The following is a 56,751-nucleotide window of genomic DNA, read 5'->3' on the forward strand; positions in this document are numbered from 1 at the left end:
CGGCGTCGGCGTGACGTCCGGGTCCGCCGGCGGCTCGTACGGCACGGCGCTGCCCTTGACGTACTCGTCCCAGCTCATGTTCCAGTCGGTCCATGCCGTCAGCCGCAATCTGGTTCCGCGACGGTGCCGACGTCCAGGAGGCCCCGGCAGCCACCCGAACCGAGTTCCCTTCGGGGACGACGTGACGTGTGTCCATGTGGAGCGCGACGAGGCCAAGTGAGGTTTTCGCCCCACCATCCGACGATAGGCTCCGGCCCTATGCGAACGAAGCCGGAGCTGAGCGCTGCCATCCGACGGGAGCGGCGCGCGGCGCTCGTCGTCAACGCCCACTCCCGCCACGGCCGCCGCCTCTACGAGCGTGCTCGGGATCGGCTCACCGCCGCCGGGTTCACGTTGCTGGCCACGTACCCCGTCGAGGTGCCCGCGGACCTTGAGCAGTGCCTCGCGGCTGCGGCCGATCTCGAGCCGGACCTCCTGATCGCGGGCGGCGGCGACGGCACGATCAGCACCGCCGCGCGGCTGCTCGCGCACCGCGACATCGCGCTGGGCCTGCTGCCGCTGGGCACCACCAACAACTTCGCGCGCACCGTGGGCGTGCCACTCCACCTGGACGCGGCCGTGGCGGTCCTCGCCCAGGGCAAGGTGATCGACGTCGACCTCGGCCTCGTGGGCAGCAGGCGGTTCACCAACCACGTCGGCATCGGCCTGTCCGCCGACGTGATGCTCAGGACACCGCCGCGTCTCAAGCGGGCCACCGGCCGGCTCGCGTACCCGGCCACCGCCCTCACGCTGCTGACGCGGCACCGTCCGCTGCGCGCCCTGGTGCGCGCGGAGGGGCGGGAGCACGAGTTCGTCACCCACCAGCTGTACGTGGCGAACGGCGGCTTCCACGCCGGCCGGCCGATCACCGCGGACGCGGACGCCGACGACCGGCTCCTCGTCGCCTATCCGGTGGGCGGCCGAGCGCGCCACGAGCTGCTGCGGGACACGGCCCGTAACGCCGCGACCGGGCATCGCCGCATGCTCGGCGACGAGCCGTTCCTCGCCGTCCGCCAGCTCTGGCTGGAGACCGACCGGCCCGCGCCGGTGGAGGTCGACGGCGAACTGTACGGCGAGACCCCGATCCGGATCGGCCTGGACGCCAACGCGCTACGCATCATGGCTCCCGCCCACAGCCCGGATCGTTAGGCGGGGGCGGGACGCCACGGAGCGCCGGTGGTCAGGTGTCGGCGCGGGCGGCGAGGGCGTCCACCAGGCGGCGGGCGGAGCCGGCCAGGTTCCACGTGCCGGCGAGTTCCAGCAGTCGGTCCGGGTCGGCGGGGGTGGTCGGCAGCGCGGTGGGCAGCTCCGGCAGGGGGACGTCCAGTGCGACCCGGACCACCGTCGGCGCGACCGCCAGGTAGTCGCGGGCGGCGGCCAGCTTGGCCCGCAGACCCGGTGCGAAGGCCGAGCCCGAGTCGTCCAGGGCGGCCAGGATGCCGGCGATGCTGCCGTACCGCTCGATGAGTCGGGCGGCGGTCTTCTCGCCGACGCCCGGCACCCCGGGCAACCCGTCGCTGGGGTCGCCGCGCAGCGCGGCGAAGTCGGCGTACCGGTCGGCCGGCACCCCGTAGCGGGCCCGCACCGCGGCGTCGTCGCAGTCGTCGAGCTTGGCCACGCCCCGCCCGACGTAGAGCAGCCGGACCGGTCGGGCGTCGTCGACGAGCTGGAACAGGTCCCGGTCGCCGGAGACCACCTCCACCGGGCCCGGCTGGGTCACCGAGAGCGTGCCCAGCACGTCGTCGGCCTCGTAGCCGGTCGCGCCGACGGCGGTGATGCCGACCGCGGCCAGCACCTCCAGGATCATCGGCACCTGCGGGGAGAGCGTGTCCGGTACGACCTCGCCACCCTGCGGGGCCACCCGGTGCGCCTTGTACGACGGCAGCAGGTCGACCCGCCACGCCGGGCGCCAGTCGTAGTCCAGTGCGCAGACCATCCGGTCCGCGCCGCGACCCCGGATGAGGGTGGCGAGCATGTCGAGGAAGCCGCGCACCGCGTTGACCGGGGTGCCGTCCTCGGCCCGGGCGGCGGACTCCGGGATGCCGAAGTAGGCCCGGAAGTAGAGGCTGGGTGCGTCGATCAGCAGGATCGGGGATCGGTGTGCCACGCCCGACAGCCTGGCACAGCCCACCGACGATCAGGGGTACGCCCGGCCGCCGTCGCGCGGCGCCCGACTCGGGGCGCTCCGACCCAGGCTATGGCCCCCGGTGCCGCCGGACCTGGGAAACCGCGGTGCGGGCTCCCGCTCGGGCGGCGCAGACTGCCAGTGTGGCGTTTCTTCCCGGTCTGACGCTCGCCCGCCGCTACCACGACGAGGTGATCGCACCGATCCTGCGCCACCGCTTCCCGGCGCTGCGGTACGCGGCGGGCCTGCTGGACGGCGGCTCGGAGCTGCTGGGCCTGGACACCGCGCGGTCCACCGACCACGACTGGGGGCCGCGCGTGCAGGTGTTCGTCATGGCCACCGATGCCGCCCGGATTCCCGGTCTTCGTGCGGCGCTGGACGCCGACCTGCCAGCGGAGTTCCTCGGCTGGCCGACCCGCTTCGCCGGCGACGACGGGCGGCTGGGCGTCGTCGATCCGGCGGGCACGCGGCACGGGGTCGGCGTCGACGAGCTGGCTGGTTGGTGCCGCCACCGACTGGGCTTCGACCCGGCGGTCGGTGTCAGCACGGCGGACTGGCTGGCCACCCCCACCCAGCGGCTGGCGGAGGTCACCGGCGGCGCGGTCTTCCACGACGGCCTCGACGGCGCGCTAACGGCGCGCCGGGCCGCGCTGGCCTGGTATCCGTCGGACGTGTGGCGGCACGTGCTTGCTGCGGCGTGGACCCGGATCGCGCAGGCGGAGCACCTGCCCGGCCGGTGCGCCGAGGTCGGCGACGAGTTGGGCAGCCGGATGGTCACCGCCGGCCTGGCCCGGGACCTGATGCGACTCGGCCTGCTGCTGCACCGGCGCTGGCCGCCGTACGACAAGTGGCTCGGCACGGTCTTCGGCGGCCTGCCCGGCGCGGCGCCGGTGGTCGCGGCGCTGACCCACGCCCTCGGCCCGGGCGACTGGACCCGGCGCCAGGCCGGGTTGGTGGCGGCGCTGGAGGCGGTGGCCCGGTGGACCGACGAGACCGGGCTCGCGGCACCGGTGCACGCCCGTGCCCGGCTGTTCCACCACCGCCCGTTTCTGGTGCTGCACGCCGAGCGGATCGCCGCCGGGCTCCGCGCCGGCGTGACCGACCCCGCGCTGCGCGACCGGCCGCCGCTGGGTGCGGTCGACCAGTACGTGCACAGCGTCGAGGTGCTCACCCACGCCGACCGGGTCCGCCGGCTGGCCGACAGCCTCTGGTCCGGCGCCGTGGTCACCGATCCCCGACGGTGACCGCTGGTGCGGCGGGTCGCGGCGGCTCGTCGTTCCGGTCGTGGTCGGTGAGGTCACGCAGGTGCCGGACGGGGGAGAACAGCAGCGCCAGCGGCGCGCCCACCGCCGCTGCCGCGAAGACGAACAGGGTGGCCCGCGCGCCGAGCGGGCCGGCCAGCGCGCCGGCGACGAGGCCGCCGACCGGGATCGCGCCCCAGGAGACGAACCGGACGGTCGCCATCACCCGGGAGAGCAGGTCGGGTGGGCTGGCGATCTGCCGGTAGGTCCGGGTGGTCACGCTGAGCACCACCGTCCCGAGGGAGAAGACGACGTTGCCGGCGGCGAAGGCGGCGTACGCCGGCCAGCCGGTGCCCCAGGGGATCAGGAACGCCCCGGCGACCGTGGTGAACCCGGAGGCGATCAGCGCGCGGGCGGTGCCGATCCGGGCGGTGATCCGGTTGGTGAGCGCCGCCCCGACCAGCGCGCCGACTCCCTCGACGGCGAGCAGCACCCCGACCAGGCCGGCCGGGGCGTGCAGCTCGCGGACCAGGTAGAGCGGGTACAGCGCGAACTGCGCGCCGCAGACGAAGTTCATGGCCGTGGCGGCCCACATGCCGGGCCCCATCACCGGGTGGTACGCGACGAAGCGCCAACCCTCGCGGATCAGCTCGCCGACGGGTGGCCAGCGGTCCGGAGCGTCGTCGCGGCGGGCGGGCAGGGTGCGCAGCAGCGCCGCCGAGACGAGGTAGCTGGCCGAGTCGACGAGCAGGGTGGGCACCGCCCCGAGTGCCTGCACGGCGAGCCCGCCGAGCGACGGGCCGCTGAGCTGGGTGGCGGCGTGGGTGGCCGAGGTGAGGCTGTTGCGGGACTGCAACTGCTCGCGGTCCACGATGCTGGGCAGGAAGGTGGAGTTGGCCACGTCGAAGAGCACGTTGGCGAAGCTGACCACCAGCGCGGTGACGACGAGGTGCGCGACGGTGAGGTGCCCCCACCACCAGGCCAGTGGGATGGACGCGACGGCGGCCGCGCGGGCCAGGTCGGCACCCACCTGGGCGCCGCGCAGCGGCAGCCGCTGCACGATGACGCCGGCGGGCAGGCCGATCACGATCCAGGCGATGTAGCTGGCCGCGGCGATCAGACCCATCTGGAACGCGGTGGCGTCGAGCACGGTGAGCGCGGTCAGCGGCAGGGCGACCGCGCCGACCGCCGACCCGACCATGCTGGTCGTGCCGGCGGCCCACCATCGCCAGAACACTCCGGCTCGTTCTCGGACGTGCATGTCGTCCGCCCCCGTTCACCCGATCCAGTGCGTTCCAATCTGGAACGGACTATAGTCGAGGTCCGTACGGAATGGGGGTGGCGGGTGCGGCGGGAAGATCTTGCCGACGCGGACTGCGGCATCGCCCAGGCGCTCGGCGTCCTGGGGGACTGGTGGACGTTCCTCATCGTGCGCGACGTCGCCGGCGGGACGACCCGCTTCGACGCCCTCCAGCGCGAGTTGGGCGTCAGCCGGCGGTCGCTGACCGAACGCCTCGCCGCGCTGGTCGAGCACGGTGTGCTGGAGCGTCGGCCGTACTCGCAGCACCCACCGCGCTTCGACTACCTGCTCACCGCCAAGGGCGCGGGGCTGCTGCCGGTGCTGATCGCTCTACAGGACTGGGGGACGAGACACCTGATGGGTGATGGTGAGCTGACCGCGACCGCCGACGCGGCGTCGGCCGAGACTCGCCGGGTGCACCACCTGATCGGGCGACGGCTGCCCGAGGTCGTGCTGTCCGGCGCCGACGGCCAGCCGGTCGCGGTGGGCGCCCCCGACGGCTGGAGCGTCCTCTACTTCTTCCCGGGGGCGTACGCGCCGGGGATCGTGGACAGCTACCCGCCGGGCTGGGCGGACATCCCCGGCGCCCGGGGCTGCACGCTGGAGTCGACCACGTACGCCGACCGGTATCCGAAGTTTCGGGACGCGGGGGCGCGGGTGTGGGGGATCAGCACCCAGCGGCCGGACCAGCTCGCCGCCTTCGCCGCGTACGCCGGGCTGCCGTTCCCGCTGCTGTCCGACGAGGACGGCCGACTCGGCGCGGGGCTGCTGTTGCCCACCTTCCGGGCCGGCGGCGTCACCCGGTTCAAGCGGCTGACGCTGCTGGTCGACCCGACGGCGGTGGTCCGCGCGGTGCAGTTCCCGGTCACCGATCCGGCCGGCTCGGTGGACGAGATGCTCGACGTGGTCCGCGAGCACCGCGCCGCCTGACCGAGCCAGGTGCACGGAAGGGCTCCCCGCGGTCGCGCGGGGAGCCCTTCCGTGTCACACCGTCAGGCCGGGAGGGTCCAGCGCTGGTTGGCGCCGGCGAAGCAGTCCCAGATCTGTAACCGGGTGCCGTCGGCGGAGCTGTTGCCGGTGGCGTCCAGGCACTTGTTCGACTGCGGGTTGCGCAGCGTGCCGTTGGACTGGGCCTGCCAGACCTGCGCGCCGCTGCCGTTGCAGTCCCAGAGTTGGACCTTCGCGCCGTTGGCGGTGGAGCCGCTGGCGATGTCGGCGCACTTGCCGAGGGCGCGCAGCGTGCCGTTGCTGGCCACGGTCCAGCTCTGCGCGGTGGTGCCGTTGCAGCCCCACAACTGGATGGCGGTGCCGTTGGCGCTGCTCGCCGAGGCCACGTCGACGCACTTGCCGCCGATGCCGGTGATCGGACCGGTACGGCCGCTCGGCGGCGGGGTGGTGCCGCCCATGATGGTGTCGTACATGGCGCTGACCAGCGACGTCGAGCCGGTGGTGTCCTGCGACAGCTCCCAGTTCATCACGCCGCCGGCGTTGGCCAGGGCCCACTGCGTCTTGCGCTTGACCGTCGGCACGCCGTTGTAGCACTGCTGCGCGCCGCCCACGGTGGTGCAGTCCCGGTTGGCGTTGGCCGGGTCCATCCCGACCAGCGCCGAGTAGGTGTAGTAGCCGGGGCGGCTGTAGAACGGGATGCCGAGGACGGCCTTGCCGGCCGGCAGGCCGCGCGACTTCCACAGGTTGACGCTGGCGATCGACCAGTCGTAGTTGGCGTGTGGGCTGCCGCCGTCGTACGCCATGATGTTGAGCCAGTCGACCTGGGCGAACACGGCCGTCTGTACGCCGTCGACGTTGTATCCCTCGGAGACCACGGCGGCGGTGAGCAGCTTGCCGCGGCTGTGCATGGCGCTGCCGAGCTGCGTCATGAGCTGGGTGTAGTTGTTCGCCGAGGCGCCCGGGTCCGGGTACTCCCAGTCCATGTCGACGCCGTCGAGGTTGTACTGGTTGACGAAGTTGACCAGGTTGTTGACGAAGTTGGTCCGGCTGCCGGCGTTGGCCGCGAGGGCCTCGAAGGCGGAGTCGTTGCCGTCGTTCCAGCCGCCGACGGCGATCGACACCCGGACGTTGTTGGCGTGCGCGAGCGAGACCAGCGAGGAGAGCTTGCTCGGGTTCTCCACCGGGCGCAGGCTGCCGTCGTTGTTGGGCAGCACGAACGCGTAGTTGATGTGGGTGAGCTTGTTGTACTGGACGGTGTTGACGTTGCCGGCCCAGGAGGGCATGTAGCCGACGCTCTTGAAGTTGTTGGGCAGCACCACGGCCTGCGCGGCGGTGGGGGCGAGGGTCAGGGTGGCGCTGGCGGTGGCCAGGGCGAGCAGGCCGGCGGCGAGGGCGCGGCGCAGTGGTGAGGACATCGGGGGCCTTCCCGTGGGCGGGGGACGACAGCCGCCCGCGCAGGGTCGTCGCGGGCGGTCGGTGGGGGACGCAGGAACGGGTGGGCCTCGAGGCAGCCAAATCTTAAAGAGTGTTAACTGTCCGAGTCAATCAACATCGGTGGATTTCCCGGGCGTCCGTCCTCCGGGCAGTGCGCCGGCTCCCGGCATTGCCCGAACGACCGTTAAGCTGGCGACGTGGGAATCGAGGGCTTGTATCCGTCCGACCGGCTGATCGCCGCGCAGCGCGCCACGGCCGCCGCCGGTCTGGACGCCCTGCTGCTCACCCCCGGCTCCGACCTGCGCTACCTGACCGGGTACGACGCCCACGCGGGGGAGCGGCTGACCTGCCTGGTGCTACCCGCCGAGGGCGAGCCGACGCTGATCGTGCCGACGCTGGAGCGGCCGGCCGCGGAGGCGTCCCCGGCGCCGGCCACCGGGGTGCGCATCGTCGACCATTCCGACGGCACCGACCCGTACCCCCTGGTCGTCGCCGCCCTCGACGGCCCGCCCGCGGCGGTCGGGCTGGCCGACCGGATGTGGGCCGAGCAGGTGCTCGCGCTGCGGGCGGCACTGCCCGGCGCGGCGCAGCGGCTCGCCGGCGAGGTGCTGCGCGAGCTGCGGATCCGCAAGTCCCCGGCGGAGATCGCGGCGCTCGCCGAGGCCGGAGCGGCGATCGACGAGGTGCACCTGCGGATGGGGGAGTGGCTGCGCCCCGGGCGCACCGAGGCCGAGGTGGCCACCGACATCGCGGCGGCGATCCGGTCCGCCGGGCACGTCAGGGTGGACTTCGTGATCGTGGCGGCCGGGCCGAACGGGGCCAGCCCGCACCACGGCACCTCCGACCGCCCGATCGGCGCCGGCGAGCCGGTGGTGGTGGACATCGGCGGCACCATGGCCTCGGGCTACCGCTCGGACTGCACCCGCACGTACGTCGCGGGCGGGCCGGCGCCGGCCGACTTCCTGGACTACTACGCGGTGCTGCGCGACGCCCAACGGGCCGCGGTGGCGGCCGTGCGGCCCGCGGTCAGCGGAGCGGAGGCCGACGCCGCCGCCCGGGAGCCGATCACCGCCGCCGGCTACGGCCCCGCGTTCCTGCACCGCACCGGCCACGGCATCGGCCTGGACGGTCACGAGGAGCCCTACCTGGTGGCCGGCAACGACCGGCCGCTGGAGCCCGGCATGGCGTTCTCCATCGAACCGGGCATCTACCTGGCGGGCCGACACGGCGCCCGCATCGAGGACATCGTCGTCTGCACGACGGACGGCGTGCAGCGGCTCAACACCACCCCCACGGAGCTCATCGCGCTATGACTGTCGACCGGATCCTCCCCACCGACGAGGCCCACGACCTGCTGGACCTCGCCACCGAACTCGCCGACCGCGAGCTCGCGCCGAAGGCCGGCGGCTTCGAGGAGCGTGCCGAGTTCCCCCGCGAGGTGCTGCGGACCCTCGGCCGGGCCGGCCTGCTCGGCCTGCCGTACCCGGAGGAGCACGGCGGCGCCGCGCAGCCGTACGAGGTGTACCTGCAGGTGCTGGAGATCCTGGCCAGCCGCTGGCTCGCGGTCGCCGAGGCGGTCAGCGTGCACACCCTGTCCTGCCACCCGGTGGCGGCGTTCGGCAGCGACGAGCAGCGCAAGCTGCTGCCGGACATGCTCGGCGGCGAACTGCTCGGCGCGTACTGCCTCTCCGAGCCGCAGGGCGGCTCCGACGCGGCGGCGCTGAGCACCCGGGCGGTCCGCGACGGCGACGCGTACGTCCTCTCCGGCACCAAGGCGTGGATCACCCATGCCCGGACCGCCGACTTCTACAACGTCTTCTGCCGCACCGGCGGGCCCGGCCCGAAGGGCATCTCCTGCCTGCTCGCCGACGCGGGCACCGCCGGCATCACGCCGCAGGCGGCCGAGCGGACCATGGGGCTGCGCTCCTCACCGGTGGCGCAGATCGCGTTCGACGGGGCGCGGGTGCCGGCCGATCGGCTGATCGGCGGCGAGGGCGCGGGCTTCACCATCGCGATGTCCGCGTTGGACTCGGGCCGGCTGGGCATCGCGGCCTGTGCGGTCGGGCTGGCCCAGGCCGCGCTGGACTACGCGATCGGGTACGCGCGGGAGCGGCAGCAGTTCGGTCGGGCGATCATCGACTTCCAGGGGTTGGGCTTCACCCTCGCCGACGCGGCCACCCAGATCTCCGCCGCCCGCGCGCTGACCCTTGCGGCGGCCCGGCTGCGCGACGCCGGGCGGCCGTACTCGATCGAGGCGGCCAAGGCGAAGCTCTTCGCCACCGACATGGCGATGCGGGTGACGACCGACGCGGTGCAGGTGCTCGGTGGGGCCGGCTACGTGGCCGACCACCCGGTGGAGCGGTACATGCGCGAGGCCAAGGTGCTGCAGATCGTGGAGGGCACCAACCAGATCCAGCGGATGGTCATCTCCCGGGCCCTCGCCAAGGGCTGAGCACGGGTCGACGACGCGTGGTGGCGCGGCTGCGGTGGGTTCACCGCGGCCCGCCGTCGGCGCCGTCCGGTGGGAGCGTCATCGCCGTCGCGCGTTTTTCCCGGTAGGTTGCTCGCCGTGGAGGAGATCGACCGCGCCATCGTCGCAGCGTTGAGCGCTGACGGCCGCCTGTCGTACACCGACCTGGCCGAGAAGGTGGGGCTGTCGGTGTCCGCTGTGCACCAGCGGGTGCGCCGGCTCGAGCAGCGCGGGGTGATCAAGGGGTACGCCGCCCGGGTCTCCTTCGAGGCGCTGGACCTGCCGTTGACCGCGTTCGTGGCGATCCGCCCGTTCGACCCGTCCCAGCCGGACGACGCGCCGGAGCGACTGGCCCACCTGCCCGAGATCGACTCCTGCTACTCGGTGGCGGGGGAGGACTTCTACATGCTGCTGGTGCGGGTGGCCAGCCCGGCCGACCTGGAGCGGGTGCTCCAGGAGATCCGCATGTCGGCGAACGTGACCACCCGGACCACCGTGGTGCTGTCCACCCCGTACGAGAACCGGCCGCCGAAGATCAGTGCCGCGCCACCGAGTCGGTCGCGGTCCCGGGTGCCGGAGGAGCCGGCTGGTTCCACCGCAGGATGACCTGCCGGCCGTGTTCGTGACCGAGCACGCTGACCGTGGCGGTGTCCAACCGCAGCCGTCCGCCGGCGGACGGGGGCAGGCCGATCCAGCGGGCGCCGAGCACCCGCAGGCTGTGCGCGTGGCCGACCAGCGCCACGGTGCCCCGGTCGAGCAGCGGCGTGACCCGGGTCAGCACCCGGTCGAGGCGGGCGCCCACCTGCGCGGGTGACTCGCCGCCGGGGCAGCCGTCGGTCCAGATGTTCCAGTGCGGGTCGTCCTCGTGGATGTCGACGGTGGTGCGTCCCTCGTACTCGCCGTAGTTCCACTCGCTGAGGTCCTCGTCGACGGCGTCGACGGTGAGCCCGGCCAGCTGCGCGGTGCGCAGCGCCCGCGAGCGGGGACTGGCCAGCACGGTGACGAATCGCCGGCCGGCCAGGAACGCGGCGAGGGTGCGGGCCTGCCGCTCGCCGTCGGGGGTCAGCTCCAGATCGGTGTACGAGGTGTGCCGCCGCGTGGCGCTCCAGGTCGTCTCGCCGTGCCGGATCAGCAGGAGCTCTCCCATGCGGCCAGTTAACCATCGCGGACAGGGCGGCATCCGGCGGGCGCCGATGCCGCCTCCCGCCACTCAACCTATCTTCCTAGGATGCGCTACGCGGTGTGCCGCCCGGCACCGCCGGTTTCGGCACCCGCAGACCGGGCAAGCGAGCGGGAAGAGACGCCAGACCGAGGAGGCGCGATGAGCTTCACCGAGAAGGCACGGAACAAGGTCGAGCAGATGGCCGGTGCCGCGAAGGAGCGGATCGGCGACGTGACCGACAACGAGCAGATGCGTGGCGAGGGCGCCAGCCAGCAGAGCGACGCGCGCGCCAAGCAGGCTGGTCAGAACGTGAAGGACGCTGGTCGCAACGTGAAGGAATCGTTCACGAAGTGACCTGAGCGGTCCCAGCGGGTCCCCGGGCGACACTGCGCCCGGGGACCCGCTGCGCGTTCCGGCTAGGGTCGCCAGGTGACCGTGCTTCGTTCCCTGGTGTTGTTCGCGCTGGCCGCGCTGGCCGAGATCGGCGGCGCCTGGCTGGTCTGGCAGGGCTGGCGGGAGCAGCGCGGCCTGTGGTGGATCGCCGCCGGCGTGGTCGCGCTGGGCTGCTACGGCTTCGTCGCCACGTTCCAGCCGGACGCGCACTTCGGCCGGATCCTGGCCGCGTACGGCGGGGTGTTCGTGGCGGGTTCGCTGGGCTGGGCGATGGTGGTGGACGGGTTCCGCCCGGACCGGTGGGACCTGGCGGGTGCGGCGCTCTGCCTGCTCGGCGTCGCGGTCATCATGTACGCCCCGCGCGGCGGTCCCGCGTAACGGTCCCACCCGCTGAACGCTCTGCGGGGCAGTGAAGGCCCTTCGCGTCTGGGATGATCTTCCGCGTGATCCGACCTCGGTTGCGTCCGCTGCTCGGCGTACTGGTCGCGGCGGGCATCCTGGCCAGCGCGGCGTCCGCGATCGCTCTTTCCGGGGCGCCGTCGACGGATGCGCCGACCTTCGTCGGTCCGTCCGGGCACGCCGCCGTCCCGGAAGCACCGTCGGCCAGCGCGGGGGCCTCGTCGGGCAGCGCGGGAGCGCCGTCGAGCAACCCCGGCGCTACCGCCCAGGCACCCGCGCCGGCAGCCACCGTCCCCGGATCGACGCGCGTGGGGAGCCGGCCGCCGGTGGTGGATCACGGGCCGCGTGCCGGCAACCGGGTCGCGTTGACCTTCGACGCGGACATGACCGACGGGATGCTGCACAACCTGCGCACCGGTCGGGTGAAGTCCTACGCCAACCTGCGCATCATCGATCTGCTGGAGCGGGAGCAGGTCCCGGCCACCTTCTTCCTGACCGGCAAGTGGGTGGAGCGGTATCCGGAGGTGACCCGGCGGCTCGCCGGCAACCCGCGCTTCGAGTTGGCGAACCACACGTACGGGCACGAGGCGTTTACCGGCGACTGTTACGACCTGCCCCGGGTACGGGCGAACGGGATGACCGACAACGTGGCGAAGACCTTCCGGGCGATCGAGCCGTACGGCGGCCGGCAGACCCGGTACTTCCGCTTTCCGGGGCTCTGCCACGACGCGGCGGCGCTGTCCGCGCTCGCTCCGCTCGGGGTGACGGTGGTCGACGGGGACGTGGTCAGCGGTGATCCCTTCGCCACCGCCTGGCAGCCGATCGTGCGGGCGGTGCTGGACAACGTCCGCCCCGGATCGGTTGTGATCATGCATGTGACCGAGGCGAACGCCGCGATGACGGACGAGGCACTGCCGCTCATCCTGGCGGGGTTGCGCGAGCAGGGTCTGGTCCCGGCGACGCTGTCCGAGGTGCTGGCCGCTGCCTGACCGGCGCGCCCGTCCAGCCCCGAGATGTCGACACGGCCAGGCGGGTCGCTGCATCTGATGCCGGTCGTGTCGGCGAGCGTGATACCTCGGAGTCATATTGATACCGCAGGGGCATCACGCTCGTGATGGACCGACCGGTGCCTCGCCGTGGCGCGGAACGCCCAACCCTTGACGGGTTGGGCGTTCGTCCCGTCGCGAGGCGACAGGTCACTTCTCGTCGTTGGACTGATCGTCCCCGTGGTCGTGGCCCTTGTCCCGGTCCTCGTGGCCCTTGTCCCGGTCCTCGTGGTCCCGGTCCCAGTTCTTCTTGAACTCGTTCCAGCTCCGGTCCTCGTCGCCGCTCCACCACGAGTTCCGGCCCTCGTCGTCCTTGTCGCGGCCTCGGTTCTCGTCCTTCTGGTCCCGCTTGTCGTCGCTCTTGATCTGGCCGCGGATCTCGCCGTTCGGGAACTTCTTGGTGTGCACGTTCACGTAGGTGACACCGGCCTCGATCGCGTCGACGAGTTCGTCGAACTCGCCCGGCTCGATGCCCTGGTCGGCGGGCCCGACCACGTCATCGGGCTTGATGGTCCCCTTGATGGTGGCAGGGGCCTGGGGGCAGGACTGGACGTCGTGCGACGCGCCACCCTTCGCGTCCTTCAGGTTGGAGCAGAGGAAGACGGCGATGCCGCCGCTCTGGTGTCTCCCTCCGAAGTGGATGTGCGCCTGCTGGACGTCCTTCAGGTCCTTGTAGCTCAGCTCGAACTCGATCTTCTTGTCCCGTTCGTCGATCGTGGCTTCGAACCGGCCGGAGCCGGGCGTCGAGATCGGCTTTGGGTCTTCCTCGAAGCCGCTGAGTTTGGCCCGGACGTTCACGTCCTTGTTGTTGCGCGAGTCGCTCCAGTCCCGCGAGTCGTGCGAATCCCGCTTGTCGCCCGAGTCGTCCCGGCCGTCGCCCATGGCGGCGGTGCCGACGGCGGTTGCCGCCACTGCTGCGCTGGCCGCCATCGCGACCGCCCAGAGTCGGGTACGTCCCATCATTGCTGCTCCCTTCTTCGTAGGGTCCTGAGCCGCGGGATCACCGGCGGACGAACCACTCGTGACCGGACTCAGGCAGGCAAAGGTGCCGTGCGCCGGAGGGTCGTTGTCGGCGAGACCGTCCAGCACTCGGTTCGATTGGCACCCTTTGCGAAATTGTTCCACGTTCGCGGCAAAGGTGAGTCCGATTCCCTGATCCGGCCATCAGGGATCTTCGAGAGCTGTGGATCGGACTGGGCCCTGTGCGGCCCACCGGGCGGTTCGACGGGGCCCGACGAGGCTCGATGCGGCGGCCGGGGCATCCGCGCTGTTGCGGGGCGCAGCCGCTGGCTCACACGCCCTGGGCGGCATCCCTCACGTCAACGCCCCAGCACGATGCGCGTCGGCCGCCAGCATCAGCATCAGCACGGCGGTGACGGTGACGAGCTGCACGGTGGCGGGGAGGGCGACGCCGACCGGGATGGTGGCCAGCACCGCCAGCACCGCCAGCGCGGCGGTGGGGCGGGTGAGGGCGACGGGCAGGCGTAGGGCGCGGCGGACGGCGGAGACGCCGGTCAGCTAGAGCGCGACGCCGCCGCCGAGGCCCAGGGCGGCGCCGAGGGTGGCGGGCTGGTCGGGGTGGGCGACGGTGGCCTGCAGATCGGCGGCGGTGGGGATGACCCCGAGCAGCAGCAGGAAGTGGGGGAGGACGTAGGCACGGGCGGCCATTCGGCTGCGGGCGGCGGGTGCCGCTTCGGCGAGCGCGGTCTCGGCGGGGCGGGTGTCGGCGAAGTAGACCCACCAGAGGGCCGCGGGCAGGGCGAGGGCGAGCAGGATCGCGCCGGCCCGGGCGGCGGTGACCTCGTCGGCGGGGACGCCCATGCCGATGGCGACGACGGATTCGCCGAGGGCGACGATGACGAGCAGGCCGTGTCGTTCGACGAAGTGCGCCGGGCCGAGGTGGAAGGTGGCGGCGACACCGATCCACGAGTGGTGGGGGAGCAGGTAGGGCAGGACGGCCTGGACGAGTACGGCTGCGGCCCAGAGGGTGGGGACGGCGGGGCCGTCGAGCGCGGCGGCGGCCAGGATGAGCAGGGCGGCGCCGAGGTTGTAGGGGGCGAGTCGGAGTGCGCCGGCGCGGGCGTCGGAGCGCATGAACATGATGAGGTGGACGACGACCACGGCCAGGTAGCCGATGGCGAAGGTGAGGCCGGTGTCGGCGAGGGCGTCGGGCAGCGCGACGGCGGTGAGCAGGAAGCTGGCCATGCCGGCGAGGAGCAGCAGCTTGGCGGTGGTCTGCCGGGGTGGGACGTGGTTGGTGAGCCGGGCGTAGCCGGTGTAGAGGTACCAGAGCAGCCCGAAGATGAGCACGGTGCGGCTGAGGCCGGCCCAGGTCAGGTCCGCCTCGAGGGCGTGGGTGAGCTGGGTGATGGTGAGGACGAAGACGACGTCGAAGAAGACCTCGACGGGGGTGACCCGTTCGGCGGTGTGGTGTTCGGGGGCGGGCCGCCGGTGTCCCATGGTGGGGACCGTAGCCGTCCGGAATGGGCGACACCCCGGGAAGGGGATTCCCGGGGTGTCGTTGGTGGTGGGTCAGTCGTCGCGGTGGTCGGCCCACCACTGCTGGCCGCCCTGGGGGAGGGTGTCGATCGGGTCGTAGTAGGCGTAGCGCTTGTTGAGCGCCTCCAGGTCGGCGGACTCGATGGAGGTGCGGTAGTTCTTGGTCCAGTAGGAGATGCCGCGGTCGCGGTCGTAGTCGGTGAGCATGTGCACCCAGCGCTTGCCGACGAAGGGGACGTCGCAGACGATCCGTGGGGTGGCGTAGCCGGGCAGGTAGCCCATGATGTCGTGCTGGAGTTGCTGGGCGTGCCAGACCGGGACGCGCCAGTGTTCGGCGTTGGGGATCATGTCGCACATGTAGAAGTAGTACGGCAGGATCCCGGCTTCGCCCTGCAGCGCGAAGCAGAGGTCGAGCAGCTCGGGGGTGGTGGCGTTGACGCCGCGCATGAGCACGCCCTGGTTGCGGACGTCGCGGACGCCGACGTCGAGGGCGGTCTGGGCGGCCTTGGCGACCAGCGGGGTGATCGACTGGGCGTGGTTGACGTGGGTGTGGATGGCGAGGTTGACGCCGCGGCGGGCGGCGGTGCGGGCGACGCGTTCCAGGCCTTCGACGACGTCGGGCTGCAGCCAGTGCTGGGGAAGGCCCATGAGGGCCTTGGTGGCGAGCCGGATGTCGCGGATGGTTTCGATCTCCAGCAGGCGCATCAGGTACGACTCGAGGTTGCGCCAGGGCACGTTGGCGACGTCGCCGCCGGAGACGACGACGTCACGGACGCCGGGGTGGGCCTTGAGGTAGCCGATGTGGGCGTCGTAGCGCTCGACGGGCTTGAGGGTGAGTTTGAGCTTGTCGACGGCGGGAGTGGAGTTGCCGACGAGGTCCATCCGGGTGCAGTGCCCGCAGTACTGGGGGCAGGTGGAGAGCAGTTCGGCGAGGACCTTGGTGGGGTAGCGGTGGGTGAGCCCTTCGGCGACCCACATGTCGTGCTCGTGCAGTGAGTCGCGGCTGGCGTACGGGTGTGACGGCCAGTCGGTGCGTCGGTCGGAGGCGACCGGGATCATGTAGCGGCGGATGGGGTCGGCGAGCAGCGCCTCGGTGGTGAGGGGCGCGAACGGCACCATCGTGTTGATCATCTGGGGTGGCACCAGCATCGACATGGTGGCCAGGGCCTTCTGGTCGGCCTCGAGGTCGGTGTAGAAGCTCTCGTCGATGAGGTCGCCGAAGACGGTGCGCAGCTGCTTGATGTTCTTGACGCAGTTGACGCGCTGCCACTGGGCGGATTCCCACTGGTCGCGGGTGACGTGGCGCCAGCCGGGGAAGCGGGTCCAGTCGGGTTCGACCAGGGGGCGGCGGCGGTATTCGTACGGCTGCCCGGCGGTCGGTACGGCGACCGGGGCGTGACGGGGTTGAGGGATGGTCTCAACCGGTTGGGTCTGGGTCACGGCCCCTCCTTGGTGCTGCGGCTGATCAACGGGCCCGAAGGCTACTGGAAAATATCCGGTGTAGAAACTAGTCTGCCGGAAGTTTTCCCGCTACGCGAGTCCCCGGCCGGGGCTTCGGGCGGCCGGACAGGGGAGGTCGGCGTGACGTCACCGGTGGGACTGCACCGCGTCGTGGAACCGGCGGGGGTGCTGCCGCAGGCGGCTTGGCGGCTGGACGCGTCCGCCGCGATCGCGCCGAACGAGGTGCGGATCCGGGTACAGCGGCTCAACCTGGACGCGGCGAGCTTCCGGCAGCTGTCGGAGAAGCACGGCGGGGACGGCGACGCGGTCCGCGCCGAGGTGCTGGAGATCATTTCGACCCGGGGAAAGATGCAGAACCCGGTGACCGGTTCCGGCGGGATGCTGATCGGCACGGTCGAGGAGGCCGGCCTGCGCTCCCCGCTGGGGCTCAAGGCGGGTGAGCGGGTCGCCACCCTGGTGTCGCTGACCCTGACCCCGCTCGTGGTGACCGACGGGCTGGCCCGCTGGGACGGGCGCAGCGAGCAGGTGCCCTGCGACGGGTGGGCGATCCTGTTCGCCCGCTCCATCGCCGCGGTGCTGCCCGACGACGAGGACCCGCAGCTGTCCCTGGCGGTGCTGGACGTGTGCGGGGCGCCGGCGTTGACCGCGCGGGTGGTGTCGCGCTACGTCGAGGAGCGTCACCGCGCCGGCGACCCGACGCCGGTGCGCGTCGCGGTGATCGGCGGCGCGGGCAAGAGTGGGTCGCTGTCGCTGGCCGCGGCGCGGCGGGCGGGCGCCGCGCGTACCGTCGGGGTGGTGCCGGTGGCGGCGGAGCGCGACGCGCTGACGGCCGCCGGCCTGGCCTCGGTGGTGGCGATGGCCGACGCCCGGGACCCGGTGGCGCTGTCCACGGCGGTGACCACGGCGCTGGGCACCCCGGCGGACGTCACGGTGGTGTGCGTGGACGTGCCGGGTTGCGAGCACGGGGCGGTGCTGGCCACCGCCGACGGCGGCACGGTGATCTTCTTCTCGATGGCGACGAGCTTCTCGGCCGCGGCGCTGGGCGCCGAGGGGCTGGCGGCGGACGTGACGATGCTGGTGGGCAACGGGTACGTGCCGGGGCACGCGGAGCTGGCGTTGGGGCTGCTGCGCGCCGAGCCGGGGGTGCGTCGGCTGTTCGCGGCGCGGATCGCGGCAGACTGAGGTCATGACGAACCCCTCGACGCTGTACCGCGGCGGTGTGCTGCACTGTCCCGCCGACCCGAACGCGACCGCGCTGCTGGTCTCCGGTGGGCGGATCGCCTGGTTGGGCACCGACGATGACGTGCCGCCCGCCGACCGGGTGGTGGACCTGGGTGGTGCGCTGGTGACGCCGGCGTTCGTCGACGCGCACGTGCACGCCACCGACACCGGGTTGGCGTTGTCCGGGCTGGAGCTGTCCGGGGTGCGCTCGGCGGCGCAGTTGCTGGACGCGGTGGCCGCGTTCGCGGCCGGCCTGCCGGTGGACGCGGTGGTGCTGGGGCACGGCTGGGACGAGTCGGGCTGGGCGGATGCGACGCTGCCGGACGCGGCGGCGCTGGACCGGGCGGCCGGTGGCCGGCGGGTGTACCTGTCGCAGGCGTCGATCCACTCGGCGTTGGTGTCGTCGGCGCTGCTGGCGGCGTGCCCGCAGGCGGAGGCCGCGGCCGGGTACGACGCGTCGGGGTGGTTGCGTCGGGACGCGCACCACGTGGTGCGGGCGGCGGCGCAGGGCTCGGTGAGCCGGGCGCAGCGGGTCGCCGCGCAGCGGGTGGCCCTCGGGCACGCGGCGTCGCTGGGTATCGCGGCGGTGCACGAGTGCGGCGGCCCGGAGATCTCCGACGAGGAGGACTTCACCGGCCTGCTGGGCATCTCCGGGGCGGGGCTGCCGGAGGTGTACGGGTACTGGGGTGAGCTGGGTGGCGCGGCGCGGGCCCGGGAGCTGGGTGCGGTGGGCGCCGGCGGTGACCTGTTCGCCGACGGGGCGTTGGGTTCGCGGACGGCGCACGTGTCGCAGCCGTACGGCGACGGTGACGGCTGTGGGCACGGGTACCTGTCGGTCGAGCAGGTCCGCGACCACCTGCTGGACTGCGCGGCGCACGGCATGCAGGGCGGTTTCCACGCGATCGGGGACGCGGCGATCGGCACGGTGCTGGAGGGCTTCGCGGCGGCGGCGCGGACGCTGGGCGTGGAGCGGGTGCGCGCGGCCCGGCACCGCATCGAGCACGCGGAGATCATGAGCAAGCGGTTGATCGCCGGGTTCGTGGAGTACGGGGTCGTGGCGAGCATGCAGCCGGCGTTCGACCGGCTGTGGGGTGGCGCGGGCCGGATGTACGAGTCGCGGCTGGGTCTGGACCGGTCGTTGGAGTCCAACCCGATGGGCGCGATGCACGGGGTGGGCGTGGCGTTGGCGTTCGGGTCGGATTCGCCGGTGACGCCGCTGGACCCGTGGGGGTCGGTGCGGGCGGCGGCGGCGCACCACAACCCGGCGCAGCGGATGAGTGTGCGGGCGGCGTTCGCCGCGCACACGCGCGGCGGGTGGCGGGCGGTGCACCTCGACGTCGAGGGTGTGCTGGCGCTGGGTGCGCCGGCGACGTTCGCGGTGTGGTCGACGCCGGCCGGGGTGGAGCGGGGCCTGCCGGTGCTGCTGGCCGAGGACCCGGAGCTGCGGGGTCCGGACGACCCGACGCCGCTGCCGGTGTGCCGAAGCCTGGTGCTGCGCGGTGAGGTCATCTATGAGGAAGGTTCGTCGTGACCGGAAAGCTTGATCTTGACCCGGCGCTCGTGGCGCGGGCGCGGGAGTTGGCGCGCCGAGCTGGGCAGCCGGTGGTGGACCTGGCGCGCAGCCACACCACGGTGTCGGTGGAACGGGCGGTGCTGCGCCTGGCCGGGGTGACCGGCGCCGACCCGGACGGCATCCCGTGGGTGAACCGGCTCGTCGACGCCGTCGTCGCCGACGTGGGGCTGGGTCACGGTGTGGCGGTGCCGGTGTTCGACGCGTTGGCCCGCGAGGGCATCACGGACGTGACGCTGCTGGCGCAGAAGGCCGCCGCCGGGTCGGTGCGTTTCACCCTGCCGAGCGGGCGGGCCGCCACGGCCGCCCGGTTGGCGGCGCGCAGGGCGGTCGGCGCGGGCATCCGGCGCATCGACCGGCGGCGCGCGGAACGCGACCGTCTCGTCAAGCGGCACGGGGACCCGGCGCAGCGGCCGTGGATCTACCTGATCGTGGCGACCGGTGACATCTACGAGGACATTCCGCAGGCGCAGGCGGCGGCCCGGGCGGGCGCGGACGTCATCGCGGTGATCCGCTCCACCGGGCAGTCGCTGCTGGACTACGTGCCCGAGGGCGCGACCCGGGAGGGGTTCGCCGGCACGTACGCGACGCAGGAGAACTTCCGGCTGATGCGCGCGGCGCTGGACGAGTCGTCGAAGGAGCTGGGCCGCTACGTGCGGTTGACCAACTACGCGTCCGGTCTGTGCATGCCGGAGATGGCGACCCTCGCCGGGTTGGAACGCCTCGACATGATGCTGAACGACTCGATGTACGGGATCCTGTTTCGCGACATCAACCCGATCCGCACGTTCGTCGACCAGCGGTTCTCCCGGCAGGTGCACGCCCGCGCCGGGATCATCATCAACACCGGTGAGGACAACTACCTGACGACGGCCGACGCCGTCGACGAGGCGCACACGGTGACGGTGTCGCAGCTGCTCAACGAGTTCTTCGCGCACGAGGCGGGCCTGGCGGACTGGCAGTTGGGGCTGGGGCACGCGTTCGAGATCAACCCGGAGGTGCCGGAGTCGTTCCGGTTGGAGCTGGCGCACGCGCTGCTGGCCCGGGAGCTGTTCCCGGACGCCCCGCTGAAGTGGATGCCGCCGACGAAGCACATGACCGGCGACGTGTTCCGGGGCAACCTGCTCGACGGGTTCTTCAACCTGGCGGGCACGCTGACCGGTCAGGGCATCCTGCTGGTGGGGATGATGACCGAGGCCGTGGTGACGCCGTGGCTGTCCGACCGGGACATCGCCCTGCAGAACGTGCGGTACGTGCTGGGCGCGGCCGGTGGGCTGCACGAGGACTTCGTGCCGGCGCCGGGCGGGTTCATCCGGCGGCGCGCCAACCAGGTCCTCGGTGAGGCGTTGGATCTGCTGGAACGCATCGGGGAGCAGACGTTGCTGACCGCGATCGCCGAGGGCACGTTCGGGATCATGAAGCGGCCGGCGGACCGCGGCAAGGGCCTCGCCGGGGTCGCCGCGCACGAGGCCGACTACTGCAACCCGGCCACCGAGATCCTGGAGGCGGCGGCGTGAGCGAGGTCAGGAAGGCGATCGTGCGGCCGTACGGGGACACCACCGGCGACGGGATGGTGCAGGTGTCGTTCACCCTGCCGGTGTCGCACGACAAGCGGGCCGAGGGCGGCGCGGTGCAGTTGGCCAACCGGATGGGCATCGACCCGGCGATGGTGGTGCACGCCAAGCCGATGGGCGACGAGTTCACGTTCTTCGTCGTCTACGGGCGGGTGAACCACCTGGTCGACCTCAACGCGGTGCAGGTGGTGGAGCGGGACTTCGCGCTGCTGTCGGCCAAGGACGTCAACACGGTGATCAAGCAGCGGCTGCGGCGCAAGCTGTCCGTGGTCGGGGCGTGCATCGGCACGGACGCGCACACGGTGGGCATCGACGCGATCCTCAACGTCAAGGGCATCGCGGGGGAGAAGGGCCTGGAGTACTACCGGGAGTTGAAGGTCACCAACCTGGGCGCGCAGGTCAGCGTGCCGGAGCTGGTGGAGGCCGCCCGGGTGGAGAAGGCCGACGCGGTGCTGGTGTCGCAGGTCGTCACCCAACGCGACGCGCACCTGCACAACACCCGGGAGATGTCGGCGGCGTTCCGGGAGGCGATGCCGGCCGGGCGGCGGCCGCTGCTGATCGTCGGCGGTCCCCGGTTCGACGAGACGATGACCGACGAGTTGGGCGTGGACCGGATCTTCGGCCGGGGCACCACGCCCGGCGAGGTGGCCAGCTACCTGGTGCACGCCCTGATCACGCAGCGGAAGGCGATGGTATGACCGACTCCAGGCTCGGGTTGACCGTGACGCACCGGCGGTACGTGCCGTACTCGCACGCCCACTACGCCGGCAACCTCGTCGACGGGGCGTACGCGTTGGCGTTGTTCGGGGACGTGGCGACCGAGGTGTGCATCCGCACCGACGGCGACGAGGGCCTGTTCGCCGGTTACTCCGACGTGCGGTTCACCGCGCCGATCCGCGCCGGTGACGTGGTCGAGGTGACCGCGCAGGTGTCGCGGGTCGGCACCCGCAGCCGCACGCTGGAGTTGAGCTGCGCGGTGGTGTGCCGGGGCCGCCCGGACCGCTCCGAGTCCGCCGCCGAGGTCCTCGACCCGCCGATCGTGGCGGTCACCGCGACCGGCACCGTGGTCGTTCCCGCCGCGTCGTGACCCTGGCGGTCTGCGCGGACGTCGGCTCCACGTACACCAAGGCGGCCGTGGTGGACCTGGCCGCCGGTGTGCTGGTGGGCGCGGCTGCCGCGCCCACCACGGTGGGCAGCGACGTGCTGCACGGCCTGGACGCCGCGGTCGCGGCCGCCACCGCCGGGCTGGGCGTGCGGGAGGTGCCGTGGTACGTCTGCTCGTCGGCCGGCGGTGGGCTGCGGCTGGCCGTGATCGGCTACGAGCCGCTGGTCACCGCGCAGGCCGGCCGGCGGGTCGGGTTGTCCGCCGGGGCGCACGTGGTGCACGTGGCGGCCGGGCGGCTCGGGCAGGCGGATCTCGCGGCGCTGCGGGCCGCCCGACCGGACGTGGTGCTGCTGGTCGGCGGCACCGACGGCGGTGACGCCGACACGATCACCCACAACGCGACCCGGCTGGCCCGGGCCCGCTGGCGGGTGCCGGTGGTGCTCGCCGGCAACGGCGACGTCCGCGCCGAGCTGACCGGGTTGCTGGAGGGCGCCGGGGTGCCGGTGACGGCGGCGGAGAACGTGCTGCCCCGCATCGGGGTGCTCGCCCCCGCGTCGGCGCGGGCGGCGATCCGCGCGGTGTTCCTGCGCCACGTCATCGGCGGGAAACGGCTGTCGCGGGGCACCCGGTTCGCGCGGCTGGTGCGCGCGGCCACCCCCGACGCGGTCCTCACCGGGGTGGAGGTGCTCGCCGACACCCTCGGCGGGGACCTGGCCGTCGTCGACGTGGGTGGGGCCACCACCGACGTGTACTCGGTGCTCACCCCCGACGAGCGGGCCACCGGGCCGGGCCGGGAGGTCGCCGGCAGCCTGTGGCGGGCGCGGACGGTGGAGGGGGACCTGGGCATGCGGTGGAGCGCCCCCGGTGTCGTGCGGGCCGCCGCCGAGGAGCGGCTGCTCACCCCTGGTGAACAGGACGACCTGGCGGCGGCCGCCGCGCGTCGTGCCGCCGACCCGGCGTTCCTGGCCGCCGACGACGCCGAGCGGGCCGTGGACGCCCGGATCGCCACCCTCGCGGCCACGGTGGCGCTGCGCCGGCACGCCCGCGGCGCCGCCACCGGCGAACGCTCCGGGCGGGACTTGCGCGACGTGCGGCTGCTGGTGGGCTCCGGCGGGGTGCTGCGGCACGCCCCGGCCGACACGGCGGGGCGGGTGCTGACGGCCGTCCTCGGCGACCACGCCGGCGGGTGGGCGTTGCCGCGCGCCGCCCGGCCGGTGGTGGACACCGACTACGTCCTGGCCGCCGGCGGGTTGCTCGCCGAGGAGCATCCGACGGCCGCGGGGGCTCTGCTGCGCCACCACCTGCGCACCCATTGAGACACGCCGACCCGACACGCCGTGGTGCAAGACACGACAGGCCGGGGGTGGGTTGACAGGGTACGGGGTGCAACACGTACCGTCTTTGAGTCCTACCACGGGAAGCGGCTGTTGTTCGCTTCGTCCCTTCGTCCGCTGGCCGAGCGACAGTTTCAGCGTCATCGTCGCGGCGGCCAGGTCCAGCGGGCGGGGGTCGGCGGGGCGGCGCGAACCGGTCGCGGTTACCGGTGTACGGGCAGGGTGAGGTGCACGGCCAGTAGACAACGGCCCGGCGGGGGCAGCCAGTCCGCGTCCGGTCGGTCCGAAGGTCGGCGTGCCTCGTCCTCGCCGCACCGGCCGGGGAGGGCCTGGGAGCATCGGGGCGCGGCGCGAGCCGCGCCCCGATTTCATGTCCGCCGGGTGGTTCGTCCCCGAGGGCCCGATGCGGCCGACACCCCCGTCGGCCAGGTAGCCTTCGCCCCGTGATCGAGGGGAAGCTGCGGTGACGACACTGGACCGGGACGAGACACACGCCCCGGCGGTGCCGCCCCGGCCGGCAGCCGCCGGCCGGCCGTTGCCGCTGAAGGCCGCCGCGCCGATGGCCGTGGCCGCCGGGCTGGCCCTGCTGGTCGCGTTCCCGCCGTACGGGGTGTGGCCGCTCGCGCCCGTCGGGGTGGCGCTGCTGGCCGCCGCGGCGCACCGGCGCCGGTTGCGCGCCGGCGCCGGCCTGGGCTTCCTCACCGGTGTGGCGCTGTTCGCGCCGCTGCTGGCCTGGACGAACCTGCACACCGGCTACCTGCCGTGGGTGCTGCTGTCGCTGTTGCAGGCCGGCTACCTGGCCCTGCTGGGCGCCGCCACCGCCTGGGTGTCGCCGCTGGCCGACCGCCGCCGCTGGGCGTGGCCGGCGCTGACCGGGCTGCTCTGGGTCGGGCAGGAGGCGCTGCGTGACCGCACCCCGTTCGGCGGGTTCCCGTGGGGGCGGCTGGCGTTCAGCCAGGACTCCTCGCCGCTGCTGCGCCTCGCCGCGCTCGGCGGCGCCCCGCTGGTCACGTTCGCCGTGGCCCTCATCGGTGGGCTGCTGGTCACCGCCGCCTGGCGGGGCTGGGCCGCCGCCCGGACAGCACCCTCGGGCGAGCCGCCCGCGCGCCGGTGGCTGCCGGTGGCCGTACCGGCCGCCGTCGCCGTGGCGCTGGGCGCGGCGGGCCTGCTGGTGCCGGTCGCGACCGCCGGGTCGGGCGCACCGGTCACCGTGGCGATCGTGCAGGGCAACGTGCCGCGCCTGGGCCTGGACTTCAACGCCCAACGCCAGGCGGTGCTGAACAACCACGTCGACGCCACCCTGGAGTTGGCCGCGCGGGTCGCCGCCGGCACGCAGCGCCAACCCGACCTGGTGGTGTGGCCGGAGAACTCCAGCGACATCGACCCGCTGCGCAACCCCGCCGCCGGGGCCCGCATCTCCCAGGCCGCCGACACCGTCCGCGCGCCGATCCTGGTCGGCGCCGTGCTGCTCGGCCCCGGCCCCGGCGAGGTCCGCAACGCGGGCATCCTGTGGCGGCCCGACACCGGCGCGGACCTCAGCCAGCTGTACACCAAGCGGCACCCGGTGCCGTTCGCCGAGTACGTGCCGCTGCGCGACGTCGCCCGCATGGTCAGCAAGCAGGTCGACCTGATCCGCAACGACTTCGTTCCCGGCAGCACCCCGGGCGTGGTACGCGCCGGCCCCGCGGTGCTCGGCGACGTGATCTGCTTCGAGGTCGCCTACGACGAGGTGGTCCGCGACACCGTCACCGGCGGCGCGCAGCTGCTCGTGGTGCAGACCAACAACGCCACCTTCGACGTGGCGGAGGCCCGCCAGCAGCTGGCCATGGTGCGCCTGCGGGCCGTCGAGCACGGCCGTCCGGCGTTGATGGCCTCCACGGTCGGGGTGTCCGGGTTCGTCGCCCCCGACGGGCGGGTAAGCGACGCCACCGGGTTCAACACCCGGGAGGTCGTGGTGCGGGAGATGCGGCTCGACGACGGGCGCACCCTCGCCACCCGGCTCGGTTGGTGGCCGGAGCTGGCGCTGGCCGGGCTGGCCGCGGCCGCCCTGGTCGGCGCGGCGGTGCTGCGCCGACGGCAGCGGATCCTGACCGGATAGCAGCAGCCGGTACGCCGGCGGGAGCGGAGGAACCGTGATCCAGGCGACCGATACGATCCGGCGTCCCGACGAGGTGCCCGGCGTGGGCCGGGTGCTGGTGGTGATCCCCACCTACAACGAGGCCGACAACATCGCCGCCATCGTGGCCCGGGTCCGCCGGGCCGCCCCGGCGGTGCAGATCCTCATCGCCGACGACAACAGCCCCGACGGCACCGGCGCCCTCGCCGACGCCCTCGCCGACGCCGACGCGCACGTGCAGGTGCTGCACCGGGAGGGCAAGCAGGGCCTCGGGGCGGCGTACCTGGCCGGGTTCGACTGGGCGCGCGAGCACGGCTACCACGCCGTGGTGGAGATGGACGCCGACGGCTCGCACGCCCCGGAGGACCTGCCGGCGCTGCTGCGGGCCGCCCGCGACGCCGACGTGGTGATCGGCTCGCGGTGGACCAACGGGGCGCGGGTGGTGAACTGGCCGCTGCGGCGGCTGCTGCTGTCGCGCTGCGGCAACCTGTACGCGCGCCTCGCGCTGGGCATGCCGGTCTCCGACGCCACCGGCGGCTACCGGGTGTACCGGCTCACCGCGCTGGACGCCATCGACCTGGCGTCGGTGTGCTCGCAGGGCTACTCGTTCCAGGTGGAGCTGTCCCGGCTCGCGCACCACGCCGGGGTGCGGATCGTGGAGGTGCCGATCACGTTCGCCGAGCGGGAGCGCGGGGACAGCAAGATGAGCCCGCGGATCGTGGCCGAGGCGCTGTGGCGGATCACCACCTGGGGGGTGCAGGACCGCCGGCAGGCGGTACGCCGGGGCCTGCACGGCACCCCCACCGGTCAGGTGCGGTGGCCGTGAGCGCGGCCGTGTCATGCTGGATGGGCGGAACACGTTTCTGTGTCGCGGGATGGCGATGAGGTGAGATGCGCCGAGGACTGAGGTTCGTACCGTTGGCCCTGCTGCTGGCGGTGGTGCTGGAGCTTGCGGTGTTCGTCCTGGTGGGGCGGGCGCTGGGGTTCGGCGTGGCGGTGCTGCTGGTGTTCGCCGCGTCCCTGCTCGGGCTGGTGCTGCTGCGTCGCGAGGGGATGCGCGCCTGGCGTGGTTTCCGCTCCGCCGCCACGGCCGGGCAACCCCCGGGCCGGCAGGTGACCGACGGGCTCGTGGGGTTGGGCGGCGCGCTGCTGCTGGCCGTGCCGGGTCTGGTCAGCGGGCTGGCGGGGCTGCTGCTGCTGGTGCCGCCGGTGCGGCGGCTGGCCCGCGCCGGGGTGCAACGCACCACCGAGCGGCGGGTGTCGTCGATGGTCGCCGGTGACCTGTTCGGCCCCCGCACGGTCCGGGTGCGCCAGGGAGCACCGCAACCGACACCCCGTCCCCAACCGGAGCAGCCGGTGGTCGTCGACGGCGGCCGGGCCATCGAGGGCGAGATCATCGAGCCGGGCCGCAACTGACCCACCGACACGACGGCGCCCCCGGGGAATCCCGGGGGCGCCGTGTCGTGCGGGTTGCGGCTCAGGCGCGGCCGCGGCGGGTACGAACCTCCTGGAGCCGCTCAGCGAGGATGTCCTCGAGCTCGGCGATCGAACGCCGCTCCAGCAGCATGTCCCAGTGGGTACGCGGCGGCTTGGCCTTCTTCTGCTCCGGCTCGCTGCCGTCGACGAGTCGGGCGACGCTGCCGTCGAACTTGCACTCCCAGGTCGTCGGGACCTCGGCGTCGACGGCGAACGGCACCTCGAACTGGTGGCCCTTGGCGCAGAGGTACTCGCGGGTCTGACGCGGCGCGAGCTCCGTGTTGCGGTCGGATTCGTAGCTGACCGCGCCCAGCCGGCTTCCGCGCAGCATACGCTCGCCCATGATCGACTTCCCCTCGTTCGTGGTGCTGGTCTTCTGGGTGTAACCGTGCGTACCCGTCGAGCCATTCCCGCCCGAGGGCGTGAGGCGTCCACGGGTGAGCCGGGACCAAGGGTAGCCGGCCAGGACGGTGACCCGGCCAGGTGATCCCGGCCGGGGCGGAACGGTGGAGTGTTTCGGCTGCCACCGGGGATGTTAACCGCCCGAGTGCAGCGGAGGTTGCGATGGCCCATGACGTCCCGGTCGAGCGTTCCGTCCCCACCGGGCGGACGTTCTTCGGTCACCCCCGGGCACTGGCCACGCTCTTCCTCACCGAGATGTGGGAGCGGTTCAGCTTCTACGGCATGCGGGCGATTCTCGTGCTGTACCTCACCGCCGAGGCCGCCGACGACGGGCTGGGCCTGAGCGAGTCCAGCGCCAACGCGGTCTACGGCACGTACAACGCGATGGTGTACCTCATGGCGCTGCCCGGTGGGTGGGTCGCCGACCGGCTGATCGGCGCCCGGCGCAGCGTGCTGTGGGGTGGGGTGGTGATCGCCGCCGGGCACTACGTGATGGCGGTGCCCACCCGCTGGAGCGTCTTCGCCGGCATGACCCTCATCGTCCTCGGCACCGGCCTGCTCAAACCCAACATCTCCACCATGGTCGGCGCCCTGTACGACCGGGACTCCCCGCGCCGCGACGCCGGCTTCTCGATCTTCTACATGGGCATCAACCTGGGCGCGTTCATCGCCCCGCTGATCACCGGCTTGCTCGGCGAGAAGATCAACTGGCACCTCGGGTTCGCCGTCGCCGCGGTCGGGATGACCTTCGGCGTGATCCAGTACGTGCTGGGTCGGCGCAACCTGGGCGACGCCGGGGACCGACCGGCCGACCCGCTGCTCGGCGCCGACCGCCGCCGGGCGCTGACCCGCGCCGGTGTGGCCGTCGCGGCGCTCGTCGTGATCGTCGCCGTCCTCGCGCTGGTCGGGCTGTTCACCCTCAACACGGTGGTGAACCTGCTCACCGCGGTCACCGTGCTGGTCACCATCGGCTACTTCACGCGGATCATGACCGACCGGGAGTTGAGCGCGACCGAACGCAGCCGGATGAAGGCGTACCTGTGGCTGTTCGTGTTCGCCGCCGCGTTCTGGCTCATCTACGACCAGGCCGGGTCGGTGCTGAACATCTTCGCCGCCGAGCGCACCGACCGCGACGTGGCCGGCTTCACCTTCCCGGCGTCCTGGCTCCAGTCGGTCAACCCCATCCTGGTCATCATCGGCGCGCCGCTGTTCGCGCTGCTCTGGCTGCGGGTGGGCAACCGGGTGTCCACGCCGGTGAAGTTCGCCGTCGGTCTGGTGCTCAACGGCCTGTCGTTCGTGCTGATGGCCGCCGCCGCGCAGGCCGCCGTCGGCGGTGACCTGGTGTCCCCGTGGTGGCTGGTGGCGGTCTTCGCCGTCCAGGTCGCCGGTGAGCTGTCGCTGAGCCCGGTCGGCCTGTCCGCCACCACCAAGCTGGCGCCCGTGAAGTACGCCAGCCAGATGCTGGGTCTGTGGTTCCTCGCCACCGCCGTCGGCGACGCGATCGGCGGGCAGGTGGCGCGGCTCGCCGACGCCTGGTCCGAGTCGACCTACTTCCTCACCTTCGGTCTGGCGTCGGTGGCGTTCGGGCTGGGCGCGGTGATGTTCGCCCGGCACATCCGGGCGCTGATGGCCGGTATCCACTGACCGCCCGCGTCAGCGGGTGGCCTCGTCTGCGGTGGCGGCGCCGAGCCGCGCCAGCGCCAGGGCCAGGTCGCTGACCTGGTCGCCGAGCTGCGCCACCCGCCGCTGGGCCAGGTCACGGTCGGTCTCGGCGGCCTCCAGCCGTACCGCCAGGGCGGTGAGCCGGCCCTCGGCGGTGGCCGCGGCCTGCCGGGCGGCGGCCACCTCGGCGGCGAGGGTGTCGCGCTGGGCGGCCGTGGCGGCCAGTTCCGCGCGCAGCTGCGCGGCCAGCTCGGCGGCCTCCTGCCGGGCGTTGTCGGCCTCCCGCGCGGCGACCTGCGCGCGGTCGCGGGCCCGGTCGGCCTGCTCCCGCGCCCGGGCCGCGTCGGCGGCCTCCGTGCGCGTGCGTGCCGCGTCGGCGCGGGCCTGGTCGATCTGGCGCCGCACGTCCTGCACCTCGGCGTGCCACCGTCCGGCCCGCTCGGTCGCCTCCGCGGCGGCCCGGGTGGCCCGCTCGGCGTCGGCGCGCACCGCGTCGCGCTCGACGGTCAGGTCCGCCACCCGCCGCCGCTCGGTGTCGCGCTCGGCACGCAGGCCGCTCAGCTCGTGGCGCGCCTCGTCGCGGTCCCGCTCGGCCTGGGCCCGCAGCGCCTCGGCGGCGCTGGCGTCGTGCCGGGCCCGGTCGCGGGCCGCCTCGGCGCGCTGCGCCCGCTCGTCGGCCGCGGCGACCTGCTGCCCGGCCCGCTCGGCCCGCTGCCGCGCGTCGTCGGCGTCGGCGCGCGCCTCGCGGGCCTGCTCGCGGGCGCGCGCCGCGTCGGCCGCCGCGTCCTCGGCGTCACCGCGGGCTTCGTCGCGTTCGGTCTGCGCCGCCGCGATCTCGGTGGCGGCCTCGGCGCGAGCCTGGGCCAGCTGCCGCTGCACACCCACCGGGGACAGCTCGGCGTGCAGCGCCTCGGTCAACGTCTCGACGATCTGGTCGAGCCGGTCCACCGCCTCCCAGGTGCGGGCCACCTGACCCGGCAGGCCGGGAGCGTTGCGGTGGCGCATCCGGCTGTTGCGGGAGGCGCGCTGGCAGGCGCCGTCGTTGTCCCGGCAGTAGCGGAACGGCCGACCCGCGCCGACACGCTGCGGCACCGGCCGTCCACAGTGGGCACACGGGCGGGTTTCGGCGGGGGTGGGCTGGGCGTCCATCGAGGGCGAAGTCTAGTGCCGGGGCCCGGGCGGCGTTCCCGCGCCGTCAGCTGCCGGCAGCAGCGCGGCGAGCATCGCCACGGCCGGCAGCAGCCCGAAGCCGTAGCGGACCGCGGTCAGGGGGTGGCGATCGCCGCGCGGGAGCGGTCGGTGGCGATGCGGACGGCCAGCGCGGCCAACGCCGTGCCGGTCACCCACTGCTGCACCCGCAGCCACAGCGGCCGGCGGGCGAAGAACCCGGCCAGCGCGCCGGCGCTGAGGACGATCAGCGCGTTCACGCTCAACGCGACGGCGATCTGGGTCAGGCCGAGCAGCAGGCTCTGCGCCGCCACGTGCCCCCGCGCCGGATCGACGAACTGCGGCAGCAGCGAGACGTACAGGATGGCGATCTTCGGGTTCAGCAGGTTGGTGACCAGGCCCATGGTGAACAGCCGTCGCGCCCGGTCCAGCGGCAGGGGCGCGGGCGTGAACGGGGAGTGCCCGCCCGGACGCAGCGTCCGCCAGGCCAGCCAGAGCAGGTACCCGGCGCCGGCCAGCTTCACCACCGCGTACAACGCCGGCACCAGGACGAAGACGGCGGCCAGCCCGGCGACCGCCGCGGCCAGGTAGACGCCGAACCCGGCGGCCACCCCGAGCAGCGAGATCATCCCGGCGCGGCGGCCCTGCGCCACCGACCGGGACACCAGGTAGACCATGTTCGGGCCGGGCGTGAGCACCAGCCCCAACGCCACCAGCGCGATACCCAGCAACGCACCCGCACCCACCACGACGACCCCCCGGTTTCACCGACTCTCGCACCGACCGTAGGGCCGGGTCGTCATCCCGGCCCAGAACCACCTGCCGGGCTGTGGCCTGCGCCGGGGCGGAACCGGTCGTTCGGGCGGAAACCACGCCGGGGCGGGGTGCCGACGGGAATGGTCACGGCTCCGACCGCGCTGACCAGTTGCGGTGTGCGCTGTCGGCCGGAGGCGGCGCGTTACGGTGGCCAGGGGAGGTGCCGCGGGGTGACCGAAGCGTGGGAAGCGGCCGTGGAGGGGCAGATCCAGGGGGCCGTGCAACGCGGCGAGTTCGACGACCTGCCCGGCATGGGCAAGCCGATCCCCGGCCGCGGAATGCCGTACGACGAGTCGTGGTGGATCAAGAGTTTTCTGGAGCGCGAGGCGCTGCCCAGTGACCTGCTGCTGCCCACGCCGCTGCAACTGCGCCGGCGCATCGAGCAGGTCCCCGCCGAGGTCCGCGACCTGCCCACCGAGCAGTCCGTCCGGGACTTCGTGGGGCAGTTGAACGCGCAGATCGTGGCGTGGCTGCGTAACCCCGAGGGCCCCCGGGTGGTGGTGCGGCCGGTGAACGCCGACGAGGTTGTCCGCCGCTGGCGCGCCGAGCGCGCCAGCGGCGGATCTCGGACGTCCACCGACGCGCCGGGGCCGGCGCCCGCCGGCGCACCGGCACGCCGGTCCTGGTGGGCGTGGCTGCCGTGGCGCCGCCACCAGGCGACCTGACCCGCCCGGCGGCGGCGGTGCGCTGACCAGGCCCGGTCACTCGTTGTGCAGCACCTCCGCGATCGTCAGCCGCGCCGCCGACCGGGCCGGCAGGAGCGCGCCGAGGACCGTGATCGCGATGCCGGCGAGGGCCAGCAACGCGAGTCCGCCGGGCTGCCACACCTGAAGCATTGCCTTCGCGAGGCTCAGGTTCGCCGCATCCGCCGTGACCGGCACCACGACGCGGTGCGCGAGCACCCCCAGCGGTACGCCGAGCAGGCCACCGACCACCCCCAGCGCCGCCATCGACGTCACCATCATCACGACCACCTGCCGGGGCGTCATCCCGATCGACTTGAGCATGCCCAGGTCCCGACGGCGGTCACGGGTGTTGAGCACCACGGTGTTGAAGACGCCGAGCGCCGCGACGAGCCCGAGCAGCAGCGTGAGCACCGTGGACAGCGCCACGACCGCGGTGGTGTACGAGTTCGAGCCGCTGTTGTCCCAGGCGTCGAGCCCGGGATCGGCGGTGCGGATCGCTGCGAGATGCTGCCCGGTGTCGGTGCCCGGCGCCACGGCGAGCGCGTAGTACATCTCGTGGGGGAGGATCCGGTAGTCCGGCGCGAGGCGCTCGAACGTGTCCCAGCCGGCGACCAGCCTCGGCCAGCCGGGCGCGGTGGACATGATCTCACCGACGACGGTCACGGACCGCTGCCCGGCGCCGAATCGGACGGTGGCCCGATCACCGACGGACAGGCCGTGGTCGTGCAGGACGGTCGAGGGCGCGACGATCTCGTCCGGGCCGCGCAGCCAGCGCCCGGCGACGATCTGGTCCTGGAAACCCATGGCCGGCACGTCGCCCCGGACGAAGTAGACGGTGGCCGGCTCACGGTCCCCGACGATCGACACCTCCAGGTCCAGTCCGCCGGCCACCCGCGTCGTGCCCGGCACCGAGCGCAGCAGCTGCTCCACCTCCGGCACCGACCGCTGCGTCACCGGCTGACCCCCGTCCGGGCGCAACGGCCGTACCGCGATGGGGGTGTCGTTCAGGTCGGTGAGATCGGAGTAGCGGCGCACCGTCTCCGACATTCCCGTCGCGAACGTCACGGTGACCACACCGAGCACGACCGCCGCCATCGTCAGCACCGTCCGGGCCGGGCGCGCGAACGGCAGGCCGAGGCCGAGGCTGACGGCGCGGGGCAGCCGGGTGCCGCCGAGCGCCCGCTGCACCCGCAGCGCGCGGCCGGGCCGCGGTGCGCTGCCGGCGCTGATCGCCTCCGCCGCCGACAGCCGGTACGCGCGCAGCGCCGGCACGAGTGCGGCCAGCAGGACGACCGCCGGTGCTCCCACCAGCGCGGCGACGTCGATCCACGGCGCGACGCCGACCTCGGCGCCGAAACCCAGCCCCAGGAACGCGGACCGCAGCAGCGGGCGGGCACCCAGATCGCCCAGCACCGTGCCGAGGACGCAGCCGACGACGGCCGGCACGGACACCATCGCGAGGTACACCGCCACCACCTGCCGTGGCGTGAACCCCATCGCCTTGAGAACGCCGATGTGCCGGTAGCCGGAGACGACCGCACCGCTGACGACGTTGCCAACGATGAGGACCGCCACGATCAGCCCCAGAACGCCGAAGGCGACGAGGAACGGCACGTACGCGCCGGGCCCGGCGGCGATGGCCTCCTTGACCACGAGGTGCGACTGGGCGGCGATCAGCGCGTCCGGCGGCAGCCCGGCCCGCAGCGCGGCGACGTGCCCGTCGACCTCGGTCGTGGTGCGGGCGTCGGCGAAGCGGTACAACATCTGGGTCGTCGTCGGGCGCAGCGCGGCGATCCGGTCCGGCGCCACCCAGGCGTCGGCGGTCCGGCTGATGCTGTAGGCCCGGCCGACCACGGTGAACGTCGTGCCGTCGGCCAGGGTGATCCGGTCGTCCTCGGGCCGGAACTGTGCCCGGTAGCCGGCGGCCGGCGGCGCCTCGTTCAGCACGATCTCACCCGGCCCGGTGGCCCAGCGCCCGTGCCAGATGTCCACGGTGTCGACCGGACCGCCCGGGTCGGCGCGTCCGACGACGCTGAGGGGGCGGCCCTGCAGGGGCGGTACGTTCCCGTCGCGGGACGTGTCGACGGTGGCCTGCCGGAACGGGCCGGCGACCGCCGTGACGTCCGGCCGGTGCTCGGCGAGCTGCGCGTCGGTGACGGCCGCCGCGTCGTACGTCGCGACGACGTGCGCACCCCGGCGTTCCGCGAACGCCCGGTCGAACGGTGCCGACGAGGCGTCCAGCAACGCGAGGGCGACCACGATGGACGCGGTGGAGAGCAGCACGACGAGGCCGATCACGAACGTCTGCAGCCGGCGGCGGCGTACCGCCGCGCGGGACGCCCGCCACACCGCGCTCATGCCTTCTCCAGGGTGCGCTCGCGGGCGATCCGGCCGTCGGCGAGTTCCACCACGCGGCTCGCACACCGGGTGGCGAGCCGCTCGTCGTGCGTGACGATCAGCAGCGTCTGCCCGATCTGGTTGAGGTCCAGCAGCAGGTCCATCACCTGCTCGCCGGCCTGGCTGTCCAGTGCGCCGGTCGGCTCGTCGGCCAGCAGGAGTGCCGGTCGGTTCATCAGGGCCCGGGCGACCGCGACCCGCTGCCGCTCGCCGCCGCTCAGCGCTGCCGGGTACACGTTGCGCCGGTCGGCGATGCCCAACTCGTCGAGCAGTTCCAGGGCCCGCTTGCGGGCCAGCCCGGCCTTGCTGCCGGTCAGTTGGGCGGCGAGGGCGACGTTGTCCAGCGCCGGCAGGTCGTCGAGCAGGTTGAAGAACTGGAAGATCATGCCGATCCGGTGCCGGCGGAACAGCGCCAGCCCCGTCTCGTTCCTGCGGCCCAGATCCTCGCCCTGGACGACCACCCTGCCGGTGGTGGGCCGGTCCAGCCCGGCGATCATGTTGAGCAGCGTCGACTTCCCGCAGCCGGACGGGCCCATCACGGCGACCGCCTCACCGGCCCGGACCGACAGCGACACGCCGTCGAGGGCGGTGGTGTCGCCGTACTCCTTGCGGACTCCGTCGAGCTGTACGACGGTCGTGTCTCTGGTCATGGCAGCAAGCTACGGTCGGCGGCACCGGCCGGGCATCCCTCCGGGGATGCAACCCGCCGAGGTCGTCATCCGCGGGATGTACGGCGCTGGGCACACAGGATGATGCGGCACCGCACGGTGGTCTGCGAGGGTATCGGGGTGCGCACATCCGGGACGACGTGGCTGGCTGTCGCCCTCGTGCTGGTCTGCGCGGGCGCGGGATGGCTGTGGCTCGGGTTGGTTCGCGTGCGGCAGCTGCACCGGCGCGCCGTCGAGCGTCAGGGCTGGCTCCTGGAACGGGACCGGGAAGGGGTCGCCCGCGCCGCCGTCGACGCCGAACGCGCCCGGATCGCTCGCGAGCTGCACGACATCGTCAGCCACAACGTCAGCATCATGGTGGTGCAGGCGGGCGCGGCGCGCGAGATCCTCACGACCATGCCGGCGGAGGCAGCCGCGGCCCTCGAAGCGGTCGAGGGCGCCGGGCGGGGTGCGATGACCGAGCTGCGACACCTGCTCGGCCTGCTCGCGCCGTCGGCCGACGGCCGGGAAGGCCCGGAAGGCTCCGACGGTCCGGACGGTCAGGTGGGCGGTGGCACGCGGCTGGAGCCACAACCGAGCCTCAGCCGACTCGGCGTGCTCGTCGATCGGATCGCGTTCGCCGGGCTGCCGGTGGAGGTGCGGATCTCCGGTGAGCCACGCCCCCTGTTGCCGGGCATCGACGTGACCGCGTACCGGATCGTGCAGGAGGCGCTGACCAACGCGCTCAAGCACGGTGACGGCGGCAGGGCCGAGGTGACGATCCGATACGCCGACCGTTCCCTGCGGGTCGAGGTGCTCAACGTCGGTCCGAGCGTCCTGGCCGGCACGGGCACCGTGCCACGGGAGCGGCGCGGCGGTGACGGCGCCGGGCGCGGCCTGCTCGGGCTCCGGGAGCGGGTCGCGGTCTACGGTGGCGACCTCGACGCGCGCCGGCGCCTCGGCGGCGGCTACCGGGTTCGCGCGCGCATCCCGCTGGACCAGCCGTGACAGCACCCGAGGCCACCGCCGCGCCGCGTGTCCTCATCGCCGACGACCAGGAGTTGATCCGTACGGGCTTCCGGCTGATCCTGACCGCGCGTGGCATCGACGTGGTCGGCGAGGCGTCCAACGGCGCCGAGGCGGTGGCCGCCGAACGCCGGCTGCGGCCCGACGTCGTGCTCATGGACATCCGGATGCCGGTCATGGACGGGCTGGAGGCCACCCGCCGCATCCTGGAGCGGAGCCCGCACTGCCGGGTGCTCATGCTGACGACGTTCGACCTCGACCGGTACGTGTACACGGCACTCTCCCTCGGCGCGAGCGGCTTCCTGCTCAAGGACGTCACGGCCGAGCATCTCGCCAACGCCGTCCGGCTCGTCGACACTGGCGACGCGCTGCTCGCCCCGTCGATCACGCGGCGGCTCGTGGAGCGCTTCGCCGCGGCCGAGCGGCGCCCGACCGAAGAGCCGGGACGCCGCCGGGAACTCGACGCACTGACGCCCCGCGAGCGTGAGGTGCTCATCCTGCTCGGCCGTGGCCTGTCCAACACCGAGCTGGCGCGGGTCCTGACCCTGAGCGAGGCGACGGTGAAAACGCACGTCGCCCGCATCTTCGCCAAGTTGTCGCTGCGCGACCGGGCGCAGGCGGTGGTCGTGGCCTACGAGGCGGGCCTGGTCACCCCCGGCGAGACGTAGGCGTGCAGGCAGAATGTGCCCATGTCGATCGAGCTGCGAGCGGTGGCCACCCCGTCGGCACCGGGCCTGGTCCTGCGGCCCTGGCGTGACGACGACCTGGACGCGCTGCTGGAGGCGTACCGGGATCCGGTGCTGCAACGGTGGACGCAGCACCCGTTGACCACCGCGGACGAGGGGCGGCAGTGGCTGGAGCAGGCGCGGCAGGCCTGGGACGACGGCGGGCGGTTCACCTTCGCCGTGCTGGAGGGCGCCGCGGACGGTCCACGGCTGGTGGCGTGCGTGGTGCTCAAGCGGGTCACGCCCGGGGGGCCGACGGCGGAGGTGGGCTACTGGACGGCGGCGTGGGCACGCGGTAGGGGCGTCGCCCCGCGCGCGGTCACCGCGCTCAGCGGGTGGGCGTTCGACCGGTTCCCCGCGCTGGAGCGCCTCGACCTGCTGCACCAGGTGGACAACTCGGCCTCCTGTCGGGTGGCGGAGAAGAGCGGCTACGTCTTCCAGGAGGTGCTGGCGGCGTTTCCGCCGTTTCCCCGCGACGGCCACCGGCACTCGCTGCCCGCCCCGCGGGTGAGCTGAGCCTCGGTCAGTCCAGCGCGGCGCGCCAGGCCCACGAGGTGCGTCGTGCCCGGCCGGGCAGCTCGGCACGACCGGTCATCCAGAGCAGCACCTCGGGTGCCGCGCCGGGCGGGGCGTCGGGGAACAGCCGCCGCAGCACCAGCGCGCTCAGCCGCCGCGGCGGCTGCCACGGCACGCCGAGGCCGAGGGTGATGTCGTGGGTGTGCAGCAGGGTCTCGGCCACCCCCATCGCGGCGAAGCCGGCGGGGTCGCACGGGCCGAAGTGCCAGGCCCGGGTCTCCGGTGGCGCCGCGTCGACCGCCGCGGCGAGCAGGCCGGCGCAGGCGCGCACCACGGCCAGCACCTGCGCCGGCGTCGCGGCGGGGGAGACCCGCAGGTCGTACGGCAGGTAGGCGTCGTCGGGTCGGCCGGTCACCTGACCGGCGTACGCGAGCAGGTCGTGCGCGACGTGCGCGGCGGTGGTCCAGCAGGTCCAGCGCAGCGTGCCGGCGGGCACCGACCAGTCGCGGTCGCGGTGCGGGTCGAGGACCCGGGTCATCTCCTCGGCCGCGTCGCGCACGTCGGCGCCGTCCATCCTTGGCATCCGTCGACCCTCGCAGCGCCCGCCGGCCGCCGCAACGGGAATCGGCTCAGGTGCGCGCCGGTGACCAGCCGTCGGCGACGAGCCGGGACGTGTCGGCGCCCTCGCCGTGGAAGAGCACGCCCGCCCGGTCCGCCGCGACGACCCGGTCGACGTAGACGCCACGGCCCTGCCCGGAGCCGTCGGTGCTGCTGCTCCACCGCAGGTGGGTGGCCTGGTCGGGCAGCGTCACGGAGACCTCCCACCACACCCGGCCCCCGTAGCCGGTCACCGTGCCGTCGGAGGTCCACCGCCGGCCGGCGTCACGCAGCCGCATGGTCGTCGGCGTCCACGTCTGCCCACCGTCGGTGGAGACCTCGAACCGCGCGCTGTCGAAGCGGGGCTCGGTGTCGTACCAGAGCAGGAAACTCGCCGTGCCACCCCGCGCGGGCCGGCGCAGCGGGGCGGTGAGGGTGCTCGTCGTCGAGTCGCGTGGGTCGGCCCGCCAGGCGCTGGCCGAAAGCGGGCGCACCGGCATCGCCTCGGCGAGGTCCCGCGCGACGGCGCGGCGGGCCACGTTGTTGCTGCCCCAGCCCCGGTCCGGGTGCACCCGGTTGCTGAGCAGGATGACGAACGAGTGGGAGAGCGGATCGATGACGATCGACGTCCCGGTGAAACCGGTGTGCCCGAAGCCGACCGGCGAGGACAACCCCATCATGTACCAGTGCTTGTTCAGCTCGAAGCCGAGCCCGCGGTCGCTCTCCGGGTAGGCCGACTCCAGCGGCGCGTTGTAGTTGACCAGCATCGCGCGCACCGTCTCCGACCGCAGGATCCGCCGGCCACGGTACTCGCCGCCGTTGAGCAGTGACTGGCACAGGACGGCCAGGTCCGCAGCGGTGGAGAAGACCCCCGCGTGCCCGGCCACCCCACCGAGCGACCAGGCGTTCTCGTCGTGCACCTCGCCCCACACCATGCCGCGCCCGGCGTACGGCTGGTACTCGGTCGCGGCGATCCGCGACCGCCGCTCCGGGCCCGGGTTGTAGCCGGTGTCGGTCATGCCCAGCGGGCCGGTCACGCCGTCGCGGACCAGGTCGGCCAGCGGCCGGCCGGTGACCCGTTCCACCAGGACACCCAGGGCGATCAACCCGAGGTCGGAGTAGACGTACTGGGAGCCGGGCGTGGCACCGGCCGCCAGCGGCGTGGCGAGCGCGGCGGCGAACCGCTCGGCCGGCGTCGGGTACCTGCTCCACAGTGGCACGAACGCGGGGAGACCCGACGTGTGGGTGAGCAGCATCCGGACGGTGACCGTCGCCTTGCCGCCGGCGGCGAACTCCGGGACGTACCGGGCGACCGGCGCGTCCAGCTCCACCCGACCACGCTCCACCTGCTGCATGGCGACGATCGTGGTGAACAGCTTCGACACTGACGCCAGGTCGAAGATGGTGTCCGGCCGGGCCGCGATCTGCTGGTCGGCGGGGAGTTCCACACCGACCAGGTTCGGCGGTGGCCCGACGGCGGCGTAGCGCACCGCCATGCCGGCGGCGGCGTGCTGGACGATCACGCCGTCCTTGGCGGCCAGGACCACCCCGCCGGCGTACGCCGGGTAGCCGGGATGGTCCGGCGTGGGCTGGAGATACCCGGCCAGGTCGGCGGGGAGCCGGTCCACGTGCTCCGGGAGCAGACCGACCTGGCGGGCGCTGCCGCGGCGCAGCGTGTCGTGCCGGAACTGGATGTCGGCGGGAGAGACGGTCGGCGGCCCGGACGGGGACGACGCCGCCACCGCGGTGGCGGGCAGCGTCGTGCCCACGACCGCCAGGGCCAGGCCGAGCGCGAGTGAGCGGAGCGGACGACGGGTGGACCTGGTCATGACCGCACTCCTCAGTAGAGCAGGTAGGGCCGGCGCTGCCGGTTGAAGGTGGCCAGCTCGTCGGCCCACGCGCCGACGACGTCGTCCACGTCGGCTCCGGCGTCGATCTGGGTACGCAGTCGCGGCGAGCCGGTGAGCTTGTCGATCCAGTACGGGCGCACCGCGTCCCACGAGTCGCTCCGCCAGGCGAACGCCGGATACTTGCGCGCCTCCACCAGCATCGCCACGCCGGTGCGGATCGGGTCGTACACCGCCCGGTCGACGACCTTGACCTCCACGCCGGCGCAGAGCTTGTTGAGCAGCGCGGGCTTCTGCCCGGCCGAGGTCGGCGAGAAGTACGCCTCCCGGAACTCGACCCCGGGCAGGTTCCGGGCGTTGAGCCGGTCGCCCCAGTGGTGGTCGAAGTCGGTCGCCAGCCCGCCGATCAGCTCGAACGGGCGGCACGTGCCGCGCCCCTCGGTGATCGACGCGACGCCCTCGAACAGGCCGGTGCCCGGGTAGACGAGCGCGGTGTCCGGGGTGGGCATGTTCGGGCTGGGCATCACCCACGGCACGTCGGTGTCGGCGGCGAGGTCGTCGCGCTTCCACTGCCGGCACCGCACCACGTGCAGGTCGACCGGTCGCCCCGCCTCGGCCGGCAGGAAGGTGGCGTTGAAGAACCGGGCCAGCTCCCCGACGGTCATCCCGTGCTGCTGGATGATCTCCTTCAGACCCACCCCCGAGGTGTACGGGGTGGTCATCAGCGGCCCGTAGGCCCGCCCACCGATCGGGTTGGGACGGTCCAGCACGACGTAGCGCCTGCCGACGCGGGCCGCGGCGAGCATCGACGTGTACATCGTCCAGATGTAGGTGTAGAAGCGGACCCCGACGTCCTGGATGTCGAAGACCACGGTGTCCACCCCGGCCTCGGTGAACATGCTCTCCCAGCGGGCCAGCGAGGCGCCGTACGCGTCGTACACCGGGATGCCGGTACGCGCGTCCACGCCGGTGCCCTCGCTGCCGCCGGCCTGCGCAGAGCCGCGGAAGCCGTGCTCGGGGCCGAACGCCGCGACCAGCCGCACCCGGCCGGAGCCGTGCATGAGGTCGACGAGGTGCCGGTAGGCGGCGTCGACGCCGGTCGGGTTGGAGACGACGCCCACCCGCTGGCCGGCCAGCTCGGCGAAGCCGGAGGACACCAGCTCGTCGAGACCGGTGCGGACCCGACGGAACCGGGGGCTGGCCGACGCCGGCGTCAGGGCCGCGCCGACGCCGAGCGCCCCGGCGCTCGCCCCCAACGCGCCCGCACCGACCAGGAAGTTCCTCCGCTGCATTGATTGCCTCCTACCAGCTCAGGCCGTGGCCGTAGGGGTAGAGCACGGAGCCCGCTCCCTCGGCCGTGGGGATCGTGACGGGCAGCCGTCCGCTCGGGGACAGCTCGCCGTGCAGCGCGCGGACGAGGGCGTCCATCGCCGCCCGGGTGTACGAGTAGGTCGCCAGGTAGGTGGTCACGCCCGGCAGGTACGCGATGTCGTAGGGATCGCGGACCGCCACGACGACCACGGGTTTCCCGGTGGCGAGCAGCGCCCCGACGAGGCGCTGCTGGGTGGCGCGCGGGTCGGTGACGGTGGTGTCCCACGCCTTGTTCACCAGCACGACGGTGAGGTCGTGTTCGGCGGCCTGGGCGGCCGTCGCGGCGATCACCGCGTCCGAGGGCAGCGTCGCCGGTCGGGCGGTGGCCCTGGCACCGCGGGCGGTGAACCCGGCGGCGAGGGTCGCCACCGGCGCGAAGGCGGCGCTGTCCCAACCGGTGACCAGGACCGACCGGTCGGCGCGGGGCAGCGGCAGCACACCGGCGTCGTTGCGGACGGCGGTGAGCGTCGGGTCGGTGACCCGGGTGACGGCGGCGAGGTGCTGCGGCGCGCCGACCGTCCGGACCGCCTCGTCGGCGTCGACCAGCGGTGAGCGGGCCAGTCCCTGGCGGTACTTCATGCCGAGGATGCGCCGGACCGATTCGTCGATCCGACGTTCGGTGAGCTCGCCGGTGGCGACGGCGCGCAGCACCGCGTCGCGCGCCAGCGCGAGGTCCGGCGGCATCAGGAGCTGGTCGGCGCCGGCTTTGAGCGCCAGTACGGGCACCCGCTCGTCGCCGTACTTCGCGCGCACGCCGGCCATGTTGAGCGCGTCGGTGACGATGACGCCCCGGAAGCCGAGTTCACCGCGCAGCACTCCGGTGAGGATCGTCGGCGACAGCGTCGCGGGGTCGCCGGAGGGGTCGAGCGCGGGGATCACGATGTGGGCGGTCATGATCGATTCGACGCCGGCCCTGATGGCCCGCCGGAACGGTGGCGCGTCGATGCGGTCCCACTCGGCGCGGCTGTGGTTGATCACCGGCAGGCCGGTGTGGCTGTCGGTGGCCGTGTCGCCGTGCCCGGGGAAGTGCTTCGCCACGGCGGTCACCCGGGCGTCGTCCTGGAAGCCGGCGACCTGGGCGGCGGTGAGGTCGGCAACCAGGGTGGGGTCGGCGCCGAAGGACCGCACGCCGATCACCGGGTTGCCCGCGTTGACGTTCACGTCGGCGATCGGCGCGTACGGCTGGCGGATGCCGACGGCCCGCAGCTCGCGCCCGGTGACCTCCGCCGCCGTCCGGGCGAGCCGGGGTGACCGCGCGGCCCCCAGGGCCATGGCCCCGGGGAACTGGGCGGCGGGGGAGGGCATCCGCAGCACCGTGCCCTGCTCCTGGTCGGTGGACATGAGCAGCGGCACCCGGCCCTTCGCCCCGTCGCCGAGGGCGGCCCGCTGGAGTCCGTTGGAGAGGGTGGCGATCTGGCGGGGACTGTCCAGGTTGTGCGACCAGGAGAAGTAGCAGACGCCGCCGAGGTGGTACCGCTCGATCACCTCGGCCGGTGTCTCCACACCGAACGCGGCGAGGTTCGCGGCCCGGTCGGCGGCCGTGGGGGCGGTGGCGTCACCACCGTAGACGTAGGTGGCGAAGAGCTGGCCCACCTTCTGCTCCAGGCTCATGTGCCGCAGCGTCGAGGTGACCCAGCCGTGCTCGGCGGACGGGGGGTGCACTGCGGGGTCGGAGGCATGGGCGGGGAGCGGGGCGAGGGTGGCCGCCAGTGTGGCCACCCAGGCGGTCGCGGTAACGAGTCGGGTCTGCATAGACGCCTCTCAGTCCGGGTGGCTGAAACTTAGCTACGCGTCTGCCGCTCGTCAAGAAGACAACCTACAAACGTGCGGTCTCTGCGGGCTCCGACTCGACGGTGAGCTCGAGCCGGCCCGGGCCTCCGGCCAACCCGCACGCGTGCAGTACTCGACCGGTTGATCCTGCGGCATTCCTACTCCCGCACTGACTCCAGTGCCTCGGTGGCGGCGCGGATCCCGGCGCGGATCATCTCGCCGTACGGGTCGTCCGGCAACTGCCCGACGAAGCGCCCAGCCATGGCCAGATGCTCCCGGGCCGGGGCGGTGTTGCCCAGGCGTCGGTGGCAGTCGGCCAGGTTGAGGTGCAGCGACGGCAGGAACCCCTGCACCTGCAGCGAGTGGTGGTACTGCTGGGCACGCTCGTCGGTCAGGTCGGAGACAGCGGCCAGGGCGCGTTCGTCCCAGCTCAGTTCCTCTTCGGTGGTGTCCTGCAGATCGGCGAGGTAGTGCGCGAGGGTGCAGCGGTGCAACGGGTCGCCGTCGGCGCCGATCTCGTCCCACAGCGCGGTGAGGGCCTCGCGGGCGCGCACCCGCTGCCCGGACTGGCCGAGCTGCACCGCCTCGACGATGCGCGTCATGGTCGGGTCGGGCGTCGGCTGGTCGTCGTGGTCGTCCATGGTCGAGATGCTCGCGCCTCAACCCGGTCGAGGGTCAAACGATCGCCATTGCGGTCCTCGATCCAGCGGCGGGATACCCTGCCTGCGGTGCGTCGCACCGCGTGACCGGAGGAGTCGATGCTGGGATGACGGCAGGGCGACCGATGCCCACACAGGACGACGTGCTCGGGTACTTCGACACGCTGTCGAACTGGGGACGGTGGGGCGACGACGACGAACTCGGGACTCTGAACCACATCACCGACGACGTCCGGCTGGCGGCCGCGCGGGCCGTGCGCCACGGCAGGAGCGTGTCGTGCGCATGGGAGGTTGCCGTACCGGCAGACATGGAGCGGTCGACGACGACGTGCCCGTGCGCAGCCGACATGCCGGGCGCCGAGAACATGCCGTCGCACTTCCACGCCGACCGGCGCTGGGGCTTCTCGTCCGAGCGACTCGGCATCTCGTTCCACGGCAACACCCTCACCCACGTCGACTCGCCGTGCCACATCTTCTGGAACGGCACGATGTACAACGGGCGGTCGCACTCGTTGGTCGACGCCGCAACGGGATCGGCGTGGGCGGCCGTCACGGCGGCGGCGAACGGGATCATCACGCGTGGTGTCCTGCTGGACGTCGCGAGGGCCCGCGATGTGCCGTGGTTGGAACCCGGGCAGGGTGTGTTTCCCGACGATCTCGAGGAGGCCGAGCGTCGCCAGGGTGTACGGGTGCGATCCGGCGATGCGGTACTCCTGCGGACCGGCTACGGCCGCGTCCGGCACGAGGCCGGTGAGGCCAGCGGTTTCACGCAGGCCGGCTGGCACGCGTCCTGCCTGCCGTGGCTGCATGAACGCGGGGTCGCGCTGATCGGCGCCGACACCCCCCAGGACGTTCAGCCGTCGGGGTACGACGACGTGTTGATGCCGGTTCACGCCGTGAGTCTCGTCGCGATGGGTCTGTGGCTGCTCGACAACTGCGACCTGGAGGCGTGCGCGACGACGGCTGCCGAGCTCGGCCAGTGGGACTTCCACCTCGCGGTCGCGCCGGTCCGCTTCGCTGGGACGTCCGGCAGCCCGGTCAACCCGATCGCCACCTTCTGACCCGGACGGCACGACCGGCCACCGCCCGCTGGCGTGGCCGTCAGCGGGCGGTGGATGTCCGACTAGAACGCCGACCACTCCCAGCTCCCGGCCGACAGCGCCTCCGATCTGCTCGCCGTCTCCCCACCGATAGCGGGACGCACTAGTTGGGCTTGCCGAACCAGCGGGATAGGTGGTCGTCCAGGTCCTGCTGATCGTCGCCGATCCAGGCGACGTGGCCGTCGGGACGTAGCAGGACGCACGGAACATCCAGTACGGCAGTGGGATCCCCGAGGTAGTCGACGCGGTCCGACCAGCCGCCGACGGTCAGGCGTTCGGTGCGGTCCAGCAGCAGGCCGCGGCCGCGATGCAGCAGACCGTAGAGGTGGCCCTGTTTCACGTCGATGTCGCGCAGGCGGCGGCCGAGCAGGTCGGGGCCTGCGCCGAAGTCGTAGCGGATGCCGATCGCGGTGATCTTCTCGATCAGGTGGCGGTTCACCACGTCGAAGTCCATCAGTTCGGTGAGCAGCCTGCGCACGGCCTGCGGGCCCGGTTCGGTGGACAGCAGTTCCATCTGGGCGCGGGTGTTGTCCAGCACGTCCTCGGCGACCGGATGACGTTCGGCCTGGTAGGTGTCCAGCAGTGTCTCCGGCGACCAGCCGCGGATCTGTGCGGCCAGTTTCCAGCCGAGGTTGAATGCGTCCTGAACGCCCAGGTTGAGGCCCTGTCCGCCGATAGGTGGATGGATGTGTGCCGCGTCGCCGGCCAGCAGCACCCGCCCGACCCGATAACGTTCGGCCAGCCGCGTGGCATCCCCGAAGCGGGACAACCAGCGCGGGGAGTGCACGCCGAAATCGGTTCCGGCGATGGTGTGCAACTGTCGTTTGAAATCGTCCAGGGTGGGCGGTTCCGCACGATCGCTGACTCCCGCGGCGGGGACCACGACGCGATAGGCCCCAACGCCCGCGGGCCCGATGCTGAGTCGGTTGTCGGTCTCGCGGACTTCGGCCACCCTGGCGGCGATCTCCTCCTGCGGCACGCCCACCTGCATCTCGCCCATCAGCGTCTCGGTCCGTGAGGGCTCGCCGGGGAAGCCGACGCCGAGCAGTTTGCGCACCGTACTGCGCCCGCCGTCGCAGCCGACGAGATAGCGCGAACGCAGCTGTTCCCCGTCGGCCAACTCGACGGTCACACCGTCGTCGTCCTGCTCGAAACCGACCACCGCACAACCGCGCCGGACCAGCGCACCCAGATCGATCGCATGGTCTTCGAGCAGCTGAACGATGACCGGCTGCGGGATGCCCAGCAGATAGGCGTGCGCGGAATCCAGGCCCTCGGGCGCGGGTGTGTTGATGGCGGCGAAGAAGCCGCCGGCCGGACGCTGTCGTCCGCGTTCGAGGATGCGCTCCAGCAGCCCGCGCATTTCCATCAGCTCGATACTGCGAACGTGCAGACCGACGATGCGGACGAACGACACGGGCTCGGTTTCCTTCTCCAGGACGAGTACCCGTACGTCGTGCAGCCGTAGTTCGGCCGCCAGCATCGCACCGGTCGGCCCGCACCCGGCAATGATCACGTCGAACATGAGGGGCGCCCGAACGGCGCCGGCGGCCGGTGCGGGGACGTCGCCCACGGTGGAGTCGCGCTCGACCGTACGGGTCGACGACGGCTCAGGGGTGAATGGCAGAGAGTGCACAGGTGTTGCCTTTCGGGAGTGCCTGGTTGGCGAGGCGCTCCCGGCGACACCTACGTCAATCGCCCGGCCGTGACGGGAAGGGGGAGCACCCACATCGATACAGCGTTCATGGGTCTCACCTCCTCGGGCGGCGTCACGGCAACTGCAAGCTACAAGGCCGACACCAGGCCGTCCAGTCCTTTCCCCGCTCGCGAAGCGAGACTCGCGCCTCAGCCGTTCGGGATCGAACGATCACCGTGTCGGGATTATGGATTTGCCGATAACAATAATCCAGTAAATCCTCACCACATAACGGGCATACCGCACGTACATCATAATGACAGTTCTTGTGCGTAAGGACTTGGGCTGGTGTAGCGGTCCGGCGATTGGCCGGGAACGCCGACAGGGGCTGCGCACGCCGACGTGATGAGATTTCTCGGCTGGATGTCAGTGCCGGATTCTCATCTCCTGTCAGCAGCGCCGGCTCTGTCACCTTTCGCCTGATTGCTGCCGATCGTGTTGTCGCCGAGCGACGGCCGCGCCGAACGTGCGGGGCCCCACCCAGGGAGGCGGGTGCAGCGCCGCTTGCTTGGGAGGCCTACCCATCGTCCAGCGCTTCTCGCCGGTGTCAGTGATTTCCCACGAATGTCAGTGGGCGAAAAGGCGTGGTCCAGACTCATCGCCAGCCGGTGTTCTCGCTCATAGGGGAGGTAGCCGACTCCGCCGAGCACGGCGAGGTGCTTACCAATTCTTGGACGGTATCCGTCACGTCGCCAGCGCGGAAAGACCGCTGTGCGGCGGCTAGGGGTTGGGTGGGCCGAGGTAGGGGAACTGCCACAGCAGGTCATCATGCGGCTTGAGGCCGGTCGGGGGGAGCTTGCCGTGGGTCAGCCACGCAAAGCGATAGCTGTAGACGTCGTCGATGAGCTTCCGGCCGTTGGGGTAGGAGACAGGCTTGGTGCGGTCGTAGCGGAGGATGTCGGGCAGAAACTGCAGGGCGGCCTTTTTGGCCTCCTCCGGTGGGTAGCCGCCCTTTTCCAGCATCTGGGACCATGGGCCCAGGTAGTTGGCCACATCGTCGGCGGGCTGCCGGGAGTTGTACAGGTTCTTCTCGCCGTCGGGGTTGATAAACGGGTTCATGGTCGGGTTCCCGCCGCGGTCCATCTGCTCCAGTACGCCGTCGCGGCGCCGGCTGATCGAGGCCCACACTCCGATCACCGGGCCGGGGCCGAGCAGGTCGGCGGGCACCTCCAGCGCGATGGAGTCGACGTTGTTGCCGGCGAAGTCGTCGTGCCCGGTCCATTTCATTCCGTGAAAGGCGCCCTCGACATCGGCGAAGAACGGGTCACTGCGCAGCCCGGCGAACAGCCGGATCTGCCCTGGCTCATCGACCACGACAGGCCGGTCCGTGCCGTCGAAGCTGACCGGGATGGACTGGGCGAGCACCTCGCCGGCCGGCTCGGGCTGTCGGGCCTCGGGGCCGGTGGCGTACCAGGCGGTCCCGGTCTGGCTACCGTTCTCGTACTCGGAGAAGGTAAACGTGAACGCGACGTCGGCATACGCGTCGCCGTCAGTGTCGATGTTGATCCGGTAGACCGCGCCGGGGTAGAACTCCGGGCCGGTGGCAGTCGCCGGTATCGGGGGTGGGGCACTGGTCGGGTTCGAGTCGATGATCAGCACCGTCTTGCCGGGGTCCTTCGGGGAGGTGAAGACGAACAAGTCGGTGAGGTCGAGGCGACGGTCGTCGCCGGGGAACTTGAGGTTGTCGGCACTGAAGTGGTTCGACACGGTTGCTCCTTTGCCCACTCACGGGCGGGGTGTCAGTCGCGGAGGAAATCCAGCGCCGCCGTATTGCCGCTGGACAAGACCGGCACGCGGCTGCCCGGCCTGTTTAGGACGGGACGCTAGTCGTATTCGAGGGCGGCCCGCACGCGATCCTGTGCGCGAACGCCCGTCCGGGTGAAACGGACGTGGTCCGCGTTACCTGCGAGCTGGGCCTGATGCGTGATCTCATGCGGGCGTACGCCAAGGGAGGAGTTTCACGAAGTGCGTCCACGCTTGGCTCTACATCGGTCTCGAGCGTATTTCTGATTGGCTGCATGGCAGTTTGAACAACTGACCGTAATCATCGACGCTGACTTCCGCGCCTGCGACGCGTAGCGCATACCACAAAGAAACCTGGTTTGCAGTGAGTACCGGCCGGCGCAGGTCGTCCTCCAATGCCGCTATTACGCCAATGGCGCGGATGGCGTTCCCACCGATGAAAACGGCCTGCGCGGAGGATGGAACATGCCCGCGAACCCACTCGTAAATCTCCGCCGGGCTCGCCACTGACCCCGTGTTCGGATGGGGAATCTCGACTGGCGGCAACAGATGGCTGACGTGAACGACCTCGAATCCGCGCTCCTGAAAGTACGCTACTCCCTTCTGGTCGAACTCGTCAGTAAAGAATGGGGCATGGATCAATGCGATTCGTTCGGCCTCCAACGTCCGGAAAGCAGCCGTTGCAGCGGGTGCCGACATCAGGACTGGAATGCCGTTTGAATGCTGTTCAACACGACTGACGAGTTCCTCCTCTCCGGTCGTGCCGAGAAGGTAGCTGCCGACTGTCCAGGCATAGATGATCGCCTGCAATGGCAATCTCGCAAGCAGTTCTGTCGCGTTGTCGGGACCGGGAGGATTACCGAAGGTCGTTAGATTGGCAAAGAAAACGCGGGACGTGTGGAGGGATACCCCATCGGGAGCCATGGTCCACAGTTCTGATTCGGATATCGCGCTGTCATCGTGTGTGAGCACCCCTAGCCGTGCGCGCCATCCGTGGCCATCTGGCTTCAGACCGCCGGTATTCCTGCCCATGTCAGGAGGATCCTTCACGTCGAGGAATCCCGGCGACCGGGAAACAACGATGTCCTGCGGTCTCGTTCAGCGCACCGTCATATCGCTAGACTAAACTTGGATAGGGTGTCAAACAGCGCTCTGACCTTAGTTTTCAGCGGCGGCGACAGTAGATATGACCACGGAACTTCACCCATACGGGTGATCCATGGTGCGCCGCGCAGGACGAGAGCTCCAGTCCAGCCACGCTGACATCGCGGACGATGACGTGGTTGCCGCACCATATCGGCGGCTACGCGCATGCGTTCAGCCTTCACAGGAAAGCGCCTCATGTCTTCCGCGGATCGTTTCGGGAGTCGACGTAATCCAAGGAAATCGGACCGATCGCGGTTACTTGCGTCACGTATTCGCCGGATTTCGCCCAGTGGAAGTGGGAGGTTCCGCCCGGCAGCACGACGATGGCGCCCGGCGGGTACGCCTCCAGCTTGTTCTCGTCGAACTCGTCGCCACGGCCGATGTAGAAGACACCGGAGATGACCGTGTAGACCCGGTCCTCGTGGTGCCGGTGCGGCATCAGCCTCTCGCCGGCGGGCAGCCTAACCCGGACCACGTACGGCTCGGGCTCCGGCGGCTTGCCCACCAGGACGGCGAGGCGGGCCGTAGGCGGGAACCCCGGAAACGGCTGCCAGTCGATGTCCTCCTGCAGAACCGACCTGAAGACGTCCTGGTCAACGTGGTGGGTGCTCATCCGTGCTGACCTCCCTGCCGATTGAGAAACCACTCCAATTGTCAGCAGCTCAGGGACCAGTTGTGACGGTTTCGGCCGCGCGGGGGCGGTTGTACGTGAGGTGATGGGGCGGACGCGTCGCGGTGTTATGCGCGGCGCGATGGCTTTCCACGGACCGGGCGGTGACCGGCGAACGCGGACTCGAGCACCCCTTCGCCGCCGGTCACCTCCGGCAACATCCGGTGCAACTCCTGAGCGTCCGCCGCGGTCAGAACCGCCACGATCACCATCTCGTCCGCGCGCGCCACCTGGTCCTCCACGATCGCCCCTAGCTTGCTGAGCAGGCTCAGCATCCCGCTGAGTGCCCGCGCGGGCACGTCTAGGGTTACCCGGGCCAGCGGTTCGCAGACCACCGTCCCGCCGGCCGCCAGCGCATGCGCCACGACGATCGGCGTGAGCTTGCGGAAATCCTGTGCCGTGCTCGTCGGCCCGCGTAGCGACGGCGGCCCGTCGGCGACGCTGTAGCCCGAGTCGGTCATCGTCACCACGCAATCGGTCACCGGCCAACCGTGTGGACCGGCCGCGAGCGCGTCGCGTATGTAGTCGCCCATCGCCTCCTGGAACAGCTCTAGCGTCCGGTAGACGTAGAGCGGCGCAAGCCGGTAGTCCACGGGCACGTGCACCGTCACGCCGGAGCCGGGTCGCCCCGGCTCGACCCGCAACCCGATCGTGGCTTGGTAGGGATTCGACGGCGTGTTCAGCCGCTCCAGCCCTTCGCCGGTGGCCTTCGGCCGCTCTACGCACAGCGTCGTGGTCTGCAGGAAGTGCACGTCGACACCGAAGTCGGCGGCCAGCGTGGCCTGGATGACCTCCTTCTGCACCTCGCCGTAGAGCGACACGGCCGTGCCGCCACGTTCGTCCGCGCGTACGTTGATCAGCGGATCCTGCTCGGCCAGCAGCATCAGCGCCGAGCGCAGCCGCCCGCCGTCGCCCGGGCGGTGGGGGACGGCGAGGGCTTCCAGCATCGGCGGCGCGAAGTGATGGTCGACCTGCGTGCGCCGTCACCGAGGGTGTCCCCGACGCGGACGCCCGCCAGGCCGCGCAACGCCGCGATCTGGCCCGCCGCCACCGTGTCGCGCCGCACCCACACGCCGTTCTCGAGCATATGAATCGCGGTGATCCGGTCGCGGCCGCCGGCCGGATGATCGCGTACCCGCAACTCGCCGTCGAACATGCGCACGTAGGCCACCTTCTCGCCGGCGGGTCCCCGCTCCACCTTGAAATCCGGCCCGACATTTGCCGGGTGGCCTCGCCGGCGGCCATGGGCAGCAGATCCGTCAGGCCCGCCATCAGTTCGTCCACCCCGGCCCCGGTTATCGCCGAGCCCGCGAACACCGGGTGCACGGCACACTGGGCCGTCTGGGCCGCAAGCTCCGCGCGCAGCCGCCGGGCCGTCATGCTCGCCTCATCCTCCACGCACGCGCGCAGCAGCGCCTCGTCCACATTGGTCAACGCGTCGGCCAGCGCCGCGGCGGGCGCGGTGGCCGGCACGACCGTCAGGTCCAGGCGCCGGGCGATCTCCGCGTAGACGCGTTGCGCGTCGGCGCCGCGCCGGTCCGTCTTATTGATGAAGATCAGCGAGGGCACGCACAGCCGCCGCAGCGCCCGCATCAGCAGGCGGGTCTGCGGCTGGACGCCCTCGACGGCGGACACGACCACTACGGCCCCGTCGAGCACGCCGAGAACCCGGTCCACCTCGGCGATGAAAGCGGGCGCCCTTGCGGGTGGGCCACGCCTGCCTGTGCCGCAGCTCCGTTTTGATGGTGGCGAAGAACGACTCGGCCATCGCGTTGTCCCAGCACTGCCCGCGCTGCCCCGACCGACAGCCGGACCCCGTGCGCGGCGGCGAGACGAGCGTGCTGGGCGCTGGTGTACTGGCGGATTCAATCGGTCGTCGCAACACTGGGTTGTTGGAGCGATCGTAGGTGTTCGTCGAGGACTTCGGCTGGAGTCTTCCAGCTGAGAGTTTTCCGGGGGTCTGCTGTTGAGCGCGTGGGCGACTCCGGTGCTGGACTCAAACCGGCATCCGGATCTGCCGCTGGTCGTGTGTTGGCGGCTCGGCGGGGGGCACGTCCGGAACTGCCGATGTGAGGGCGGCCGGCGATCAGTCACGCAAAGGTGCCCGTCCTCAGGTCCCTGTCCGGTTCATGGGTCAACTACTTCCTGAAATTTGCCGTCATGAACGGTCCGCGGACTCCGGGAGTGGTCCCGCTGTCCCGCTGGTTCAGGCTGTGTGCTTTGAGGATGAACACAGACTCGCGATGTTGCTCAAAGGCGCCAGTCTCTGCGCGACATACGTAATGTTGAGCGCGCGGCGGACAGAGGAGGAGCAGTGGAGTTTCTGGTTGACATGGTGACTACCGTGCCGGATGGCACGTCGGACGATGAGGTCGCCGACATGCGCGAGCGGGAGGCCGCGCGGGCGGCTGAGCTGGCGGCGCAGGGGGATCTCATACGGCTGTGGCGGCCGCCGTTGGCGCCCGGCGAGTGGCGAACGTGGGGGCTTTTCACTGCCGACGATGCGGATCAGCTGGAGACGGTCCTCGTGTCGATGCCGCTACGCGCATGGCGGCATGACACGGTTACGCCGTTGTCGCCGCACCCGAGTGACCCAGGTCAGCCGGCCCGGTAATCCGGAACGGGTCGCTGGCCGGGAGCCAGGCGGTGTCGGTGTCCAGGCCAAGCGTGCCCACGTCGCGGGTCAGTGCCTCGATGGTGGCACGTACGGCCGGCCGGGTCTCGGTCCGTCGCGATACCCGAGCCCAGGTCTAGTACGGCGCCGGGCGCCGCTGCTCTCGTCCCCGCGGATGCCGCGCCCCGGCGCTGTCGCCCACCCGTGGCCGCAGCCGCTGCCCGCATCGTGGTCCGGCCAGCTGGACCGACCCGAGCCCTTGCCGTAGTGCAGGTCGACCCGGCGGTGGTGGCGGAGATCGACGCCGATGTGGCGTTCGAGCACCAGCGGTGGCGCCAATGGGTGCGGTATGCGAGGCACCGGGCGGAATTGGATGCATCTGATGTATCCATCTGGACGCCCGACAGCTTCCAGCCCTGATCGTAGAACCGATCCTTGAGGGCTTTCTTCTTGCAGGAGCAGGCAGCGGCGCGTCGTCCGGCAGCGGTGCCTCAATGTTGGGTTAGATGCAACGGTGATGGCGAGTCGGGTCGATCTTCCCGGTGCTGCGCATCTCGTGCTGGCAGGCGAGGTGGCGTACCTGGATCCGCCTGCGGCGGTGTCCGAGGCGATGCTGGACGGCTGGGCCCGCCAGCAGCGGGTGCGGTTTCTGAAGTCGGACACCATCGGCCGGCGGCTGGAGCTGGTACGGCGGCTGTTTCGCTTCTCGAACCTGTACCCGTGGCAGTGGAGCGCCTCCGACGTGGAGGCGTTCATCGACGGGCTACGGTCCGGGCCGCGGCCGATCGTGGTGTCGACGGCCCGGGGTTATCTCGCCGACCTGCAGATGTTCCTTGAGTACGCCACTGACGCCCGGTACGGCTGGCCTGCGGTGTGTGTCGAGCGTTTCGGTGAGGCGCCGCAGCAGGTGCTGGGCGAGTGGAACACGGTGCCGCACACCGACGGGTTCGAGGGGCAGCCGGGCCGCCGGCCGTTGACCTACGACGAGGTGCAGGCATTATTCGACGCCGCGGATGGGCGGGTCGAACAGATCCGTAGCACGGGCCGCAAGGGAGCGTCGGCGGCGCAACGCGACGCCGCGCTGCTCAAGACGGTGTACGCCTTCGGATTGCGGCGCCGGGAAGCGTGGGGGTTGGACGTGGTGGATCTGCGCCGGAACCCGAAGGTGCCGGCTTTCGGCCAGTGTGGCGCGGTGATGGTGCGGTGGGGGAAGTCCTCGCGTGGCGGTTCGCCGAAACGGCGCACCGTGCTGCTGGTGCCGGAGATGGATTGGCTGGTGCCGGTGCTCGAGCAATGGCTGACGGAGGTTCGCCCGAGGTTCGCGCCGGGTGCCCATCCCGCGTTGTGGGTGACCGAGCGGCGGGGCAGGCTGGCCTGGCGTGGGATCAACGAGGCGTTCGTCGCCGCCCGGGAGGCGGCCGGTCTGGATTCGGCGCTGGATCTGCACAGCCTGCGGCACTCGTACGTGACACACCTAGTCGAGTTCGACTACCCGGAGCGGTTCGTGCAGGAACAGGTCGGGCACGCCTACGCCGCCACCACCGCGCTGTACACCAGTGTTTCCGACGATTACCGCAACCAACTTCTCACTCGCGCGTTGCGGGACCGTGGCGGAATCCTGTGGGAGACGACGTGATCAAGAAGATGGGCGTCGCCTGGCAACTGCGGCTGCGGATGGCCGAGCGTGACATGTACTCCACCACCGATCTGGTGCCGCTACTGGCCGAGCGCGGAGTTCGCCTGTCTCGAGAACAGGTCTACCGGCTGGTGACCGCGCCGCCGCAACGGTTGAGCATGGACGTCCTCGCCGCGCTGTGCGACATCCTCACCTGCACACCGAACGACCTGATCACCGTCGAGGTCGTCAACGCCCAGGTCGCCAAGGAGGCCGGCGCGGCAGGTGGGCCTCCGCCGCCGGTGCAACGCAGCACCATCCGACGACCCCCGGCCTCGTGAGCACCAGCCCGGCCGCCGCCGCCCGCGCCCGCATCGTCGCCGTTCTCAGCACGCTGCCGGGCCTTGACGATACGCAGGCGCTGCAGGTGCTCACCGACGTCAACGCCCACCGGCACGTCGCGCTGCGACAGGTGGACGCCTACCTGAGCAGCCACCCCGACGCGCTGACGACCGCGCCGCCGGACGCACCGGTGGGCTTGTTCCGACTGCTACGGCGGCTGGAAGCGGCCGGCATTCCCGTCCAGGTGCCGGTCTGCGCGAGCTGCCGGCAGCGGCGCAGCAACCTGCCCGAACGTGATGCGGCGGGCCAGCGGATCTGCCTCGGCTGCGCCGCGGACGCGCGCAGGAAGACGTGCTCGCGGTGCGGCGAGCTCAATCGGATCGCGATGATCGACGAAGCGGGAGCGGTATGCGATCGGTGCTATGCGCGCGACTCGGCGCGGTACGAGCCGTGCGCTAGCTGCGGTCGTGACCGGCGGGTCGACCACCGGCGTGCGGACGGCAGCGCCGTCTGGAACGCGTGCCATCGCAAGCCCCTGCACCGCTGCTCGGATTGCGGCACGCCGGCGCCGGCCAGTGCTCGAACCCCGGGCGGGCCGGTCTGCTCCCGCTGCTACGAGCGCAATCACCGGCCTCGTCGGCAGGGCTGCTGCGGCCGCTGCGGGGAGCTCGGCGTGATTCAGGTCCGCGGCTGCGGCGGCACGCCGGATCTGTGCCAGCGGTGCAGCCGCGGCGAACGAGCCAGGTGCGCCGGCTGCGGCGAACTGCGGTTTTGCACCGGCGTGCGGACCGAGCGACCGCTCTGCTACCAGTGCCGCCCCGTGGCCGTTGCCCTATGCGCCCGCTGCGGCCACGACCGCAGGATCGTGATCCGCTGGCCCCTTGGCCCGGTCTGCCGTTCCTGCTACCGACGGGCACGCAGCCACCCAGCCGAATGCGCCCGCTGCAAGCAGACGAGGGTCCTGATCGGCCTGGACGCCCAGCAGCGAGCGGTCTGCGGGCCGTGCGCCGGGGCGGAACGCGACTACCTGTGCCGGCAGTGCGGCGGCGGGGAAGAACGCTTCCGCGACGGACGATGCGTGCGCTGCGTGACCCGCCAGCGCCTCGAAGAGCACTTCAGCGACAACGACGGCGACGTACCCGCAGCGCTGACACCTGTGGTCGAGGCGCTCGCCGCCGCCAGGCGACCCCGCTCAGTTCTCCAGTGGCTTCGCAACCCCGCCAGTGGCGCCCGACTCTTGCAGGTGCTGATTCGCGACGGAAGTCCCATCGAACACGCGACCTTCGACGCGCTTCCGGACCGTCCCAGCGTGATCGCATTGCGGCACATGCTCGTTCACCTCCGCGTCCTGCCAACACGAAACGAGCACCTGGAGCGGCTACCCGGCTGGCTGAACCGCCTACTGGCAACCGTCCCCAACGGCCACCGAGGCCTGGTACGCCAGTACGCAGTCTGGTCGGAACTGCGCCGCGCCCGCCGCCGCGCCGCCCGCCGACGGTTCACCGAACTCAGCGCCCGCCACACCCGCATCAAGATCACAGTTGCAGTTGGGCTGCTGACCTGGCTCGACCACCACAACCTCACCCTCGACGCCCTCACCCAACCCGACATCGACCGCTGGCTCGACGACGGGGGCAGCTACCAGATCGCTGGCTTCGTGCGGTGGGCCCGCCGCCAAGGACTGATCGGCGACCTACACGTCCCCTACCCGCAGCATGGCGAACCGCAGATCACCATGAGCGACGACAGGCGATGGAATCTGCTCACCCGCTGCCTGCAAGATCTCACCATGCCCGTCGACGTCCGCGCCGCCGGCGCACTGCTGCTGCTCTACGGACTGCCGCTGACCCGGCTCATCGAGCTACGCACCGACCAACTCACCGAGGAATGCGGGCGCCGCTACCTCACCGTCCAGGCCCACCGAGCGATCATGCCGCCCGCACTCAGCCAGATCCTGGATGCCCTGCCCGCACGACTACCGACGGACGCCCTCGTCTCGACCGGAACACCCGGCTGGCTCTTCCCAGGACGACAGGCGGGAAGACCTGTCTCCGCCGGAGGAATGCGAACCCGCCTACGACGGCACGGCATCGAGGTCCGGCCCGCACGCAACGCCGCTCTGATCTGGCTGGCGGCCGAACTGCCCCCAGCCGTCCTCGCCGACGTACTCGGCATAAGCATCAGCAGCGCCGTCGGGTGGGCACGCCGAGCCGCCCGGGACTGGACTCCGTACCTGCAGGCACGCGTTCGTGTACGTCCTTCGTCTTGATCGCTCACCGGCGGCTACGAAAGAAGCGACCGGTTCCGTTTCGTGCGAACCGAGCGCAGCGGCAGCGCCTCCAACGACACTGCCGAGATTCAAGCTGGCCAAGAAGTGTTGGCCAAGATATGTTGGTCCGATGTCGTCCCGTCCAAGGCAGATCACCGACCCGCAGGCGCTGCGCGCGCTCGCCCATCCCATTCGGCTCAGGCTTCTCGAGCTGCTTACCGTCGACGGTCCGGCCTCTGGTCGGAAGCTGGCCGACCGGACCGGCGAGTCCACGGCATCCATCAGCTATCACGTCGGCCAGTTGGCCAAGTGGGGCCTCGTGGAGCCCGCGCCCGAGCTGGCAGAAGGACGCGAG

At 72.1% G+C, this 56,751-nt stretch carries 52 protein-coding genes and 1 pseudogene (1 of these 53 running past the window's edge); 29 read left to right on the forward strand and 24 right to left on the reverse strand.

The window, feature by feature from the left end:
* The first annotated feature begins 258 nt into the window (after positions 1-258).
* Positions 259-1,188, forward strand: coding sequence for a diacylglycerol kinase family protein (locus AB0K07_RS15095; RefSeq protein WP_363755320.1), 930 nt, complete (start codon positions 259-261; stop codon positions 1,186-1,188).
* 31 nt (positions 1,189-1,219) lie between these two features.
* Here the strand turns inward: AB0K07_RS15095 and AB0K07_RS15100 are convergent, their stop codons facing one another.
* A complete protein-coding gene (locus tag AB0K07_RS15100) occupies positions 1,220-2,146 on the reverse strand; it encodes a 5'-3' exonuclease (RefSeq protein ID WP_363755322.1) in 927 nt (308 codons plus the stop codon).
* A gap of 161 nt (positions 2,147-2,307) precedes the next feature.
* Here AB0K07_RS15100 and AB0K07_RS15105 point away from each other — a divergent pair, with 161 nt between their 5' ends.
* On the forward strand, positions 2,308-3,408 hold the full coding sequence (locus AB0K07_RS15105; protein WP_363755324.1) for a DUF4037 domain-containing protein: 1,101 nt from the start codon (positions 2,308-2,310) through the stop codon (positions 3,406-3,408).
* On the opposite strand, the gene AB0K07_RS15110 is transcribed toward AB0K07_RS15105, so the two are convergent.
* On the reverse strand, positions 3,389-4,666 hold the full coding sequence (locus tag AB0K07_RS15110; RefSeq protein ID WP_363755326.1) for an MFS transporter: 1,278 nt from the start codon (positions 4,664-4,666) through the stop codon (positions 3,389-3,391). The two genes, AB0K07_RS15105 and AB0K07_RS15110, sit on opposite strands and share 20 nt — an antisense overlap.
* A gap of 84 nt (positions 4,667-4,750) precedes the next feature.
* Here AB0K07_RS15110 and AB0K07_RS15115 point away from each other — a divergent pair, with 84 nt between their 5' ends.
* Positions 4,751-5,635: a winged helix-turn-helix transcriptional regulator gene (locus AB0K07_RS15115; protein ID WP_363755328.1), complete on the forward strand. Its 885-nt coding sequence runs from the start codon at positions 4,751-4,753 to the stop codon at positions 5,633-5,635.
* A gap of 62 nt (positions 5,636-5,697) precedes the next feature.
* Here AB0K07_RS15115 and AB0K07_RS15120 read toward each other — a convergent pair whose 3' ends face one another.
* Complete coding sequence (locus tag AB0K07_RS15120) at positions 5,698-7,068, reverse strand: glycosyl hydrolase family 18 protein (RefSeq protein WP_363755330.1); 1,371 nt, start codon at positions 7,066-7,068, stop codon at positions 5,698-5,700.
* 216 nt (positions 7,069-7,284) lie between these two features.
* Between AB0K07_RS15120 and AB0K07_RS15125 the strand changes: the two genes are divergently transcribed.
* The 3 genes from AB0K07_RS15125 (at position 7,285) to AB0K07_RS15135 (ending at position 10,163) form a co-directional block, all read left to right on the forward strand.
* On the forward strand, positions 7,285-8,400 hold the full coding sequence (locus AB0K07_RS15125; RefSeq protein ID WP_363755332.1) for a Xaa-Pro peptidase family protein: 1,116 nt from the start codon (positions 7,285-7,287) through the stop codon (positions 8,398-8,400).
* On the forward strand, positions 8,397-9,539 hold the full coding sequence (locus tag AB0K07_RS15130; RefSeq protein WP_363755334.1) for an acyl-CoA dehydrogenase family protein: 1,143 nt from the start codon (positions 8,397-8,399) through the stop codon (positions 9,537-9,539). The genes AB0K07_RS15125 and AB0K07_RS15130 overlap by 4 nt, the downstream gene beginning before the upstream one ends.
* 117 nt (positions 9,540-9,656) lie before the next feature.
* Positions 9,657-10,163, forward strand: coding sequence for an Lrp/AsnC family transcriptional regulator (locus tag AB0K07_RS15135; RefSeq protein WP_363755336.1), 507 nt, complete (start codon positions 9,657-9,659; stop codon positions 10,161-10,163).
* Here AB0K07_RS15135 and AB0K07_RS15140 read toward each other — a convergent pair.
* A complete protein-coding gene (locus AB0K07_RS15140) occupies positions 10,093-10,704 on the reverse strand; it encodes a histidine phosphatase family protein (RefSeq protein ID WP_363755338.1) in 612 nt (203 codons plus the stop codon). The two genes, AB0K07_RS15135 and AB0K07_RS15140, sit on opposite strands and share 71 nt — an antisense overlap.
* 174 nt (positions 10,705-10,878) lie before the next feature.
* Here AB0K07_RS15140 and AB0K07_RS15145 point away from each other — a divergent pair, with 174 nt between their 5' ends.
* The 3 genes from AB0K07_RS15145 to AB0K07_RS15155 all read left to right on the forward strand — a co-directional run bounded on the left by AB0K07_RS15145 (position 10,879) and on the right by AB0K07_RS15155 (position 12,500).
* Positions 10,879-11,073 carry a CsbD family protein gene (locus tag AB0K07_RS15145; RefSeq protein WP_363755340.1) on the forward strand — a complete coding sequence of 65 codons (195 nt, stop codon included), beginning with the start codon at positions 10,879-10,881 and terminating at the stop codon, positions 11,071-11,073.
* A gap of 75 nt (positions 11,074-11,148) precedes the next feature.
* The gene (locus AB0K07_RS15150; RefSeq protein ID WP_363755342.1) at positions 11,149-11,490 is read left to right on the forward strand and encodes a YnfA family protein; all 342 of its coding nucleotides are present in this window, start codon (positions 11,149-11,151) and stop codon (positions 11,488-11,490) included.
* Between the two features lie 65 nt (positions 11,491-11,555).
* A complete protein-coding gene (locus AB0K07_RS15155; RefSeq protein ID WP_363755344.1) occupies positions 11,556-12,500 on the forward strand; it encodes a polysaccharide deacetylase family protein in 945 nt (314 codons plus the stop codon).
* Positions 12,501-12,707: 207 nt separating this feature from the next.
* Here the strand turns inward: AB0K07_RS15155 and AB0K07_RS15160 are convergent, their stop codons facing one another.
* The 3 genes from AB0K07_RS15160 to AB0K07_RS15170 form a co-directional block, all read right to left on the reverse strand.
* The gene (locus tag AB0K07_RS15160; RefSeq protein ID WP_363755346.1) at positions 12,708-13,520 is read right to left on the reverse strand and encodes a CHRD domain-containing protein; all 813 of its coding nucleotides are present in this window, start codon (positions 13,518-13,520) and stop codon (positions 12,708-12,710) included.
* A gap of 555 nt (positions 13,521-14,075) precedes the next feature.
* Entirely contained in the window at positions 14,076-15,017 is a 942-nt protein-coding gene (locus tag AB0K07_RS15165; RefSeq protein WP_363755348.1) for a low temperature requirement protein A, read from the reverse strand.
* A gap of 72 nt (positions 15,018-15,089) precedes the next feature.
* Positions 15,090-16,496 (reverse strand): lysine 2,3-aminomutase, encoded by a 1,407-nt coding sequence (locus AB0K07_RS15170; RefSeq protein WP_363755350.1) that lies wholly within the window; start codon positions 16,494-16,496, stop codon positions 15,090-15,092.
* Between the two features lie 153 nt (positions 16,497-16,649).
* Here AB0K07_RS15170 and AB0K07_RS15175 point away from each other — a divergent pair, with 153 nt between their 5' ends.
* The 9 genes from AB0K07_RS15175 to AB0K07_RS15215 all read left to right on the forward strand — a co-directional run bounded on the left by AB0K07_RS15175 (position 16,650) and on the right by AB0K07_RS15215 (position 26,853).
* A complete protein-coding gene (locus AB0K07_RS15175; protein ID WP_363755604.1) occupies positions 16,650-17,699 on the forward strand; it encodes a zinc-binding alcohol dehydrogenase in 1,050 nt (349 codons plus the stop codon).
* A gap of 4 nt (positions 17,700-17,703) precedes the next feature.
* A complete protein-coding gene (locus AB0K07_RS15180) occupies positions 17,704-19,269 on the forward strand; it encodes an amidohydrolase (RefSeq protein WP_363755352.1) in 1,566 nt (521 codons plus the stop codon).
* A complete protein-coding gene (locus AB0K07_RS15185) occupies positions 19,266-20,825 on the forward strand; it encodes a lysine 5,6-aminomutase subunit alpha (RefSeq protein WP_363755354.1) in 1,560 nt (519 codons plus the stop codon). The genes AB0K07_RS15180 and AB0K07_RS15185 overlap by 4 nt, the downstream gene beginning before the upstream one ends.
* Complete coding sequence (locus tag AB0K07_RS15190; RefSeq protein ID WP_363755356.1) at positions 20,822-21,580, forward strand: OAM dimerization domain-containing protein; 759 nt, start codon at positions 20,822-20,824, stop codon at positions 21,578-21,580. Before AB0K07_RS15185 ends, AB0K07_RS15190 begins: the two co-directional genes overlap by 4 nt.
* A complete protein-coding gene (locus AB0K07_RS15195; protein ID WP_363755358.1) occupies positions 21,577-21,969 on the forward strand; it encodes a hotdog domain-containing protein in 393 nt (130 codons plus the stop codon). Before AB0K07_RS15190 ends, AB0K07_RS15195 begins: the two co-directional genes overlap by 4 nt.
* Positions 21,966-23,303 (forward strand): glutamate mutase L, encoded by a 1,338-nt coding sequence (locus AB0K07_RS15200; RefSeq protein ID WP_363755360.1) that lies wholly within the window; start codon positions 21,966-21,968, stop codon positions 23,301-23,303. The genes AB0K07_RS15195 and AB0K07_RS15200 overlap by 4 nt, the downstream gene beginning before the upstream one ends.
* Before the next feature lie 577 nt (positions 23,304-23,880).
* Complete coding sequence (gene lnt, locus AB0K07_RS15205) at positions 23,881-25,419, forward strand: apolipoprotein N-acyltransferase (protein WP_363755606.1); 1,539 nt, start codon at positions 23,881-23,883, stop codon at positions 25,417-25,419.
* Between the two features lie 34 nt (positions 25,420-25,453).
* Positions 25,454-26,263, forward strand: a complete 810-nt coding sequence (locus AB0K07_RS15210) for a polyprenol monophosphomannose synthase (protein WP_363755362.1) — start codon at positions 25,454-25,456, stop codon at positions 26,261-26,263.
* Positions 26,264-26,328: 65 nt separating this feature from the next.
* A complete protein-coding gene (locus tag AB0K07_RS15215) occupies positions 26,329-26,853 on the forward strand; it encodes an FxsA family protein (RefSeq protein ID WP_363755364.1) in 525 nt (174 codons plus the stop codon).
* A gap of 61 nt (positions 26,854-26,914) precedes the next feature.
* On the opposite strand, the gene AB0K07_RS15220 is transcribed toward AB0K07_RS15215, so the two are convergent.
* Positions 26,915-27,256, reverse strand: a complete 342-nt coding sequence (locus AB0K07_RS15220; RefSeq protein WP_046564157.1) for an RNA polymerase-binding protein RbpA — start codon at positions 27,254-27,256, stop codon at positions 26,915-26,917.
* Between the two features lie 221 nt (positions 27,257-27,477).
* Here AB0K07_RS15220 and AB0K07_RS15225 point away from each other — a divergent pair, with 221 nt between their 5' ends.
* Entirely contained in the window at positions 27,478-28,959 is a 1,482-nt protein-coding gene (locus AB0K07_RS15225; protein WP_363755366.1) for a peptide MFS transporter, read from the forward strand.
* A 9-nt stretch (positions 28,960-28,968) separates the two neighbouring features.
* Here AB0K07_RS15225 and AB0K07_RS15230 read toward each other — a convergent pair whose 3' ends face one another.
* Together AB0K07_RS15230 and AB0K07_RS15235 are read right to left on the reverse strand one after the other, a co-directional pair.
* Entirely contained in the window at positions 28,969-30,126 is a 1,158-nt protein-coding gene (locus AB0K07_RS15230) for a hypothetical protein (RefSeq protein WP_363755368.1), read from the reverse strand.
* Positions 30,127-30,242: 116 nt separating this feature from the next.
* Positions 30,243-30,893 carry a LysE family translocator gene (locus AB0K07_RS15235; protein WP_363755370.1) on the reverse strand — a complete coding sequence of 217 codons (651 nt, stop codon included), beginning with the start codon at positions 30,891-30,893 and terminating at the stop codon, positions 30,243-30,245.
* 237 nt (positions 30,894-31,130) lie between these two features.
* On the opposite strand from AB0K07_RS15235, the gene AB0K07_RS15240 reads away from it, so the two are divergent.
* Positions 31,131-31,625: a DUF1992 domain-containing protein gene (locus AB0K07_RS15240; RefSeq protein ID WP_363755372.1), complete on the forward strand. Its 495-nt coding sequence runs from the start codon at positions 31,131-31,133 to the stop codon at positions 31,623-31,625.
* 36 nt (positions 31,626-31,661) lie between these two features.
* Here AB0K07_RS15240 and AB0K07_RS15245 read toward each other — a convergent pair whose 3' ends face one another.
* Both AB0K07_RS15245 and AB0K07_RS15250 read right to left on the reverse strand, forming a co-directional pair.
* Entirely contained in the window at positions 31,662-34,004 is a 2,343-nt protein-coding gene (locus AB0K07_RS15245; protein ID WP_363755374.1) for an ABC transporter permease, read from the reverse strand.
* A complete protein-coding gene (locus AB0K07_RS15250) occupies positions 34,001-34,693 on the reverse strand; it encodes an ABC transporter ATP-binding protein (RefSeq protein WP_363755376.1) in 693 nt (230 codons plus the stop codon). Before AB0K07_RS15250 ends, AB0K07_RS15245 begins: the two co-directional genes overlap by 4 nt.
* 204 nt (positions 34,694-34,897) lie before the next feature.
* Between AB0K07_RS15250 and AB0K07_RS15255 the strand changes: the two genes are divergently transcribed.
* From AB0K07_RS15255 to AB0K07_RS15265, 3 genes are read left to right on the forward strand one after another with little or no spacing between them, the layout of a single operon-like run.
* A complete protein-coding gene (locus AB0K07_RS15255) occupies positions 34,898-35,698 on the forward strand; it encodes a histidine kinase (protein ID WP_363755608.1) in 801 nt (266 codons plus the stop codon).
* The gene (locus tag AB0K07_RS15260) at positions 35,695-36,384 is read left to right on the forward strand and encodes a response regulator transcription factor (protein ID WP_363755378.1); all 690 of its coding nucleotides are present in this window, start codon (positions 35,695-35,697) and stop codon (positions 36,382-36,384) included. The genes AB0K07_RS15255 and AB0K07_RS15260 overlap by 4 nt, the downstream gene beginning before the upstream one ends.
* A gap of 21 nt (positions 36,385-36,405) precedes the next feature.
* On the forward strand, positions 36,406-36,957 hold the full coding sequence (locus tag AB0K07_RS15265) for a GNAT family N-acetyltransferase (protein ID WP_363755380.1): 552 nt from the start codon (positions 36,406-36,408) through the stop codon (positions 36,955-36,957).
* Between the two features lie 7 nt (positions 36,958-36,964).
* Here AB0K07_RS15265 and AB0K07_RS15270 read toward each other — a convergent pair whose 3' ends face one another.
* The 5 genes from AB0K07_RS15270 to AB0K07_RS15290 form a co-directional block, all read right to left on the reverse strand.
* Positions 36,965-37,531 carry a maleylpyruvate isomerase N-terminal domain-containing protein gene (locus tag AB0K07_RS15270; protein ID WP_363755610.1) on the reverse strand — a complete coding sequence of 189 codons (567 nt, stop codon included), beginning with the start codon at positions 37,529-37,531 and terminating at the stop codon, positions 36,965-36,967.
* Between the two features lie 55 nt (positions 37,532-37,586).
* A complete protein-coding gene (locus tag AB0K07_RS15275; protein ID WP_363755382.1) occupies positions 37,587-39,383 on the reverse strand; it encodes a serine hydrolase in 1,797 nt (598 codons plus the stop codon).
* 11 nt (positions 39,384-39,394) lie between these two features.
* Positions 39,395-40,693: a DUF1343 domain-containing protein gene (locus tag AB0K07_RS15280; protein WP_363755384.1), complete on the reverse strand. Its 1,299-nt coding sequence runs from the start codon at positions 40,691-40,693 to the stop codon at positions 39,395-39,397.
* 10 nt (positions 40,694-40,703) lie between these two features.
* Complete coding sequence (locus AB0K07_RS15285) at positions 40,704-42,524, reverse strand: glycoside hydrolase family 3 protein (protein ID WP_363755386.1); 1,821 nt, start codon at positions 42,522-42,524, stop codon at positions 40,704-40,706.
* A 176-nt stretch (positions 42,525-42,700) separates the two neighbouring features.
* Positions 42,701-43,183 (reverse strand): hypothetical protein, encoded by a 483-nt coding sequence (locus AB0K07_RS15290; protein ID WP_363755388.1) that lies wholly within the window; start codon positions 43,181-43,183, stop codon positions 42,701-42,703.
* A 143-nt stretch (positions 43,184-43,326) separates the two neighbouring features.
* Here AB0K07_RS15290 and AB0K07_RS15295 point away from each other — a divergent pair, with 143 nt between their 5' ends.
* Complete coding sequence (locus AB0K07_RS15295) at positions 43,327-44,262, forward strand: cyclase family protein (protein WP_363755390.1); 936 nt, start codon at positions 43,327-43,329, stop codon at positions 44,260-44,262.
* 142 nt (positions 44,263-44,404) lie between these two features.
* Here AB0K07_RS15295 and rox read toward each other — a convergent pair whose 3' ends face one another.
* The 7 genes and pseudogenes from rox to AB0K07_RS15330 all read right to left on the reverse strand — a co-directional run.
* The gene (gene rox, locus AB0K07_RS15300; RefSeq protein ID WP_363755392.1) at positions 44,405-45,826 is read right to left on the reverse strand and encodes a rifampin monooxygenase; all 1,422 of its coding nucleotides are present in this window, start codon (positions 45,824-45,826) and stop codon (positions 44,405-44,407) included.
* A gap of 891 nt (positions 45,827-46,717) precedes the next feature.
* Positions 46,718-47,704, reverse strand: a complete 987-nt coding sequence (locus AB0K07_RS15305; RefSeq protein ID WP_363755394.1) for a DUF4331 family protein — start codon at positions 47,702-47,704, stop codon at positions 46,718-46,720.
* A gap of 276 nt (positions 47,705-47,980) precedes the next feature.
* Complete coding sequence (locus tag AB0K07_RS15310) at positions 47,981-48,772, reverse strand: hypothetical protein (RefSeq protein WP_363755396.1); 792 nt, start codon at positions 48,770-48,772, stop codon at positions 47,981-47,983.
* Positions 48,773-49,079: 307 nt separating this feature from the next.
* Entirely contained in the window at positions 49,080-49,499 is a 420-nt protein-coding gene (locus tag AB0K07_RS15315; protein WP_363755618.1) for a cupin domain-containing protein, read from the reverse strand.
* A gap of 125 nt (positions 49,500-49,624) precedes the next feature.
* Positions 49,625-50,503 (reverse strand): hypothetical protein, encoded by an 879-nt coding sequence (locus tag AB0K07_RS15320; protein WP_363755398.1) that lies wholly within the window; start codon positions 50,501-50,503, stop codon positions 49,625-49,627.
* Entirely contained in the window at positions 50,440-50,718 is a 279-nt protein-coding gene (locus AB0K07_RS15325; protein WP_363755400.1) for a hypothetical protein, read from the reverse strand. The genes AB0K07_RS15320 and AB0K07_RS15325 overlap by 64 nt, the downstream gene beginning before the upstream one ends.
* Positions 50,719-50,861: 143 nt before the next feature.
* Positions 50,862-51,233 (reverse strand): annotated as a pseudogene (locus AB0K07_RS15330) (GTP-binding protein); the annotation flags it as partial.
* Between the two features lie 637 nt (positions 51,234-51,870).
* Here AB0K07_RS15330 and AB0K07_RS15335 point away from each other — a divergent pair.
* From AB0K07_RS15335 to AB0K07_RS15355, 5 genes are all read left to right on the forward strand, one after another.
* The gene (locus AB0K07_RS15335; RefSeq protein WP_363755402.1) at positions 51,871-52,170 is read left to right on the forward strand and encodes a muconolactone Delta-isomerase family protein; all 300 of its coding nucleotides are present in this window, start codon (positions 51,871-51,873) and stop codon (positions 52,168-52,170) included.
* A 517-nt stretch (positions 52,171-52,687) separates the two neighbouring features.
* Positions 52,688-53,806 carry a tyrosine-type recombinase/integrase gene (locus tag AB0K07_RS15340; protein ID WP_363755404.1) on the forward strand — a complete coding sequence of 373 codons (1,119 nt, stop codon included), beginning with the start codon at positions 52,688-52,690 and terminating at the stop codon, positions 53,804-53,806.
* Positions 53,803-54,126 carry a helix-turn-helix transcriptional regulator gene (locus AB0K07_RS15345; protein ID WP_363755406.1) on the forward strand — a complete coding sequence of 108 codons (324 nt, stop codon included), beginning with the start codon at positions 53,803-53,805 and terminating at the stop codon, positions 54,124-54,126. The genes AB0K07_RS15340 and AB0K07_RS15345 overlap by 4 nt, the downstream gene beginning before the upstream one ends.
* Positions 54,123-56,396: a hypothetical protein gene (locus tag AB0K07_RS15350; protein ID WP_363755408.1), complete on the forward strand. Its 2,274-nt coding sequence runs from the start codon at positions 54,123-54,125 to the stop codon at positions 56,394-56,396. The genes AB0K07_RS15345 and AB0K07_RS15350 overlap by 4 nt, the downstream gene beginning before the upstream one ends.
* 130 nt (positions 56,397-56,526) lie before the next feature.
* A protein-coding gene (locus AB0K07_RS15355) for a winged helix-turn-helix domain-containing protein (RefSeq protein WP_363755410.1) crosses the window boundary here: on the forward strand, positions 56,527-56,751 show its 5' portion. The gene runs 348 nt beyond the window's last position; 225 of the gene's 573 nt are visible here — the first part of the coding sequence; the start codon lies at positions 56,527-56,529; its stop codon lies off the right edge, out of view.

The organism is Micromonospora sp. NPDC049301 (assembly GCF_040678715.1).
Lineage (GTDB): Bacteria > Actinomycetota > Actinomycetes > Mycobacteriales > Micromonosporaceae > Micromonospora.

Bases quoted from the DNA above. Each gene is read 5' to 3' on its own strand.
- AB0K07_RS15095 (WP_363755320.1), top strand. From the start codon at position 259: ATGCGAACGAAGCCGGAGCTGAGCGCTGCCATCCGACGGGAGCGGCGC.
- AB0K07_RS15110 (WP_363755326.1), bottom strand. From the start codon at position 4,666: ATGCACGTCCGAGAACGAGCCGGAGTGTTCTGGCGATGGTGGGCCGCC.
- AB0K07_RS15120 (WP_363755330.1), bottom strand. From the start codon at position 7,068: ATGTCCTCACCACTGCGCCGCGCCCTCGCCGCCGGCCTGCTCGCCCTG.
- AB0K07_RS15130 (WP_363755334.1), top strand. From the start codon at position 8,397: ATGACTGTCGACCGGATCCTCCCCACCGACGAGGCCCACGACCTGCTG.
- AB0K07_RS15140 (WP_363755338.1), bottom strand. From the start codon at position 10,704: ATGGGAGAGCTCCTGCTGATCCGGCACGGCGAGACGACCTGGAGCGCC.
- AB0K07_RS15145 (WP_363755340.1), top strand. From the start codon at position 10,879: ATGAGCTTCACCGAGAAGGCACGGAACAAGGTCGAGCAGATGGCCGGT.
- AB0K07_RS15160 (WP_363755346.1), bottom strand. From the start codon at position 13,520: ATGATGGGACGTACCCGACTCTGGGCGGTCGCGATGGCGGCCAGCGCA.
- AB0K07_RS15165 (WP_363755348.1), bottom strand. From the start codon at position 15,017: ATGGGACACCGGCGGCCCGCCCCCGAACACCACACCGCCGAACGGGTC.
- AB0K07_RS15180 (WP_363755352.1), top strand. From the start codon at position 17,704: ATGACGAACCCCTCGACGCTGTACCGCGGCGGTGTGCTGCACTGTCCC.
- AB0K07_RS15195 (WP_363755358.1), top strand. From the start codon at position 21,577: ATGACCGACTCCAGGCTCGGGTTGACCGTGACGCACCGGCGGTACGTG.
- lnt (WP_363755606.1), top strand. From the start codon at position 23,881: ATGGCCGTGGCCGCCGGGCTGGCCCTGCTGGTCGCGTTCCCGCCGTAC.
- AB0K07_RS15215 (WP_363755364.1), top strand. From the start codon at position 26,329: ATGCGCCGAGGACTGAGGTTCGTACCGTTGGCCCTGCTGCTGGCGGTG.
- AB0K07_RS15220 (WP_046564157.1), bottom strand. From the start codon at position 27,256: ATGGGCGAGCGTATGCTGCGCGGAAGCCGGCTGGGCGCGGTCAGCTAC.
- AB0K07_RS15225 (WP_363755366.1), top strand. From the start codon at position 27,478: ATGGCCCATGACGTCCCGGTCGAGCGTTCCGTCCCCACCGGGCGGACG.
- AB0K07_RS15230 (WP_363755368.1), bottom strand. From the start codon at position 30,126: ATGGACGCCCAGCCCACCCCCGCCGAAACCCGCCCGTGTGCCCACTGT.
- AB0K07_RS15245 (WP_363755374.1), bottom strand. From the start codon at position 34,004: ATGAGCGCGGTGTGGCGGGCGTCCCGCGCGGCGGTACGCCGCCGCCGG.
- AB0K07_RS15250 (WP_363755376.1), bottom strand. From the start codon at position 34,693: ATGACCAGAGACACGACCGTCGTACAGCTCGACGGAGTCCGCAAGGAG.
- AB0K07_RS15265 (WP_363755380.1), top strand. From the start codon at position 36,406: ATGTCGATCGAGCTGCGAGCGGTGGCCACCCCGTCGGCACCGGGCCTG.
- AB0K07_RS15270 (WP_363755610.1), bottom strand. From the start codon at position 37,531: ATGGACGGCGCCGACGTGCGCGACGCGGCCGAGGAGATGACCCGGGTC.
- AB0K07_RS15275 (WP_363755382.1), bottom strand. From the start codon at position 39,383: ATGACCAGGTCCACCCGTCGTCCGCTCCGCTCACTCGCGCTCGGCCTG.
- AB0K07_RS15280 (WP_363755384.1), bottom strand. From the start codon at position 40,693: ATGCAGCGGAGGAACTTCCTGGTCGGTGCGGGCGCGTTGGGGGCGAGC.
- AB0K07_RS15285 (WP_363755386.1), bottom strand. From the start codon at position 42,524: ATGCAGACCCGACTCGTTACCGCGACCGCCTGGGTGGCCACACTGGCG.
- AB0K07_RS15290 (WP_363755388.1), bottom strand. From the start codon at position 43,183: ATGGACGACCACGACGACCAGCCGACGCCCGACCCGACCATGACGCGC.
- AB0K07_RS15295 (WP_363755390.1), top strand. From the start codon at position 43,327: ATGCCCACACAGGACGACGTGCTCGGGTACTTCGACACGCTGTCGAAC.
- rox (WP_363755392.1), bottom strand. From the start codon at position 45,826: ATGTTCGACGTGATCATTGCCGGGTGCGGGCCGACCGGTGCGATGCTG.
- AB0K07_RS15310 (WP_363755396.1), bottom strand. From the start codon at position 48,772: ATGGGCAGGAATACCGGCGGTCTGAAGCCAGATGGCCACGGATGGCGC.
- AB0K07_RS15315 (WP_363755618.1), bottom strand. From the start codon at position 49,499: ATGAGCACCCACCACGTTGACCAGGACGTCTTCAGGTCGGTTCTGCAG.
- AB0K07_RS15320 (WP_363755398.1), bottom strand. From the start codon at position 50,503: ATGCTGGAAGCCCTCGCCGTCCCCCACCGCCCGGGCGACGGCGGGCGG.
- AB0K07_RS15340 (WP_363755404.1), top strand. From the start codon at position 52,688: ATGGCGAGTCGGGTCGATCTTCCCGGTGCTGCGCATCTCGTGCTGGCA.